At 71.9% G+C, this 57179-nt stretch carries 48 protein-coding genes (2 of these 48 cut by a window edge); 30 read left to right on the top strand and 18 right to left on the bottom strand.

The window, feature by feature from the left end; genetic code table 11:
- From OOZ19_RS03845 to fgd, 4 genes are all read left to right on the top strand, one after another.
- Nucleotides 1–257: the 3' end of a FadR/GntR family transcriptional regulator gene (locus OOZ19_RS03845; protein ID WP_266088287.1), read on the top strand. Its footprint begins 475 nt before the window's first position; 257 of the gene's 732 nt are visible here — the last part of the coding sequence; its start codon lies off the left edge, out of view; its stop codon occupies nucleotides 255–257.
- 164 nt (nucleotides 258–421) lie between these two features.
- Entirely contained in the window at nucleotides 422–1780 is a 1359-nt protein-coding gene (locus OOZ19_RS03840; RefSeq protein WP_266088285.1) for an MmgE/PrpD family protein, read from the top strand.
- A 49-nt stretch (nucleotides 1781–1829) separates the two neighbouring features.
- Nucleotides 1830–3167, top strand: a complete 1338-nt coding sequence (locus OOZ19_RS03835; protein WP_266088283.1) for an MFS transporter — start codon at nucleotides 1830–1832, stop codon at nucleotides 3165–3167.
- Nucleotides 3168–3850: 683 nt separating this feature from the next.
- Nucleotides 3851–4858, top strand: a complete 1008-nt coding sequence (fgd, locus tag OOZ19_RS03830) for a glucose-6-phosphate dehydrogenase (coenzyme-F420) (protein ID WP_266088281.1) — start codon at nucleotides 3851–3853, stop codon at nucleotides 4856–4858.
- Between the two features lie 112 nt (nucleotides 4859–4970).
- Here fgd and OOZ19_RS03825 read toward each other — a convergent pair whose 3' ends face one another.
- Nucleotides 4971–5882 (bottom strand): LysR family transcriptional regulator, encoded by a 912-nt coding sequence (locus tag OOZ19_RS03825; RefSeq protein WP_266088279.1) that lies wholly within the window; start codon nucleotides 5880–5882, stop codon nucleotides 4971–4973.
- A 216-nt stretch (nucleotides 5883–6098) separates the two neighbouring features.
- Between OOZ19_RS03825 and OOZ19_RS03820 the strand changes: the two genes are divergently transcribed.
- The 7 genes from OOZ19_RS03820 (at nucleotide 6099) to OOZ19_RS03790 (ending at nucleotide 13094) form a co-directional block, all read left to right on the top strand.
- Complete coding sequence (locus OOZ19_RS03820; RefSeq protein ID WP_266088277.1) at nucleotides 6099–7100, top strand: fumarylacetoacetate hydrolase family protein; 1002 nt, start codon at nucleotides 6099–6101, stop codon at nucleotides 7098–7100.
- Complete coding sequence (locus OOZ19_RS03815) at nucleotides 7097–8050, top strand: cyclase family protein (RefSeq protein WP_266088275.1); 954 nt, start codon at nucleotides 7097–7099, stop codon at nucleotides 8048–8050. Before OOZ19_RS03820 ends, OOZ19_RS03815 begins: the two co-directional genes overlap by 4 nt.
- 24 nt (nucleotides 8051–8074) lie before the next feature.
- Complete coding sequence (locus OOZ19_RS03810; protein WP_266088273.1) at nucleotides 8075–9208, top strand: FAD-dependent monooxygenase; 1134 nt, start codon at nucleotides 8075–8077, stop codon at nucleotides 9206–9208.
- Nucleotides 9205–10233, top strand: a complete 1029-nt coding sequence (locus OOZ19_RS03805; protein WP_266088271.1) for an amidohydrolase family protein — start codon at nucleotides 9205–9207, stop codon at nucleotides 10231–10233. The genes OOZ19_RS03810 and OOZ19_RS03805 overlap by 4 nt, the downstream gene beginning before the upstream one ends.
- Entirely contained in the window at nucleotides 10230–11168 is a 939-nt protein-coding gene (locus OOZ19_RS03800) for a VOC family protein (protein WP_266088269.1), read from the top strand. Before OOZ19_RS03805 ends, OOZ19_RS03800 begins: the two co-directional genes overlap by 4 nt.
- Nucleotides 11169–11229: 61 nt before the next feature.
- Nucleotides 11230–12198 carry a fumarylacetoacetate hydrolase family protein gene (locus OOZ19_RS03795; RefSeq protein ID WP_266088267.1) on the top strand — a complete coding sequence of 323 codons (969 nt, stop codon included), beginning with the start codon at nucleotides 11230–11232 and terminating at the stop codon, nucleotides 12196–12198.
- Nucleotides 12199–12305: 107 nt separating this feature from the next.
- Entirely contained in the window at nucleotides 12306–13094 is a 789-nt protein-coding gene (locus OOZ19_RS03790) for a GNAT family N-acetyltransferase (protein WP_266088265.1), read from the top strand.
- A gap of 896 nt (nucleotides 13095–13990) precedes the next feature.
- Here OOZ19_RS03790 and OOZ19_RS03785 read toward each other — a convergent pair.
- Both OOZ19_RS03785 and OOZ19_RS03780 read right to left on the bottom strand, forming a co-directional pair.
- A complete protein-coding gene (locus tag OOZ19_RS03785; RefSeq protein WP_266088263.1) occupies nucleotides 13991–17158 on the bottom strand; it encodes an arabinosyltransferase domain-containing protein in 3168 nt (1055 codons plus the stop codon).
- On the bottom strand, nucleotides 17151–18392 hold the full coding sequence (locus OOZ19_RS03780) for an MFS transporter (protein WP_266088261.1): 1242 nt from the start codon (nucleotides 18390–18392) through the stop codon (nucleotides 17151–17153). Before OOZ19_RS03780 ends, OOZ19_RS03785 begins: the two co-directional genes overlap by 8 nt.
- 199 nt (nucleotides 18393–18591) lie before the next feature.
- On the opposite strand from OOZ19_RS03780, the gene OOZ19_RS03775 reads away from it, so the two are divergent.
- Nucleotides 18592–19173, top strand: coding sequence for a TetR/AcrR family transcriptional regulator (locus OOZ19_RS03775; RefSeq protein ID WP_266088259.1), 582 nt, complete (start codon nucleotides 18592–18594; stop codon nucleotides 19171–19173).
- An 80-nt stretch (nucleotides 19174–19253) separates the two neighbouring features.
- On the opposite strand, the gene OOZ19_RS03770 is transcribed toward OOZ19_RS03775, so the two are convergent.
- Entirely contained in the window at nucleotides 19254–20564 is a 1311-nt protein-coding gene (locus OOZ19_RS03770) for an MFS transporter (RefSeq protein ID WP_266088257.1), read from the bottom strand.
- Between the two features lie 330 nt (nucleotides 20565–20894).
- Nucleotides 20895–21140, bottom strand: a complete 246-nt coding sequence (locus OOZ19_RS03765; protein WP_266088255.1) for an isoprenylcysteine carboxylmethyltransferase family protein — start codon at nucleotides 21138–21140, stop codon at nucleotides 20895–20897.
- 564 nt (nucleotides 21141–21704) lie between these two features.
- On the opposite strand from OOZ19_RS03765, the gene OOZ19_RS03760 reads away from it, so the two are divergent.
- Nucleotides 21705–22088, top strand: coding sequence for a YchJ family protein (locus tag OOZ19_RS03760; protein ID WP_266088253.1), 384 nt, complete (start codon nucleotides 21705–21707; stop codon nucleotides 22086–22088).
- A 620-nt stretch (nucleotides 22089–22708) separates the two neighbouring features.
- Entirely contained in the window at nucleotides 22709–24595 is a 1887-nt protein-coding gene (locus OOZ19_RS03755; RefSeq protein ID WP_266088251.1) for a S9 family peptidase, read from the top strand.
- A 100-nt stretch (nucleotides 24596–24695) separates the two neighbouring features.
- Here the strand turns inward: OOZ19_RS03755 and OOZ19_RS03750 are convergent, their stop codons facing one another.
- From OOZ19_RS03750 to OOZ19_RS03735, 4 genes are all read right to left on the bottom strand, one after another.
- Nucleotides 24696–25475: an isocitrate lyase/PEP mutase family protein gene (locus OOZ19_RS03750; protein WP_266088249.1), complete on the bottom strand. Its 780-nt coding sequence runs from the start codon at nucleotides 25473–25475 to the stop codon at nucleotides 24696–24698.
- A gap of 10 nt (nucleotides 25476–25485) precedes the next feature.
- Nucleotides 25486–27042, bottom strand: coding sequence for an AMP-binding protein (locus tag OOZ19_RS03745; protein WP_266088247.1), 1557 nt, complete (start codon nucleotides 27040–27042; stop codon nucleotides 25486–25488).
- 68 nt (nucleotides 27043–27110) lie between these two features.
- Nucleotides 27111–28238 carry a DUF5938 domain-containing protein gene (locus tag OOZ19_RS03740; protein WP_266088245.1) on the bottom strand — a complete coding sequence of 376 codons (1128 nt, stop codon included), beginning with the start codon at nucleotides 28236–28238 and terminating at the stop codon, nucleotides 27111–27113.
- A gap of 33 nt (nucleotides 28239–28271) precedes the next feature.
- Nucleotides 28272–29075, bottom strand: coding sequence for an SDR family NAD(P)-dependent oxidoreductase (locus OOZ19_RS03735; protein WP_266088243.1), 804 nt, complete (start codon nucleotides 29073–29075; stop codon nucleotides 28272–28274).
- 191 nt (nucleotides 29076–29266) lie between these two features.
- On the opposite strand from OOZ19_RS03735, the gene OOZ19_RS03730 reads away from it, so the two are divergent.
- Both OOZ19_RS03730 and OOZ19_RS03725 read left to right on the top strand, forming a co-directional pair.
- A complete protein-coding gene (locus tag OOZ19_RS03730) occupies nucleotides 29267–29902 on the top strand; it encodes a TetR/AcrR family transcriptional regulator (RefSeq protein ID WP_266088241.1) in 636 nt (211 codons plus the stop codon).
- Nucleotides 29903–30381: 479 nt separating this feature from the next.
- On the top strand, nucleotides 30382–31572 hold the full coding sequence (locus OOZ19_RS03725) for a beta-1,3-glucanase family protein (RefSeq protein ID WP_266088239.1): 1191 nt from the start codon (nucleotides 30382–30384) through the stop codon (nucleotides 31570–31572).
- Between the two features lie 112 nt (nucleotides 31573–31684).
- Here OOZ19_RS03725 and OOZ19_RS03720 read toward each other — a convergent pair whose 3' ends face one another.
- Both OOZ19_RS03720 and OOZ19_RS03715 read right to left on the bottom strand, forming a co-directional pair.
- Complete coding sequence (locus OOZ19_RS03720; protein WP_266088237.1) at nucleotides 31685–32173, bottom strand: hypothetical protein; 489 nt, start codon at nucleotides 32171–32173, stop codon at nucleotides 31685–31687.
- A gap of 40 nt (nucleotides 32174–32213) precedes the next feature.
- Nucleotides 32214–32693: a CGNR zinc finger domain-containing protein gene (locus tag OOZ19_RS03715; RefSeq protein ID WP_266088235.1), complete on the bottom strand. Its 480-nt coding sequence runs from the start codon at nucleotides 32691–32693 to the stop codon at nucleotides 32214–32216.
- A gap of 97 nt (nucleotides 32694–32790) precedes the next feature.
- On the opposite strand from OOZ19_RS03715, the gene OOZ19_RS03710 reads away from it, so the two are divergent.
- A complete protein-coding gene (locus tag OOZ19_RS03710) occupies nucleotides 32791–33669 on the top strand; it encodes an alpha/beta fold hydrolase (protein ID WP_266088233.1) in 879 nt (292 codons plus the stop codon).
- Between the two features lie 87 nt (nucleotides 33670–33756).
- Nucleotides 33757–34134, top strand: coding sequence for a PH domain-containing protein (locus OOZ19_RS03705; RefSeq protein ID WP_266088231.1), 378 nt, complete (start codon nucleotides 33757–33759; stop codon nucleotides 34132–34134).
- Between the two features lie 22 nt (nucleotides 34135–34156).
- Here OOZ19_RS03705 and OOZ19_RS03700 read toward each other — a convergent pair whose 3' ends face one another.
- Nucleotides 34157–34837, bottom strand: a complete 681-nt coding sequence (locus OOZ19_RS03700) for a GOLPH3/VPS74 family protein (RefSeq protein ID WP_266088229.1) — start codon at nucleotides 34835–34837, stop codon at nucleotides 34157–34159.
- A 143-nt stretch (nucleotides 34838–34980) separates the two neighbouring features.
- Between OOZ19_RS03700 and OOZ19_RS03695 the strand changes: the two genes are divergently transcribed.
- A complete protein-coding gene (locus OOZ19_RS03695; protein ID WP_266088227.1) occupies nucleotides 34981–35148 on the top strand; it encodes an aspartate 1-decarboxylase in 168 nt (55 codons plus the stop codon).
- A 141-nt stretch (nucleotides 35149–35289) separates the two neighbouring features.
- Here the strand turns inward: OOZ19_RS03695 and OOZ19_RS03690 are convergent, their stop codons facing one another.
- On the bottom strand, nucleotides 35290–36330 hold the full coding sequence (locus OOZ19_RS03690) for a C40 family peptidase (RefSeq protein ID WP_266088225.1): 1041 nt from the start codon (nucleotides 36328–36330) through the stop codon (nucleotides 35290–35292).
- A 707-nt stretch (nucleotides 36331–37037) separates the two neighbouring features.
- Here OOZ19_RS03690 and OOZ19_RS03685 point away from each other — a divergent pair.
- From OOZ19_RS03685 to OOZ19_RS03665, 5 genes are read left to right on the top strand one after another with little or no spacing between them, the layout of a single operon-like run.
- Nucleotides 37038–38072 (top strand): hypothetical protein, encoded by a 1035-nt coding sequence (locus tag OOZ19_RS03685; protein ID WP_266088223.1) that lies wholly within the window; start codon nucleotides 37038–37040, stop codon nucleotides 38070–38072.
- On the top strand, nucleotides 38069–40411 hold the full coding sequence (locus OOZ19_RS03680; protein ID WP_266088221.1) for a serine/threonine-protein kinase: 2343 nt from the start codon (nucleotides 38069–38071) through the stop codon (nucleotides 40409–40411). Before OOZ19_RS03685 ends, OOZ19_RS03680 begins: the two co-directional genes overlap by 4 nt.
- Nucleotides 40408–41829, top strand: a complete 1422-nt coding sequence (locus OOZ19_RS03675; protein WP_266088219.1) for a vWA domain-containing protein — start codon at nucleotides 40408–40410, stop codon at nucleotides 41827–41829. Before OOZ19_RS03680 ends, OOZ19_RS03675 begins: the two co-directional genes overlap by 4 nt.
- Entirely contained in the window at nucleotides 41826–42812 is a 987-nt protein-coding gene (locus OOZ19_RS03670) for a GlnX family signal transduction membrane protein (protein WP_266088217.1), read from the top strand. The genes OOZ19_RS03675 and OOZ19_RS03670 overlap by 4 nt, the downstream gene beginning before the upstream one ends.
- Nucleotides 42809–44092, top strand: a complete 1284-nt coding sequence (locus OOZ19_RS03665; protein ID WP_266088215.1) for an ABC transporter substrate-binding protein — start codon at nucleotides 42809–42811, stop codon at nucleotides 44090–44092. Before OOZ19_RS03670 ends, OOZ19_RS03665 begins: the two co-directional genes overlap by 4 nt.
- Nucleotides 44093–44123: 31 nt before the next feature.
- Here OOZ19_RS03665 and OOZ19_RS03660 read toward each other — a convergent pair whose 3' ends face one another.
- Nucleotides 44124–45287: an FAD-dependent monooxygenase gene (locus OOZ19_RS03660; protein ID WP_266088213.1), complete on the bottom strand. Its 1164-nt coding sequence runs from the start codon at nucleotides 45285–45287 to the stop codon at nucleotides 44124–44126.
- Entirely contained in the window at nucleotides 45284–45766 is a 483-nt protein-coding gene (locus tag OOZ19_RS03655) for a hypothetical protein (protein ID WP_266088211.1), read from the bottom strand. The genes OOZ19_RS03660 and OOZ19_RS03655 overlap by 4 nt, the downstream gene beginning before the upstream one ends.
- Nucleotides 45767–46424: 658 nt before the next feature.
- On the opposite strand from OOZ19_RS03655, the gene OOZ19_RS03650 reads away from it, so the two are divergent.
- Nucleotides 46425–48698 (top strand): cytochrome P450/oxidoreductase, encoded by a 2274-nt coding sequence (locus tag OOZ19_RS03650; RefSeq protein WP_266088209.1) that lies wholly within the window; start codon nucleotides 46425–46427, stop codon nucleotides 48696–48698.
- A gap of 165 nt (nucleotides 48699–48863) precedes the next feature.
- The gene (locus OOZ19_RS03645) at nucleotides 48864–50051 is read left to right on the top strand and encodes an acyl-CoA dehydrogenase family protein (protein ID WP_266088207.1); all 1188 of its coding nucleotides are present in this window, start codon (nucleotides 48864–48866) and stop codon (nucleotides 50049–50051) included.
- 34 nt (nucleotides 50052–50085) lie between these two features.
- Here OOZ19_RS03645 and OOZ19_RS03640 read toward each other — a convergent pair whose 3' ends face one another.
- Nucleotides 50086–50610, bottom strand: a complete 525-nt coding sequence (locus tag OOZ19_RS03640) for a DUF4190 domain-containing protein (protein WP_266088205.1) — start codon at nucleotides 50608–50610, stop codon at nucleotides 50086–50088.
- Nucleotides 50611–51056: 446 nt separating this feature from the next.
- On the opposite strand from OOZ19_RS03640, the gene OOZ19_RS03635 reads away from it, so the two are divergent.
- The 3 genes from OOZ19_RS03635 to OOZ19_RS03625 all read left to right on the top strand — a co-directional run bounded on the left by OOZ19_RS03635 (nucleotide 51057) and on the right by OOZ19_RS03625 (nucleotide 54554).
- Nucleotides 51057–51569 carry a DUF3558 family protein gene (locus OOZ19_RS03635; RefSeq protein WP_266088203.1) on the top strand — a complete coding sequence of 171 codons (513 nt, stop codon included), beginning with the start codon at nucleotides 51057–51059 and terminating at the stop codon, nucleotides 51567–51569.
- A gap of 514 nt (nucleotides 51570–52083) precedes the next feature.
- The gene (locus OOZ19_RS03630; RefSeq protein WP_266088201.1) at nucleotides 52084–53079 is read left to right on the top strand and encodes an aldo/keto reductase; all 996 of its coding nucleotides are present in this window, start codon (nucleotides 52084–52086) and stop codon (nucleotides 53077–53079) included.
- A gap of 254 nt (nucleotides 53080–53333) precedes the next feature.
- A complete protein-coding gene (locus OOZ19_RS03625) occupies nucleotides 53334–54554 on the top strand; it encodes a cytochrome P450 family protein (RefSeq protein WP_266088199.1) in 1221 nt (406 codons plus the stop codon).
- Between the two features lie 243 nt (nucleotides 54555–54797).
- Here OOZ19_RS03625 and OOZ19_RS03620 read toward each other — a convergent pair whose 3' ends face one another.
- Both OOZ19_RS03620 and OOZ19_RS03615 read right to left on the bottom strand, forming a co-directional pair.
- Entirely contained in the window at nucleotides 54798–55400 is a 603-nt protein-coding gene (locus tag OOZ19_RS03620) for a response regulator transcription factor (RefSeq protein WP_266088197.1), read from the bottom strand.
- On the bottom strand, nucleotides 55397–56542 hold the full coding sequence (locus OOZ19_RS03615; RefSeq protein WP_266088195.1) for a sensor histidine kinase: 1146 nt from the start codon (nucleotides 56540–56542) through the stop codon (nucleotides 55397–55399). Before OOZ19_RS03615 ends, OOZ19_RS03620 begins: the two co-directional genes overlap by 4 nt.
- A 462-nt stretch (nucleotides 56543–57004) precedes the next feature.
- On the opposite strand from OOZ19_RS03615, the gene OOZ19_RS03610 reads away from it, so the two are divergent.
- Nucleotides 57005–57179 carry the 5' portion of an alpha/beta hydrolase gene (locus OOZ19_RS03610; RefSeq protein WP_266088193.1) on the top strand. The gene runs 1295 nt beyond the window's last position, so the window shows 175 of its 1470 coding nt (coding positions 1–175); it begins with the start codon at nucleotides 57005–57007; its stop codon lies beyond the right edge, outside the window.

The raw sequence follows: 57179 nt of genomic DNA, 5'->3' as shown, positions 1-57179 counted from the left end.
TCCACTGGGACTTCCACACCACGCTCGTGTCGATCAGCGGGAACCCGCTGCTGCACGTGATGTGCCAGCCGATCAACGTGGTCCTGAGCGGGCGGATGCACCGCGAGCGGGTGGCCCGGCAGGCGTGGGAGGGGATCGACGAGGACCACGCGAAGGTCTACGAGGCCGTCGCCGGCGGCGAGGCCGACACCGCCGAGACCTTGGTGCGCGAACACCTCCTGAGCCTGCGCCCGCTCTACGAGCGCATGGAGGACTAGCCGCGCGGCTCGTCCATCGACCCCGGGCAGGTTCGGAAATCGCCTGATCTGAAAATGTCAGACTTTTGTCTTGATTGGGCATGGGGTGGGATTGCACACTGTCCGCATCGGATGCGCCGCGCATCCGCGGGGTCATCAATGACGAGGCCAGCAAGGAGGCGCCCATGCCTGCCATCGCGGACGTGCTCGGCGAATTCGCCGCGCGCATCACGCTGCGGGACGTCCCGGACGAGGTCCTGGGGCGTGCCCGGCACCTCGCGCTCGATTCGGTCGGGGTCGCGTTCGCCGCGGTGGACCAGGAATTCACCCGGCGGGCCCGCAAGGCCGCCGCTGCGCTCGGACCCGGCGACCAGCCGGTGCTGGGCCTGCCGGACCGGCTGGCCCCGCGCGAGGCCGCGCTGCTCAACGCCGTGCTGGTGCACGGCCTGGACTTCGACGACACCCACCTGCCCGCCATCACGCACGTCTCGGCGACCGCGCTGCCGGTGAGCCTCGCCGCCGCCATCCAGCACGGGCGATCCTCGGAGGAGCTGCTGCTGGCCTACGTGCTCGGCATCGAGATCAGCGCCCGCGTCGGCACCGTCGCCCACGGCGGGTTCCACGCCACCGGTTTCCACCCGACGGGGCTGGCCGGGGCGTTCGGTTCTGCGGTCGCCGCGGCGAAGCTGGCCGGGCTGCCCGCCGACGGCATCGCCGAGTCGCAGCGCATCGTCGGCTCGATGGCGTCCGGGATCCTGGAGTTCCTCGCCGACGGCGCGTGGACGAAGCGCCTGCACCCCGGCTGGGCGGCCACGAGCGCGCTGACCGCCGCCACGTTCGCCTCGGTCGGCTGGCCCGGACCGGAAGAGGTCTACGAGGGCCGCTACGGGCTCTACGCCACGCACCTGCGCGACACCGAGTGGGACGCCACCGAGGCGCTCGACGGGCTCGGGGAACGCTGGGAACTGCTGGCGACCGCGGTCAAGCCGTACCCGAGCTGCCACTTCACCCACGCATTCGCCGACGCGATCCTGCTGCTCAAGGAATCCGAGGGCTTCGCCGCGAGCGAAGTCGAGACGGTGCGCTGCCTCATCCACGAGACCCCGGCCGCCGCCGTGTGCGAGCCGATCGAGCGCAAGCGCCGCCCGCAGGACGACTACGACGCGAAGTTCAGCCTGCCGTTCATCGCAGGGGCCTGCCTGGCCCGCGACCGGCTCACGCTCGACGAGTTCACCCCGGAATCGCTGGCGGACCCGGAGATCCTGCGGCTCGCGCAGCTGGTGGAGATCGCCGACGACCCGGACAGCCGCTTCCCGCAGGCGTACTCGGCGGAAGTCGAGATCGTGCTCACCGACGGCCGCCGCCTGCACCGCCGCGAGGACGTCAACCGCGGCCACACCGACCGGCCGCTGTCGGAAGCCGACATCCGCGCCAAGTTCACCGACAACCTGGGCGAACACGCCCAGCCGACCATGGAGCACGTGCTCGCGCTCGGCACGGGCGGCAGCGCCGCCGAGTTCGCCGAAGCACTGCGCGCTGCCTGATCCCGCGCTTTCCCGCGCCTGCCACACCACATACGAGGGCGGTACCCCCATGTCTGAAACGGCCGCGCACCCTTCGCGCGAGAACAGATCGCCGGCACCGACCGGTCGGCCGCTGTCGGCGGCCCGGATCGCAGGTTCGTCCCTGCTCGGCACGCTGATCGAGATCTTCGACTTCATCATCTACTCGTTCATGGCGGCCTTGGTGTTCGGCCCGCTGTTCTTCCCCGGCGCCTCGCCGTGGATGGGCACGCTGGCCGCGCTGGCCACGCACGCCGTCGCGTTCGGCATGCGTCCGCTCGGGGCGGTGCTGTTCGGCAAGCTCGGCGACAGCCGGGGCAGGCGCACCGCGCTGCTGACCTCGATGCTGATGATGGGCGGGGCGACCGTCGCCATCGGCCTGCTGCCGCCGTTCGCGGTGGCCGGGTTCTGGGCGCCGGTGCTGCTGGTGGCGTGCCGCCTGCTGCAGGGACTCGCCGTCGGCGGCGAGTGGGGCGGCGCGGTGCTGGTCGCGGTCGAGCACGCGGAGCCCAAGCGCAAGTCGCTCTACGGCGCGTTCGTGCAGCTGGGCACGGTGCTGGGCATCGGGCTGGCCAGCGCGGTGATCCTCGTCGTGAACCTGTGGGTGAGCGAGGAGGCGTTCCTGTCCTGGGCGTGGCGGCTGCCGTTCCTGGCGAGCGCGCTGCTGATCGTGCTGGGGCTGGTGCTGCGCAGGAGGCTGGAGGAGACGCCGGCGTTCCTGGCGGAACTCGCCAAGCGGGAGAGCGGCGAGAAGGCGGCGCGGCCCACGGTGCGCGCGGTGTTCCGGGACAACGGCCTGGCGCTGCTGGCGGGATCGCTGATGTGGTCGGCGCCGTGCTCGTACCTGTACGTGCTGATGACGGGGCTGGTCGCGTACACCAAGCAGTACGTGCCCGCCCTCACCGCGGTGAACGTCCAGTTCGGTCTGCTGATCACCTCGGTGATCCTGGTGGGGCTGACGCTGGTGAGCGCGCTGAACGCGGACCGGTGGGGCCGGGAGCGGCTGACGATCGTGTCCGGCGTGATCCTGGTGCTGTGGGCGTTCCCCGCGCTGTGGCTGATCGACAGCGGCGGTTTCGGCGCGATGCTGCTGGCGATGCTGGTCGGCACGATCTGCTACGCCGCGTTCAACGGCGCGGTGCCCTCGCTGCTCTCGGAGCTGTTCCCGGTCGACGCCCGCTACACCGGGGCGGGCCTGTGCATCGCCTTCGGCACGGCCGTCGCGGGCGGCCTGCTGCCGATCGGCGCGCTGGCGCTGGTGGGCACCTTCGACGGCTCCTCGGTTCCGCTGTCGCTGACCCTGGTCCTCTGCGGCGGCATGACCATCCTCGGTGTGGTGCTGTCCAACAAGGTCAAGCGCCACAGCTGACGCGGATCGCCCGCGGACTGCGGGCGATCGCGCGATGACTGGCTGCGAACGCGGCGCGACCGCGGTGCCGGGTGGACGAATTCGTTCGCCCGGTCGCCGCGGTCGCGCCGCGTTCCGCGTGCGCGGCCCGGAGCTTCGCCGGGCACGCAGCGGAATCGAGCGGTCCCGGAGCGTTTCCGGGCTGACTTCCGGTGTGCGCCCGGACGCGCGCGGTGATGGATTTGCGGGCGGTGTGACCGTTCCCATAGCGGCCGGGCAGTGGTGCCGCTCGGTCGGAACGGGTGGCGTGGGACCCTGTACGACTGTTCGAGCAAGCGCACCCGGTGCCGCGGAAAGGCGACTATGACCCGGTTCCACCTCCGCCGACGGCGCCGCGCGCCCGCCTCGCGGCCGGGGCGGCGACCGGGCCTGCGACCGGCCGAGGTGTCCGGGCGTGCGCGGAATATGTTGTGCGACAAGGCTGTTTGACAAGTGACGTTGCCGGTGCACGCCCACCGCCCGGTCCGCGCCGGAGGCCCGCAGTCGGCCGCCCGGTGTCCGGACCCACTGCGCCGCGGACCCGTCGGGGCCGTTCGGCGCGGCGGAGGCGCGGGCCGGCGCGCCGATCCTTGTTCGCGGTGTTCAACGACGAGTGCCACGACGTTCCCGCAACCGTGGTGATGGGTTAGGTAAGCGAGCCAGCTATGAGCATCAAGATCGGGTACAAGGCGTCCGCCGAGCAGTTCGCCCCGCGCGACCTGGTGGAGTTCGCCGTCCAGGCCGAGGAGAACGGCTTGGACAGCGTGATGGTCTCCGACCACTTCCAGCCGTGGCGCCACAACCAGGGGCACGCGCCGTTCGCGATGTCCTGGATGAGCGCGGTGGGGGAGCGGACCTCGCGCATCCAGATGGGCACCAGCGTGCTCACGCCGACCTTCCGGTACGAGCCCGCCGTGGTGGCGCAGGCGTTCGGCACGCTCGGGTCGCTGTACCCGGGCCGTGTCATGCTCGGCGTCGGCACCGGTGAGGCGCTCAACGAGACCGCGGTGACCGCGCGCGAGTGGCCGGAGTTCAAGGAGCGGTTCCGCCGCTTCCGCGAGGCCATCGACCTCATCCGTACATTGTGGACGGAGGATCGGGTCAGCTACGAGGGCGAGTACTACCGCACCTCCAACGCGACGATCTACGACCGGCCGGAAGGCGGCGTGCCGATCTACGTGGCCGCCGGTGGCCCGATGGTCGCCAAGTACGCGGGCCGCGTCGGCGACGGCTTCATCTGCACCAGCGGCAAGGGCATGGAGCTCTACACCGACAAGCTGCTGCCCGCCGTCGAGGCCGGGGCGGAGGCCGGTGGCAAGAACGCCGCCGACATGGAGAAGATGATCGAGATCAAGCTCTCCTACGACCCGGACCGGGACCGCGCGCTGCAGAACACCCGCTTCTGGGCGCCGCTGTCGCTGCCTGCCGAGCTCAAGCACAGCCTGGCCGACCCGGAGGAGATGGAGAAGGCGGGCAACGACCTGCCCATCGAGCAGGTGGCGAGCCGCTGGATCGTGGCCTCCGACCCGGAGGAGGTGCTGTCCGAGGTCAAGGCGTACATCGACGCCGGCTTCGACCACCTCGTCTTCCACGCCCCCGGTTCGGACCAGACCCGCTTCCTGCAGTCCTTCTCCCAGGACGTCGCCCCTCGCATCCGCGACCTCTGCGCCTGATCCAGGCGAAACCCAGGCCCGCCGCCCGAGTCCTGCTCGGACGGCGGGCCTGTTCGTCGCCGGTGTCGCCGTCCCTGCCGCCGGCGCGATGCGGACCGCGCGGGAAGGGTCTTCAGCGCAGTTCGGGCATCGCTCGGGCGATCTGCTGGGCCTTGTCCCGCAGCCAGCGGTGTGCGGCGTCGTGGGTGTGCACCGGATGCCACCACAGGGATTCCTGCAGCGGTACCGCCTCGTGCGGGCCGTCCACGACCCGCACGGCGGCGACCGAGCGCACCAGTTCGGCGAGCCGCTGCTGGACCAGCGCGACGCGGCGGGTACCGGCCAGCAGGTGCGGGATGCTCTGGAATCCGTCCACCGACACCTCGACGTGCGGTTCGACGCCGAGCACTCCCAGCTGGCGCACCGCGGGCGCGTCGTAGGTGCGCTGGTAGGTGACCCACGGCAGCCGGGCCAGGTCGTCGAGTTCCAGCCGATCACCGATCTCCGGGTTGTCCTCGGCCACCAGGAACACCCAGCGGTCGGCGTACAGCTCGGTCGACGGGAAATCGCTGATGATGCCGTGCGGCATGAGCAGGCCATCGATGCCGCTGAGCAGCGCGCCGGTGCGGTCGACGACGTCCGGCGGGGGCTGGCGGAAGTTCAAGTGCACCCGGGGCGCCTCGCGGTGCACGGCGCGGGAGAGCTCGGCGCCGAACACGGCGATCGCGTAGTCGGATCCCAGCAGCGTGAACGTGTGCCGTTCGGTGGCAGGGTCGAAATCGGCCCTGCTGGTGAACACGCGGTCCAGCATGTCGTAGGCGGTCGTGGTGCGGTCGAGCAGGACTCGGCCCAGCGCGGTGAGTTCGTAGCCGCCACCGGCGCGGTCGAGCAGCTCGTCGCCGAAGTGGCGTCGCAGCCGGGAGAGCGCGGCGCTCATCGCGGGCTGGCTCAGCCCGATCCGCCTGCCGGCGCGGGTGACGTTGCGCTCTTCGAGCAGCGCGCGAAGCGCCACCACGAGGTTGAGGTCCAAGCTTTCCAACCGCACTGGTCGTCGGTCCTCTCGTGCCGGGGGCCGGGTGGTGGAACCCCGGCCGCCTTCGCGGGAAGGCGGCCGAGAACGCGCGGGTGACCCTCGGACTTCGGTCCTTCGCTGCTCAACCCGTCGTATTCACCTCGTGGATGGACTGTATCCGGAGAATCGATTTCCCGGATCGAGGCGGGTCGTCGAAACTGGGTTCCTGGTGATCGGGAGGTCGGTTTCGTGGAACCCGCAGATGAGTCAGCCCTGTTCAACGCGCCGTTCGCGCTCGCCACGCTGTCGGCGGCCGACGATCCGGGCGGCGAGCGGTTCCCGGCTCTGGTCGTGCCGGAGGGGGCGGCGATCGACCTGCGCGGCGTCTTCGGCGAGCCCGCAGCGAGCGTGCGGACGCTGCTGGAGCGGTGGGACGAACTCCGCCCGCGGCTGGACGAGGCCGCGCGGGTTCGAACCGGGCCGTGGCGAGATCTCGCGGGGCTGCGCGTGCACGCCCCGGTCGAGCCGCGGCAGGTCTTCCAATCCGGTGCCAACTACCGGCAGCACGTCATCGACCTGGAGCTGGCGCACCGCGCCGCCGGCGACCCGCGCACGCCCGAGCAGGCGCGGGCGGAGATCGCGGCGGTGATGGACCACCGGGCGGCCGAGGACCTGCCGTACGCGTTCCTCGGCCTGCCGAGCGCGCTCACCGGCCCGCACGACGACGTGACGCTGCCCTCCTGGTGTGCGAAGCCGGATTGGGAACTGGAGCTGGCGGCGGTGATCGGCCGGACCGCCTACCGGGTTCCGGTCGACGAGGCGCTGTCGCACGTCGCCGGGTACACCATCGCCAACGACCTGACCGATCGCGCGGCGGTGTTCCGCCGGGACATGCCCGCGATCGGCACCGATTGGCTGGCTTCGAAGAACGCGCCCGGATTCACCCCGCTCGGCCCGTGGCTGGTTCCCGCGGAGTTCGTCGCCGATCTCGGGCGGTTGCGGATCACGTTGCGCCTCAACGGCCGGGTCATGCAGGACGAGTCCACCGACGACATGATCTTCGGGGTGGCGCGGTTGATCGCCCACATCTCCGCCTCGGCACGGCTGTTGCCGGGAGACGTGCTGCTCACCGGCAGTCCGGCGGGCAACGGGATGCACTGGGGGCGGTTGCTGCGCGGCGGCGACGTCATGGAGAGCTCGATCACCGGTCTGGGAGCGCAGCGGACGCGCTGCACCGAGGAGGGCTCGTGATCGACCGCGCGAGTCCCGAAGGGGCGATCGCCGAAGCCGCCGAACGGTGTTCGAACTGGGGTCGATGGGGGCCGGACGATCGGCTGGGCACGCTCAACCACCTCGACGAGGCGAAGCGCCGGGAAGCCGCCGGACTGATCCGCAGAGGTGCCAGCTGGTCGTTGTCGCTGCGGTTCGACGTGGACGGCCCGCAGCGCGGCTGGCGGCGGCGCACCAACCCGGTGCACACCATGCTCGACACCGGAACCGACGCGGCACTGGGCAACCAGGGCTTCCCGCACGGCATCGGCGGCGCCGACGACGTGATCGCGATGCCGTTGCAGTGCTCCACGCAATGGGACGGCCTCGGGCACATCTTCGACCACGGCAAGGCGTGGAACGGGCGCCCGGCGGAACGGGTCGTGACCTCCGACGGTGACCTGGTCACCGGCATCGAGCACCTGGCCCCGCACGTCGCCGGTCGCGGTGTGCTGCTGGACGTGGGCCGGGTGGTCGGCGGCGGTGAACTCGCCGACGGTTTCGCGATCACCGAGGAGCACCTCACCGCCACCGCCGAGGAGCACGGCGTCGCGATCGGCCGAGGCGACATCGTGCTGGTCCGCACCGGGCAGCTGGCCCGCGCGCGCGACGGGTGGGGCGAGTACGCGGGCGGGCCGGCGCCGGGGCTGTCGTTCGGGACGGCGGGGTGGCTGCACCGCACCGAGATCGCGGCGATCGCCACCGACACCTGGGGCTTCGAGGTGCGGCCCAACGAGTTCGACGACGCGTTCCAGCCGCTGCACCAGGTGGCGATCCCGAACATCGGCCTGCTCATCGGGGAGATGTGGGACCTCGACGCGCTCGCGGCCGACTGCGCCGCGGACGGCGTGCACGAGTTCTGGCTCACCGCGGCACCGTTGCCCATCACCGGTGCGGTCGGCTCACCGGTCAACCCGATCGCGGTCAAGTAGTCACCGCACCCGGAAGGAAGACCCATGCGACACGCGCACCGCCGCGTCCTCGTCCTCGGCGGCGGAACCGCCGGGAACGCTTTGGCAGTCCTGCTGCGAAGGGGCGACGTCGACGTCGACCTCGTCGAATCCACATCGGACTGGAACGCGGATTCGGGGTCCGGGATCACGTTGCAGGGCAGCGCGTTGCGCGTCCTGCGAGAGGTCGGGGTGCTGCCCGGGGTCATCGACCAAGGCTACGCGTTCGACTCGCTCGGCATCACGTCGGCCGACGGCACCGTGCTGCACCTCGCGACGGGCCTCCGCACCGGCGGGCCGGACCTGCCCGCCACGATCGGCATGCGGCGGCCGGACCTGCAACGGCTGCTGAGCGAGGCCGTGCGTTCCTCCGGTGCGCGGGTGCGGCTGGGCACCCGGGCCGTGGAGGTGCGCCAAGACGGAGACGTCGCCGAGGTCGGGTTCTCCGACGGCTCGTCCGGGGCGTACGACCTGGTGGTCATCGCCGAAGGCGTGCACTCGCCGACGCGGGCGCTGGTCGGGATCGGAGCTCGTCCGGTGCCGACGGGGATGGCGATCTGGCGGGCCGCCGTCGCCCGGCCACGAGGAGTGGAACGCACCGATGTGGCCTACAGCGGCCCGTGCTTCATCGCCGGGTACTGCCCGACCGGGCCCGACACGATGTACGCCTACCTGGTGGAGCGCAACCGGGACCGGGCCGACCTCGACCCGGACTCGTACGCGGACGAGATGCGCCGCCTCGCGGCGGGGTACGGCGGGGCGTGGCCGGAGATCGGCGCCGGGCTCACCGACCCGCACCGGATCAACTACACGTGGTTCGAGCGGTACCTCGTGGAAGGCCCGTGGCATCACGGCCGGTTCGTGCTGGCGGGCGACGCCGCGCACTGCTGCCCACCGACGATCGCGCAAGGCGCGGCGATGTCCCTGGAGGACGTCCTGGTGCTCGCCGAGCTGCTGACCGGTGCCGCGGACTGGGACGACGCCCTGCTGAACGGGTACCGCGAGCGACGGATGCCGCGGGTGCGGATGGTGGTGGACGCGTCGGTGCGGATCGGGGAGTGGCTGCTGAACTCGGATCCGGACGCGGACATCCCCGGTCTGATGAACCGGACCATGCCGGCTTTGGCGGCCCACCCGTGAGCACGTCCACAGTGGACGTGCACGCGCACGTGCTGCTGCCGGAGCTGGACGAGGTGGTCGCCGGACATCGCGAACGCGCCGAATGGCGTGACCTCGACGCCCGCCGCAACGGCGTGGAGGCGCTCGCGGTCAACCGCCGGATGATCGCCGAGCGGATCCCGAGGTTGACCGACCCCGAGCGGCGGCTCGCCGCGATGGACGCCGCCGGAGTGGACGTGCAGCTGGTCAGCCCCTCACCGTCGCACTACCACCAGTGGGCCGATCCCGGCCTTGCCGAGCAGCTGTGCCGCCTGGCGGGTGAGGGCACCGCCGCGCATTGCGCGACCGCCCCGGACCGGTTGATCGGCCTCGGACTGGCGCCGCTGCAGCACCCCGATCTGATGTCGCGATCGCTGCGCGACGCCCTCGCCCGGGGCCTCGCGGGGGTGGAGATCTCCTCGCACGCGCCCGGTTCCGGTGCCGCGCCGCCGGTGGAGCTCTCGGATCCGCGACTCGCGGAGTTCTGGGCGCTGGCCGAACGGACCGGGGCGCTGGTGTTCCTGCACCCGTTCGGCTGCACGCTCGACGAGCGCCTGGACCGGTGGTACCTCTCCAACTCCGTGGGGCAGCCCGTCGAGAACGCGGTGGCGCTGTCGCACCTGATCTTCTCCGGCGTGCTGGACCGGCATCCGGAGCTGCGGCTGATCGCGGCGCACGGCGGCGGCTACCTGCCCGCGCACCTCGGCCGCGCCGACCACGCGTGGCGCACCCGACCTGACGCGCGGGCGGGCTGCGCCCGTGAACCCAGCCGCTACCTGCGGAACCTGTACTTCGACTCGCTGGTGCACGACCCCGGCGCGCTGCGAGAACTCGTCCGGGTCGCAGGTGCCGACCGCGTGCTGCTCGGTTCCGATTTCCCCTTCGACATGGGAACCGAGGACCCGTTGGCCGCGCTGCGCGCGGCGGAGCTGCCCGAATCCGACTTCGACGCCATCCGCGGCGGGAACGCCGCGGCACTGCTGCCCATCCGAGGAGGAACCCCATGACCGAGCGGCTGCTCACCCACCTGCGCCACGTCGACCTCGCCGTGCCGGACTACGAAAAGCAACTGGACTTCTACTCCGGCGTCTGGGGCCTGACGAAGGTCGCCGACGACTCCGGCGTGTCGTTCCTGGCGGCCGAGGGGTCACCGGAGAACTACGTGGTCCGGCTGCGCAAGGCCGACGAGAAGCGGCTCGACCTGGTCTCCTACGGAGTCGCGAGCCCGGCCGACGCGGACCTGCTCGCGGAACGGCTGCTCGCGGGCGGGGTGCAGCTGATCACGCAACCGGGACGGATCGACACTCCCGGCGGTGGCTACGGATTCCGCTTCTTCGACGTGGACGGGCGCACCATCGAGGTCAGCGCCGACGTGCGGGTCCGCGCGCACCGCAAGATCGAGGAGCGGGAGGCGGTGCCGGTGCGGCTCTCGCACGTCGTGCTCAACTCGCCGGACCTGGAGCGCACCCGGCTCTGGTACCAGCGGCACCTGGGGTTCGCGCTCTCGGACACCCTCAGCTCGTCGCGCATGGGCGAGGTCATGCACTTCATGCGGATCAGCGACCAGCACCACTCGATGGCGCTCGCCCGCGGCCCGCACACCTCGCTGCACCACGTCTCGTTCGAGATGCGCGGCCTCGACGAGTACATGCGGGGTTCGGGACGGGTGCTGCGCGCGGGGTACCGCAAGATCTGGGGGCCGGGTAGGCACCTGGCGGGGGACAACACGTTCACCTACTTCCTGGATCCGCACGGCAACACCATCGAGTACACGACCGAGCTGGAGCTGCTCGACGAGGACACCTGGCACCCGCACGTCTACGACTTCAGCGAGCCCGAGGTCACCGACCAGTGGGGCACCGCCAACGCGATGAACGAGCTGGTGGCGAAGGAGTCCTTCAACGATCCCGACCGGGGGTGCTTCATCGCTCCGCCGGTGTGAGCCCGCCAGGACCGGAGTCCAGGATCACCGTCCGGAGGAACGTGGGAGGAGAACCGCACCGATGCGCTTCGCCAGTTACGAAGTCGACGGCACCACGCGTGCCGGTGTCGTCGGAGCCGACGGCCTGCACGCGCTGCCGGAGTCGGCGACGGTGCTCGGACTGGTGCGGTCGGGCCTGCCCGCCGCGCTGGCCGCCGGGGCCGCCGCGCTGGAAGGCCCGGCGGTGCCGGTGGAACGGGTGCGGCTGCTGCCGCCGCTGGAGCCGCCGAGCGTGCGGGACTTCGTGGCGTTCGAGGAGCACGTCGAAGGAGTGGTCGCCTCCGTCTCCGGCGGTGGTGGCGTTCCACCCGAGTGGTACGGGGCGCCGACGTTCTACTTCACCAACCCCGCGGTGCTGATCGGTGCTCACGACGACGTTCCGATCCCGCCCGGTTCGCGGCTGTTCGACTTCGAACTGGAGGTGGCGGCCGTGCTCGGCCGCGACGGCGCATCCCTGTCCCCGCAGGAAGCGCGCTCGGCGATCTTCGGATACGCGATCTTCAACGACTGGTCGGCGCGCGACCTGCAGGCCCGCGAGATGGAGGTGAACCTCGGCCCGGCGAAGGGGAAGGATTCCGCGAGCACCCTCGGCCCGTGGCTGGTCACCGCCGACGAGCTGGAGCCCCGCCGGGACGAGGACGGTTTCCTCGCCCTCGCCATGGCGGTCTCGGTCAACGGCGTCGAGGTGGGCAGGGACCTGCTGTCCAACATGGGCTGGCCGTTCGAGGAACTGGTCTCCTACGCGGCTCGCGGAAGCCGGATCCGCGCCGGTGACGTGTTCGCCTCCGGTACCTGCGGCAACGGCGGTTGCCTCGCCGAGCTGTGGGGACGCCGCGGTGAGCGCGTGCCGCCGCCGCTGCGGCCCGGCGACGTGGTGGAGATGACCGTCGAAGGCATCGGCACGATCCGCAACACCGTTCGCCCCGCGACCGGACTGCCACCGGTGCGCTCGGCCCGGAACCGCCCCCGGAACCGGACCCGCACGAGGTGAGCGCCGCTGGCCGCGCCGCCACCGCCTGAGCGCCGCGTCCTGGGAAGCTCGGCGAGAGCCCGGAAAAGCGTTGGCGTTCCGGGCGACGGGCCACCGAAGATGGCGGCATGCAAGACCACGCGCCGCTGCTGGCGGCCTACGACGAGCACCTGCGCACCGACGCCGAAGCGGTCGGCGCGCTCGGCAGCGCCCGGCACGGGCCGCTGCTGTTGCTGACCTTCGGCGGCGGGCGTGGTCTCGTCACCTATCGGGATCTCGGCGGTGCGGACGCCGACGGGGTCCGGCGGCTGGTCGCGGAGGCCGTCGCGCACTACCGGGCCGATCCGGCGATCACCGAGGTCGAGTGGAAGGCACGAGGGCACGACCACGCGCCGGGTCTGCACGATGCCCTGCTGGACAACGGATTCGTGCCGGACGAACCGGAGTCGATCATGATCGGTGCGGCCCGGTCCCTCGCGGTCGACGTGGAACTGCCCGAACGCGTGCGGCTGCGTCGGGTGGCGGAGGAGGCCGACGTCCGGGCGATGAGCGAGATGGAGCACGAGGTGTTCGGCGTGCCGATCTCCGCCGCGCAGGTCGACGCCGTGCTCCACCGCCTCGCGCTGGACGACGGGATGCAGCTGTGGGTCGCCGAATGCGCCGACCGGATCATCAGCGTCGGGCGGCTGGAACCGGTGCGCGGAACGGACTTCGCCGGGATCTGGGGCGGCGCGACCCGTCCGGAATGGCGCGGCAGGGGGATCTACCGCGCGCTGACCGCAGCGAGGGCGCGCGCGGCGCTGGACCTGGGGAAGACGCTGATCAACAGCGACTCCACGGAGTTCTCCCGCCCGATCCTCGAACGCTCCGGTCTCCGGAAGGTCTCGTCCACGACCCCGTACCGCCGCCGGACCTGAGCGGCGCGGTGCGCCCCGCACGGGCTCATCCCGAACGGCTCCCGTCGTCCGCCGGTGCGCCTCGACGACGCGGGCCGCGACCTCCTCGTCGGAGAAGTAGGTGTTTTAGGCTCGTTGCGTGCCGGTGATCTCCTCGCCGGTCATGGAGAGCTTGATCTGGTCCACGCCGACGTCGACCAACCGTCTGCGCAGTGCTTCCTGGACTTCGGCCGCACCATGTGCCTCGGCGTCGCCTCGGCGAAGATGCGGCTCGACGTCGTCGTCCGCGGCGCCATCGAGGCGGGCCGCATCCCCGGCCCCCGCTACCTCGCGAACGGCCCGGAGATCGCCGTGACCGGTGGCGCGCCGATCCAGAGCATCACCTTGTTCGCCGACGGCCCGGAGGAGATGCGCAAGACCGTGCGTCGCACAGCCCGGACATCAACGTGCGGCCCCGCCGCTCGACCACCTGGGCTACGGCCGCTTCGCGCGGATCCGGGGCACCGGGGGAGACGATGCGGTCGCGGTGCACCAGCACGTCACCGCGGTACGGTCCGGACCCGGTCGAGTCCACGATGGACACATCGCGGAAGAGGACGCCGTTTCCGCTGCGGACATGGATTCCCCTCGGCGCCGAACGGCCGCTGTTCCCGCGAGGCCCATCGGGTGTGAGAGCCCGGCCGGCTCGTGGGAAGCCGTGGACGACCCGCGCGCGTTCGCACGCCGGTGCTGAGCGGGACCACGGCCGACGACACGATCCAAGTCCGGTGGCGTTCTCCGGAACCGGACCCGGCTGGTGTCGGAATCGGCAGTCGTGGCAGCGGTTCGCGCGGACGGGTGTCTCCGGTCGTGGTGCGCGCCGAAGGACGCCCGGACCGCCACCCCCGGCCACGTCGAGGGCGGCGGCTTCCCCGTGGTCAGCCCGGTCCGGGGCGGACGTCGTCGCGGTCGTTGGAGTCGGGGACGTCGCCGGGCAAGGTGATCGGGTTCGGCGTCGGGCCGGGGCTCCACCAGCCCCAGTGGTCTTCGGTGCGGGTGTGCGCGGCGGCGGAGGCGGGCAGCGCGTCGGGTTCGTACGGGTGCACGGCGTAGAGCGAGCCCCAGTCGGTGCTCATGTCGTTGCGCAGGTAGGTGGGCAGTTCGGTCATGCTCGTGGCGACGTTGAGGTAGCCGAACGGTCCACCCGCGTCCGGCGCGGACCAGCCTTGGCCGGTGCCCCGCACGTCCCCGCCGCCGGAGATCCGGTAGCGGGGCAGGTCGGCGATGCCGTGGTGGATGGTGGTCGCGTTCAGGCAGGGGTGGGCCATCGCCGCGGGCCACTCCACGAAGGCCGGAGCGTCGCCGATGACGTCGGTCATCACCGACAAGCGGGGTGCGCGCGGGGCGCTGACGGCCATCCAGCCGTCCTCGCTGAGCGCGCGGTCGCGGGCGACGATGCGCACCCGCGTGGCCTCGGCGGGAGCCGCGACGCGGTGATCGCGCCAGTGCCGCTCGCCGTCCTGCGCCAGCGGCGCGCTGTCCAGGACCTCGAAACCGCGTTCGGCGTCCCGGCCGAACTCGGCGGTCAGCGAGTTCGTGCCGGAGGTGGTTCCGGCCGCGCTGACCACGATCGGCACCTCGCCGCTGCGCGCCCGGTCCGGCAGCTCGTACCAGGGGGTGCGCAGCCGCCCGGTGCCGTCGGGCGAACCGTGGCTGCCCCACACCGGGGCCCGGTCGGTGCCGAAGCGGTGCGGCGGGGTCCAGGTCGGTTGACCGGTGTCGGGGTTCTTGGTACCGGGCAGCGCGTTCGGCCGGAACCCGGTGTCGATCCGGCGCAGGTGCTCGTCGGCTGATTCGTCCTCTTCGGACGGTGCGTCGGGGACGGCGGTCGTGGGCTGGTGCGGTGCGACGGTGAGCATCCCGGCGATCGGATCGTTCTCGACGTGGACCGAATCGGACAGGCCGCAGCTCGCGCCCGCCAGCTGGCGGACGTTGTCGGTGGCGAGGTTGTAGGTGTCCCAGCGCTCGGGGATCGCCTTGGCCAGCGAGGCGAGTTCGGCGAGCATCAGCAGCGCGCACACGATCGACAGCGGCGCGCTGCCGAGCCGCAGCGCCCGCGAGCGGTCCTCCTCGACGACGACCGGCGGGGTGCGCTCGTCGAGCTTGAGGTGCTCCACCAGCGCCAGCACGAGCGCGCCCGCCGCGACCACCAGCATCGCGGTGCTGAACTGGTACCCGCCGATCGACGGTGGTTTGTCGAACCACGGCACGCCCCACCCGGAGACGTACCACCAGGCGTTGGTGCCGGTGAACGCGAACGCCAGCACCACCATCAGCCCGGCGAAGAACACCGCGCGGTTGCGCCGGGAGCGCAGCACGGTGCTGCTGGTGGCCAGCGCCGTCATCGCCGCCACCGCGCCGCCGACCGCGGCGATGACGCCGAAGTGGTGGGTGTGCTTCGTGGGGGTGAGCGCCAGCGCCACGAAGTACAGCGCGGCGACGGTCAGCAGCCGCCTGCTCGGCCCGAGCGCGGCCCCGCGGATCCGGCCGCGGCGCAGCAGCACCGCCGTGCAGGTCGCCAGGCACAGCGCCAGCAGCAGCACCGGGAACCGGCGGGTGAGCGAGCCGTCGGGGGACATGCCGAACAGCAGCGCGTAGCGGCTGAGCTCCTCGAACCAGGACTGCGACGGGCCGATCTCCGAGCGCACCTCGGCGGAGTCGGCGACCGCCTGCCACGGCTGGTCGGAGAACGCCGCGACCAGCACCAGCACTCCCGACGCCGCGATCGGGGCGAGCACGGCGCTCCACCCGAACCGGGCCGCGCGGCGGCGCACCAGGAGCAGCAGCGGTTTCGCCGCCGCGAGGAACGGCAGCGCCGCGACCATGCCGTGCGGGTTCACCCCGACCGCGAACGCGGCGGTGAGCAGCCCGAGGGCGGCGGGGGCGAGCCGGCGGGTGGCGACCGCGTACTCCACGGCGCACAGCGCCAGCAGGGAGAGCACGACCACGACCGGCTCCGGCCGCAGCCCGTTGTCGTAGGGCAGCCAGCAGGCCAGGAACACCGCCGCCGCGGCCCACCCGGCGGCGCGGCTGCGCCGGACCCGCTGGCCGAGCCGGGGCAGCACGAACCGGCTCATCAGAAACCAGCTCAGCAGTCCCATGCCGAGCGCGGGCAACCGGATCCACGGCGTCGCGGTGGAGAACGCCACCCAGCGGGCCTGCAGCTCCACGAACCAGCCCATCGGCGCGACGGGACCGGAGAACCAGCGGTAGAAGTCGTTGACGTACCCCAGGTCGTCGCGAGCGCGCGCCATGGTGAGGAAGTAGCCGTCGTCGGCGGTCATCGCGCCGATCAGCCACCACGCCAGCAGCGCCGCGGTCACCGCGGCGTCGCGCCCGGTCGGCCGCCACCGCCCGCGCGCCCGCCGAACCGGAGTGCGCCCGGCGGACACGTCGATCCGGTGCAGCGCCCACAGCGCGACCGCGCAGCCGAGCACGGCGAGGGCCATGGCCGCGATCTTCAGTGGGGTCGGATGGCTGTTGTAGCGGTCGTCCACCTCGGCCGAGAAGGACAGCCCGCGGACGTCGTCGACCGCGCCGTCCACATCGGAATGGATGCCGGTCAGCTGCGGTCGCGCGTCGCCGGGGACGTGGGCGAACCGTTCGCCGCCGACCTCGGCGTTGGTGGCCGTGCCGTCGGAGTGGACGCTGATCGCGCAGTCGCCGGCGGCCAGCGGGGCGGTGCCGAGCTGCTGTCCCTGCGAGAGCAAGCGCAGGGTCCCGTCGTGCACCTCCAGCCGCAGGCCGGTCAGCGTGCCGTACTCCGCTTCGGGCGGATTCGTGCTCAGCAGCACCGCCGGTTCGGGACTGCGCGCGTCCAGTGCGCGCGCTGTCGCGCACGGCACGTCGAAGTCGAGCCGCAGCGGCTGGTAGGCGGCCAGCGGCGCCGACACGGCCTGCGTTCCCCCGGCCGTCGGCCAGCGCAGCTCGGTGACCTCGTAGCGGACCGGCAGGAACGGCACCAGGAGCGCGGCCAGCACTCCGAGCAACCCGGACACCGCCGCGATCCGGCGCAGGGATCGTTCGGACGGCTTCGGTTCACGCATCGGTCATCGCCTCTCCGTTCGCGTCCCGCGCGGGGGCCCGCACCGCTGAGGCCGTGGCCGCCGCGCACCCGACGAGCACCAGCACGACGATCATGGCGTACCGGAGTCCGAAGTGGTCACCGAGGAAGCCGAGCATCGGCGGCCCCACCAGGAAGGCAAGATATCCGGCCGTGGCGACCGAGCCCACCCTGGCCGTGGAGTCGCCGTCGCCGTCCCCGGCGGCGGAGATCGCCAGCGGGAAGCCGAGCGAGGTGCCGAGCCCCCAGATCACCACACCGGTCACCGCGACGGCGGGCGTCCCAGTGAAGATCACCAGGGCGATGCCGATCCCCGCGCACAGCGCACTGGCGCGGACGACCGGCGCCCGTCCGAACCGGCGCACCAGCCCGGAACCGGCGAACCGGCCCGCGGTCATCGCGGCGGCGAACGCGGTGAACAGCGAGGCGCCCATCGCGGGGTCGAAGCCGTGCGCGTCGACCATGAGCAGCGGGAGCCAGTCGTTCGCGGAGCCCTCGGCCAGCGCCATGCCCAGCACGACGCAGCCGATGAGCGCGATCCGCGGTCGCGTCCACAGGTCGATCTGCTGCCGGGCGGCCACGCCGATCCCGCGCCCGGCCGCGGCGCGCTCCTGGCCGAACCCGGCGGGCAGCGCGGGTGCCGCGGCCGTGGTGGCGAGCGCGCCGAGCACGGCGACGCCCGCGAGGTGCCATCCGACGCCGATTCCGGCGTGCGCGAAGGCCAATCCGAGCAGCGAGCCGACGACGGTCCCTGCGCTGTAGGTGCCGTGCAGCAGCGGCAGCAGCGGGCGGTCGGCGAGCCGTTCGACTTCGGCCCCTTCGATGTTCAGGGCGACGTCGGAGCAACCCATGCCGAGGCCGAACAGCAGCAGGCCGGCGAACGCGCCGGAGGCGGTGCCGAGCGCGGTGAACCCGCCGAGCACCGCGAGTCCCGCGACCACGAAGCCCGAGCTCACGGCGATCACGGGTTTCGTGCCGCAGCGCCGCACCAGCGGGCCCGCGGCGAGGATCCCGGTCATCGACCCGACCGAGAGCCCGAACAGCACCAGGCCCATTTCGCCCGTCGACGCGGCCAGCGCGTCCCTGATGGCGGGGGTGCGGGTGACCCAGGACGCCAGTCCGACGCCGACCAGGAAGAAGATCACCAGCAGTGCTCGGCGTCGAGCGCGCGTGCCGGTGCGGGCCGTGGGCGCACCGCTTCCCGTGTGTTCGGTCATGGTTCCCTCGGCGAAGCGCGGTGAGGCGGGTTCGTGCGCCCGCGGAGCTCCCGGACGGCGATGTGCACGACCGTACAGGAGATGCGTACGACCGTACGCAACGCGGGGGTGGGGTGCGTCGACCGACCCCCGCCGGAACGCCCCGCCGTGCGGGACCCGGACAGGGCGGGGCTATCCGAGTCGTCTAACGTCTGCTGGGGTGACGGGGGAAACGCCGAGGCCACGCCGGTTCGACCCGGAACGGCGGGCGCGCATCATCGACGCGGTGCTGGGACTCATCGCCGACGAAGGCGTCGCGGGCACCTCGCACCGGAAGGTCGCCACCCGCGCCGACGTGCCGCTCGGTTCGATGACCTACCACTTCGCCAGCATGGACGAGCTGCTGCGCGAAGCGTTCTCCCGGTTCACCGGCGCGGTGATCGACCGGTTCGAAGCCCGCTTGGCGGCGGCCCACGGCATCGACGAAGCGCGGCTGGCCGTGGTCGACATCATCCACGCGGACGTGTTCACCACCCGCGACGACGTCGTGCTCACCCACGAGCTCTACGCCCTGGCGGCCCGCGAACCCGCCTACCGCGAACTGATCAGCGAGTGGATGCGCCGCAGCGAGGAAGCGTTGGGGCGGCACTTCGACCCCGACATCGCGCGCGAGATCGACGCGCTCATCGAGGGATTGACGATCCACCGGGCCCTCGGCTCCGGGGGCCTCGACCGCGGACGCACCCTCGACGCCATCCGCCGCCTCACCGCTGCGGAGGCCCGTGCGGAACGGCCTGCGTAGCGGACCCAGCCGCTCTGCCGCTGATGAGCCACCGGTCTGCAGCGTTTCTGCGAGGACTCGTCAGCGGGAATGCCGCCCCGTCACCGACCCGCGTTCGCGCGGGTCGGGTCGGCGACGGGGACTCCCGCGAGTGCTACCGGGGGCGGAGCGGCCGGAGGACTTTCCACCCGTGCGACGTCGAGGGAGCGGAACGCCGGTGCGGCGAGCGCGACGACGGCGGTGATCGCGGCGAGCCCGGCCAGCGCGGCGCCCGCGGCGGGCAGCCCGGCGGAGGCGGCGATCGCCGCCAGCGGGGCGCTGGTGAGCGCGGGCGCGCCGAGCATGATGGTGTTCTGCGCGCCCAGGACGCGACCGCGCATCTCGTCCGGGGTCGCTTCGACCGTCAGCACCCCGAGGACCGCCGACACCGGAGCGTTGGTGAATCCGACGAGCACCGCGCCGCCGAGCACGATCCACGGTGCGGCCATGCTGCCGACGGCGGCGAACCCGGCGAGGGTGCCGAGCATGCCGACGACGAACCAGGTGCGGCGCCGCACCCGCCCGGAGGTGACGGCGTAGAGCGCGGATCCGCCGATGCTCCCCGCCGCGAGCGCGCTCAACGTCAACCCGGTGAGCCCCGGCAGGCCCGCACCGGTGAAGTAGGCGGGCATCAGGGTCGTTTGCAGCGAGCTCAGCACGGCCACGAGCACCGCGCTGACGAGGGTGGCGCCGCGCAGCAGCGGGTCGCCGATCAGGAACCGCCACGAGGTCAGCAGGTCGGCCGCCGCCCGCCGCGCGGGCGAGCCTGCCGCGGCGGTCCGCGGCGGGACGACTCCGGCGCGCGGGTCGAGCACGACCGTGCTGCAGGCGGCGAGCACGCTCGTCGCGGCCGTCGTCAGCAGCAGCGCGGGCGACAGCCCGAACACCCCGACGAACAACCCGCCGAGCCCGGGACCGGCCAGCAGCAGGACGTTGCCCACCGTCTCGCGCGTGGCGATCAGCCGATCCAGCCTCCCCGCCGTCGTGGGGCCGAGTCGGGCGAGGGCGGGCAGCAGCGCTTCCCGCGCGGTCATGCCCGGCACGCGGATCACCGCCCCGATCGCGCCCAGGACGAGGAAACCGGTCATGTCCAGCCCCACCACCGCCTCGACGACCGGGAGCGCGGCGACCGACAGCGCGGCGAGCAGGTCCGCGACGATCGACACGGTGCGCCGATCGATCCGATCCACCACCAGCCCGGACACCAGTCCGGTCCCGGCCGACGCCGCCGTGGACACGGTGGCGAGCAGCCCGGCCGCGACCACGTCACCGGTGCGCTCGAGCACGAGCAGCGGAAGCACGGCACTCGCGATTCCCTGCCCCAGCAAGGACAATCCGTACGAGGCGAAGTAGATCGCCGGACTGCGACGCACACCATCCTCCAGCAGGCGACGGGTCCTCGCGACGACGAGCCGGACGGGTGAGCGGGGGCGTCCCGCGCCGGAGGACTCGTGCCGCGGGGACTCAGCGGACAACCGGCTCCGCCCGCGTTCGCCGTGCCGGTCGTGGCCGTCGTCGGCGGGGGGAGCCGTGCTCAGGAGAGGCCGTGCCGTCGCGGCATGCTCAAGTTCCGTCCGCCGACTGTGCGCAAGGCCACTCGGGGCAGACCGGTGCCGGGCCGCGCGTCACGTGCGGGAATCCGGGTCGAGGGGGGAATTCGACCCGGACTCCTGCGGGAGAGGCGCCTGTTCGGTGCCGGTGGGTCACCGGACGGCCGGAACGAGGCGGGGGCGGCCGTGCGCGTAGGCGGGGTACTCGTCGAGCCGCAACAGGGTGGATTCCTCGACCAGGATCCGCCAGATGATGGCCGGGACCATCAGCGCCGCGAACAGGATCGGGCTGACCGGGTTGAAGAACACGACCACCACACCGAAGTCGGCGAGCACCATTCCGGCGTAGGACGGGCGGCGCACGAACGCGGTGGCGTTGGCCGCCGCCGCGACTCGCACCGGTGCTGGTGGCGGTCGCGGCCATGGCGTTCTCGCCGTTCCCGCGCCTGCTGGAGACGAGCTGGGACCGGTTCGACGCGAGCATGTGCCGCAATCGCGCTCGGCGGGCCGGTGCCGGCGGTGCCCACGGCGCTGGTGCTGGTCCCGATCGTGTTCGGCTACCTGCACTGGGAGACCTCGCGAAGACCGTCCGCGCCGAATTCGCGCTGCCCGGCGAGAAGCTGTACTCGACGGCGGCCGGCGCGGGCGGGACGCTGGCCGTCGTCAGCGTGCTGCAGGTCGAGGCGCGCGGGTTGCAGGCGGGCGTGGTGGCGAGCGCGGGACAGGCCGGACCGCAGCTGCTGCTCTTCCTGCTGCCGCTGCCGTTCACGGCGTGGGGCCTGGTCAGTTCGCCAGGAGCACCGGCGAGCGCTACGCCCCCGCCGGGCCGACGCTGCTCGCGTACATCGTGCTGCTGGCGAGCATCATCCTGTTCCGGCTCACCAGCGGGTGAGGCACTGGGCGGCCCCGTCGAGCGGCGGGGCCGCCGCTTCCGGCCGGTGTCCGGGGTGAGAGCCTGTGCGGGTGAGTGCGAACCCATGCCCGTGCGGACTCGGTGAGCCGTTCGCGAACTGCTGCGGCCCGGTGCACGCGGGCGAGCGCAAGGCGGCGACGGCCGAGCAGCTCATGCGGTCGCGCTACGCGGCGTTCGCCGTCGGCGACGCCAACTACCTGCTGAAGACCTGGCACCCGTCGACCCGCCCGGCGGAGCTCGACCTCGACCCCGAGCAGCGCTGGGTGCGCCTCGACGTCCTCGACCGCACCGGCGGCGGACCGTTCGACACCGAGGGCACCGTGACCTTCCGCGCGCACTACCGCCTGCACGGCCGAGCGGGCTCGCTCACCGAGCGCTCCCGCTTCGCCCGAGCCGACAAGTCCTGGACCTACGTCGACGGAGACCACGAGTAGTACCGGAGTGCGGTGCGGGGGGCTTCGCGGTACCGCTGCTCGCGGCGCAGCCGTGCGAGGCGGCGTTCCGGGCGTGGGGCGATGGCGCTGGGCTCGCTGATCACCGGCGGTCTCGCCGTGGATTGGTTGCGTTCGGTGTCAGGTGACGACGCGGTGCGCGCGGCGGACACCCGGCCGAACCCGAACCGTGCGCTGGTGTTCCTGCCGCACCTGGCGGGAACCGGAACTCCGGGCGAGGTCGGTGATCAAGGGGATCACCGTGCCATCGCTGGCGGAGAGGCTTCCCTGGAACGCTCCAAGCAGCACAAGTGTCCACATGGGACGATCGGAAGCCGGAGCAGGCCCGCTCGATCGGCCGGGCGCCGCGAAAGGTGCTCGGTGACGAACTCGTCGGCTGGCCGGTGCGGCCCGAGCTCCTCGGCGGCGCCGAACGCCGGCTGCGCCACCCGGTGCTCGGTCTTCCCGGCGCACTTAAGTCCTTTGTGGACTTCGAAGCGCCCACGTGTGCGCCGGGCAGTGGTGCCCCTCACAGCGCGCGGGGCTTGAGCATGCCGTGGCGGCACGGCCTTTCCTGGTTCGCAGCAGACCTTCTGCAGCGAACATCGAGAGGGGACAGCTCCATGGCACTGCCCGAACGGATCACCGTCGAGGACTTCTTCCGATCACCGGAGCGCGCCGGCGCGTCGATCTCACCGGACGGCACCCGGATCGCCTACCTGGCGCCGTGGAAGAACCGGCTCAACGTCTGGATCGAGGACCTCGACGGCGACGCCGAGCCGCGATGCGTGACCGCCGACGAGCGCCGGACCGTCCAGCACTACGCGTGGACCGACGACCCGCGCTGGCTGCTCTACCTGCAGGACGACGACGGCGACGAGAACTGGCACGTGTTCCGCGTCGACCTGGACGAGCCGGGCGCGCCCGCCGTCGACCTGACCCCGTTCCCCGGTGCGGCGGCCATCGGACTCGTGCTCCCCGCCGCGCGGCCGGGCAAGGCGGTGCTGCAGCTCAACGCCCGCGACGCCGCCGAATTCGACCTCCACGAGCTCGACATCGCCACCGGCGAGCTCACGACGCTGGCCGAGAACCCCGGCCCGGTGCTCGGCTGGCTCTACGCGGGGGAGGGGCGGCTGTTCGCCCAGACCTTGACGGACGACGGCGACCTCGCGCTGTCCCGCCGCGACGGCGAGACCGGGCGGCTGCACCGCGTCGCGACCTTCGACGGCGCCGACCACCCGATGAGCATCTTCCCCTTCGAAGCAACCCCGGACGGGACCGCGGCCTGGATCGGGTCCAACCGGGGCACCGACCGGACCCGCCTGGTCCGGCTGGACCTGACCACGGGGCAGGAGACCGAGGTCGACTCGCACCCCGAGTTCGACCTCGACACCCGCGGCGCCGTCTTCGCCGCGCTGCCCTCCCCGCTGATCCGGCACCGGCGGACCGGTGAGCTGCTGGGCGCGCGCTACCTGGGCGAGCGCCAGGTGATCCGCGCGCTGGACCCGGGATTCGCCGAGGTGCTGGCGAACCTGGAGGCGCTGTCGGACGGGACCCTCGCCGCCGTGTCCTCCGACGAGGACGGCCGCCGCTGGGTCGTGTCGTTCACCCACGACCGCGACGCGGGGTTGACCTGGTTCTACGACCACGAGACGGGGGAGCGGCGGCTGCTGTTCCGGCCCCACTCGCACCTGGATCCGGACGCGATGGCCCCGATGACGCCGGTGACGGTCCCCGCCCGCGACGGGCTGCCGCTGCCGTCGTACCTGACGCTGCCCGTGGGCATCGAGCCCGCGGGGTTGCCGCTGGTCCTGATCGTCCACGGTGGACCGTGGGCCCGTGATTCCTGGGGCTTCGACAAGAGCGTGCAGCTGATGGCCAACCGGGGGTACGCGGTGCTGCAGGTGAACTTCCGCGGTTCGTCCGGCTTCGGCAAGCACCACATGCGCTCCGCGGTTGGGGAGTTCGCCGGTGCCATGCACGACGACCTGATCGACGCGGTCGACTGGGCCGTGGCGCAGGGCTACGCCGACCCGGACCGGGTCGCGATCTTCGGCGGCTCCTACGGGGGCTACGCCACCTTGGTCGGCGTCACGTTCACGCCGGACCGGTTCGCCGCGGCGGTCGAGTACGTCGGGATCTCCAGCCTGGCGAACTTCATGCGGACGGTGCCGGACATGGCCAAACCCGCCTTGATCAACAACTGGTACCACTACGTCGGCGACCCGTCCGACCCGGCGCAGGAGGCGGACATGCTCGCACGCTCGCCGATCACCCGCGTCGACGAGATCCGCACACCGCTGATGGTCGTCCAAGGCGCCAACGACGTCCGCGTCGTGCAGGCCGAATCCGACAACCTCGTCGAGGCGCTGCGCGCTCGCGGCGTCGACGTCGACTACCTCGTCTTCGACGACGAGGGGCACATGTTCACCAACCCGGACAACCTGATCGCCATGTTCCGCGCCGCGGACCGCTTCCTCGCCCGGCACCTGGGAGGCCGTGCGGAATGACCGCGGCGGCCTCGACCCGGCACGCCGCCTTCCCCGTCGGCCACGGCGGAACGGAGCCGAGGAGCTCCGTTCCGCTCGGCGCGCGGCAGAGCGCCGGTGGTCAGTTCAGCTTGCGGGTGCCGGCCGGGATACCACCGCCGTTGTGGACGTCCTCGGTGAGCTCGGCCAGCGCGGTCAGGGCGACGTTCTGGCTCCACGGGCCGTAGGACACGCGGGAGACGCCGAGTTCCTGCGCGGTGCGCAGCGGGAGGGAGCCGGGGATGCCGATGAGGTTGACCTTGCGCTCGCCGAGCGCTTCGACCAGTCGCGTGACCTGGTCGGCGTCGAGCTTGCCGGGGACGAAGAAGTTGGAGGCTCCGGCGTCCAAGTAGGCCCGCCCGCGGGTGATCGCGTCGGCGAGGACCTCGTCGGGGTCGCGGTCGGCGGCTCGGAGGAACACGTCGGTGCGCGCGTTGAGGACGAAGTCGATGCCCGCGGATTCGGCGGCTGCGACGGCGGATTCGACCGCCCGCACCGACTCGGCGAGGGGCTTCACCTGGTCTTCGAGGTTGGCGCCGACGGCTCCGGCGTCGATGGCGCGGGCGATGGTGCCGCCGGGGTCGCCGTAGCCCGCTTCGAGGTCGGCGGTGACCGGCAGGTCACCGGCGGCCCGCACGATCAGGGCGACCTCGGCGATCATCTCGTCGCGGGGGATCCGCTCGCCGTCGGGGTAGCCGCGGGCGGCGGCGATGCCGTGGCTCGGGGTCGCCAACGCCTGGGTGCCGGGCGTCTCGGCGACGACCTTCGCGGTGATCGCATCCCACACGTTGACGACGAGCAGCAGTTCCGGCGCCGCGTGGAGCTCTTGCAGGCGCGTGGCCTTCTCAGCGATGGAGGTCATACCGCTCAATCTAACCCCGCGGCGAGGGACCCGGATCGACCGCGAGCCGGTGCTTGATCTCCGGCTTGAGCACTTTGCCGATCTTCGATCGCGGGAGGTCGGGCCAGATCTCGATCTGCTTGGGCGTTTTCACCGAACCCAGCCGTTCCTTCACGAAGGCCGTCAGCTCCTCAGGTGCCGCCCGGCGCTCCGGGCGCGGCTGCACGACCGCGGTCAGCCGCTCGCCCCACTTCTCGTCGGGCAGCCCGACCACCGCCGCGTCCAGCACCGCCGGGTGCGCCAGCAACGCCTGCTCCACCTCGGCGGAGTACACGTTGAACCCACCCGTGATGATCATGTCCTTGGCCCGGTCGACGATGTGGAGGAGGTTCTCCGCGTCCAGGTAGCCGATGTCGCCGGTGTGGTGCCAGCCGTGCGCGCTGACCGCGGCCGTGGCCTCCGGGTTCTCGTGGTAGCCGTCCATGACCAGCGGGCCGCGCACGACGACCTCGCCGCGTTCCCCCCGCGGCAGCAGCGCGCCCTGCTCGCCCATCACCGCCACCTGGGTCAGCGGGCTCGGACGGCCCGCCGAGGTGAGCCGTTCGGTGGCGATGGAGCCGTCCGGGCGGAAGTGGTCGGCCGGGGCGAGCGTCGAGATCATGTTCGGAGCCTCCGTCTGCCCGAACAGCTGCCCGAGGACCGGGCCGATCCTGGTGAGCGCCTCCTCCAGCCGCGTCGGCGACATCGGGGCCGCCCCGTACCAGAGGCAGCGCAGCGAACTCAGGTCCGTCGCGTCCAGGTCGGGGTGCTCCAGCAGCCCGTAGATCACCGTCGGCGGCAGGAAGGCGTGCGTGATGCGGTGGTGCTGCACGAGCCGCAGGAACTCGCCGAGATCCGGAGTCGGCATGATGACGACCTCACCGCCGAGCGCCATGATCGGGAACGTGAGCACCCCGGCGGAATGGGTGAGCGGCGCGAGCGCGAGGTACCGGGGCGAGTCGCCGAAGGGGTAGCTCATCAGCGTCGTCGCCGTCGCGGTGGCCACGTTCGTGCCGGTCAGGCGGACGCCCTTCGGCAGCCCGGTCGTGCCACCGGTCGCGGCGAGCACGCACAGGTCGTCCCCGGCGCGGGTGACGGGACTCGGCAGCCGGTCGGCGCGGGCGAGCCACTCGTCGAAGTTCCAGGCGCCGTCGACCTCCCCGTCCAGGCACACCAGCGCGGTCAGCTCGGGCAGCCCGTGGCGGATCCGCTCCACCAGCGGGGCGAACTTCGCCTGGAAGAACAGGCAGCGGCACCCGAACATCCCCAGCAGCTGCTCGTTCTCGGCGGCCTCGTTGCGCGGGTTGACCGGGCACCACACGGCGCCTGCGCGGGAGATGCCGAACACGCAGGTGAGCGCGACGGGGTCGTTGGCCGACAGCACCGCGACGCGGTCGCCCGCGCCGATCCCGGAACCGCGCAGCGCCCCGGCGATCCGCCAGGACGACTCCTGCACTTCGGCGTAGCCGCGTGATTCCCCGTTCGTCGTCAAGCAGGGCTCGCCGCCGCCCAGGGAGGCGCCCTTGTCCAAGTAGTCGGCCAGTTGCATCGCTCACCTCGTGGTGCGGGACGCGGTGCGCGCCGGTCGCCGCGGACGGCGACCGGCGCACGCGCGCATCAGCGGTGGACTTCCAGGATCGGGTCGAGCACGAGGCCGAACGCGCGCAGCGTGCCCAGCAGCTCGCGGTGCCCGAACGCCTGGCAGCTGGAGGCGAAACCGACCTTCCTCGGCTGCTGCTGCAGCAGTGCCGCGGCGGCGTGCACGTTGAGCAGCGCGGTCTGCTTGTAGTTGCAGTTGCCGTGGATCACGCAGTGCGCGCGCCCCAGCGGGCCCGAGGCGTGCACCGAGTCGAGCGAGGTGTTGATGCGCGGGTTCTCCCGCGGCGGCATCTCGCTGCGGACCTGCGCGGAGGTCGCGTCGATGACCTCGAGCTTCTCCTCGGTGGAGAGCCCCTCCATCTGCTCCAGCGCGGCGTTGACGATCTGCGGCACGGCCGTCATCAGCGCCCTGTCGAACACGCCGCCGAGCGCACGGGCGTTGGCCACCCGCGGGTCGTTCTTGAACCACACCGGGTGCGAGGTGCCGCCCCAGGGCAGCGCGAGCCCGAGCTCGTGCTGGCCGGGCACCACCACCTCGGCGGGCCAGCCGTCCGCCCGCCACTCCACGTACTCGTTCTGCTCCAGGTGGTAGGCCTTGGCGAACGCCGCGTTCAGCAGGATCGTGTTGGTGGACGCGACGGTCGGGTGCCCCTTCCAGAACACCTCGATGTCGAGGGTGTCCAGGCCGGGCGTCTCCAGGCAGATGTTGGCCGCGATCTCGCCGATGGTGTACATCTGCGCCAGACCCGGGGTGAGCAGCAGCCCCTGCGCGGCGAATTCGGCGCCGTAGCGTGCTTCGGCGTCGATCATCCAGTTCTGCTCGCCGTTGGTGTCGGTGTAGTGCGCCCCGATGTCCAGGCAGGCCTGCGCGACCTCGTGGCCGTAGCGGGCGAACGGTCCGACGGTGTTGAGCACGACCGAGGCGCCGCGGAAGCACTCGGCGAGCGCGGCGGCGGTGTGCTCGACCTCCGCGATCTCGTGCTCGACGGTCTCGATGCCGGGCACCGCGTCGACGGCGTCCTTGACGCGCTGGTGGTTCCGGCCCGCGGCGAGGAAGGGGATGTTGTACTCGCGCAGGTACTCGCAGATCAGCCGCCCGGTGTACCCGGAGGCGCCGTAGACGACGACGCGCTTGTCAGTGGCCATGGATTCGTTCCTCCTGTGCTCGTGGTGACCCGGTCACATGCCCATGCCGCCATCGACCGGAAGCCCCGCTCCGGTGATGTACTTCGCGGCGTCGGAGGCCAGGAAGACCACGGCGTCGGCCATGTCGTCGACCTGCCCGAGCCGTCCTTGCGGGGTCAGCCCCACGACGGCCTCCGCCGCCGCCTGAGGGGAGGGGAACAGCCCGATCTCGGCGCAGTCGGCCGCGAGCTGGTTGCCCATGGTGGTGGGCGTCAGGCCCGGGTAGATCGAGTTGACGCGCACGCCGTAACCGAGCTTCCCGGACTCGGCGGCGGCCACGCGGGTGAGCCGGTCGATCGCGGACTTCGTCGCCGAGTACAGCGAGATGCCGGGGAACGCGATCGTCGCGGCCACCGACGCGATGTTGACCACGGCGCCGCCCGCGCCGGCCGCGCCGCCGGGCCGCATGGCGCGGAATCCGTGCTTGAGGCCGAGGGAGTTGCCGAGCACGTTGACGTCGAGCATCTTGCGGACGTCGGCCGGGTCGAGGTCGACGATCAGGCTGGTGATCTCCACACCGGCGTTGTTCACCAGGATGTCCAGGCCGCCGATCGCGTCGACGGTCTGCTGGATCGCGGCGGCCCAGTTGTCGTCGTCGGTGACGTCGAGCGCGACGAACTCCGCGTCGGCGCCCGCGTCGCGCAGCGCCCGCGCCGTCTCCTTGCCGTCGGCTTCGAGCACGTCGCTGATGACGACCGCTGCTCCCGCCTTCGCCAGCGCTTCGGCGATTCCGGCGCCGAGGCCGCGCGCACCCCCTGTTACGAGGGCTCTTCTGCCGGTCAGGTCATAGCTGCTCATCCGGAATCTCCTCGTTGAGATCGCTGGTCAGCACGGTTCGGAAGATCGCCCGTGCGGCGCGGATCACACCGTAAGCATCGCTTTGGACGATCGTCAAGAATTTCTTGGACGACTGTCACGGACGGCGGTGGCGGTCGGCGATAGACTGCGGGCCGCAGCAGCACACCGCCGCCAGCCGACAGGACGAGCACGTGACCGAGGTCGCCGAGACGAAGCAGAAGCGGATCGCCCGCCGCCAGATCGACAAGTTCGAGGTGCGGCGGACCGAGCTCGCCGTCGCGACGCTGAACACCCTGGCCGACCTGGGGTACGCGCGGACGAGCCTGCGGGAGATCGCGCAGAATTCGGAGTTCTCCCACGGAGTCCTGCACTACTACTTCGCGGACAAGCAGGACCTGATCGTGCAAGCGGTCCGCCAGTACGAGGCCGTGTGCGTGACCCGGTACGACGAACTCGTCGCGAACGCGACGAGCGCGGACGAATTGCGCGACGGTTTCGTCGCCCGGTTCTTCGCGACGTTGAAGGCGGACGCTCCGCTGCACCGGCTCTGGTACGACCTGCGCAACCAGAGCCTCTTCGACGAGTCCTTCCGCCAGGAAGTGGTCGAGATCGACCAGCGCCGCGAAGAGATGATCTGGCGGGTGATCATCCGCTGCGCCGAGCTGGCGGGCGCTGGAACCGCGACTTCGTCCACGGTGGCCTACGCGATGATCGACGGGATCTTCCAGCGCGGCCTAAGCTGCGCGTTGTCCGGACTGGACGACGAGGTGGCGCGGCTGGAAGCGGACATGCCCGGAGTGCTCGCGCTGCTGCTCGCGAAGTCCTGACGCGCGGCGGAAAGCCGCCGCCCCCTGGTGCGTTCCGCTGCGAGTCGCCCCGCTGGCGCTCCGCGTCGACATCCCGCGTTCACCTCGCTGTGCTCGGGCGGGCACTCCACGTATTCGCGGAGTGGTCGTCGTCGTCATTCGGCGGCTCGATTGATCGCAGTGCAATGCGGTCACTTCGCGTGAGCAGCCTTAGGCGTGAGTTCTCGGACCGACTTTCGTCTTATCTTTCGTGAACACAGTGGACTGAGCTCGTCTTTCTCCGGAAAGGTCTCCCGTTTTCCCATTTCTGTGGCTGGATGTCGCCTGCTGCTTGCATTTCCCGGCTCGATGTGCGGTTGAGTTGATTGGTGTTCGGCCGTGGTGAATTCGGTCCTTTTGGGGGTATCGAGTGGCAGGTCTAGACCGGCAGACTCTCGGGATCGATCACGAAAGGGTCGGCCACCCCCGGGTCGATCCTGTTGTCTCAGGAGGTATCCCCCATGGTTTCTCGCCGCCGATTTCTCGGGTATTCCGCTGCAGCGTTGAGCACCCCGTTCTGGGTCCAGGCGATCAGCGCCCCGTTCGCGTCAGCGGCGCCCGAGAGCCTGAAGTTCGTGCTGCAGAACAACTCCGGCGGCCCGGCGACCGCCTACATCGCCGGGTTCTCGGACGTCGAGAAGAAGGCCGTGTTCATCACGAAGGACGGCACCCCGTACTTCCCGGAGGCCACTGGCCCCGAGCCGACCCCGGTCGGCGAGGAAGCGGCCATCCCGGTGGAGGGCAGCGTCGAGGTCACCGTGCCGCGGATGTACGGCGCGCGGGTGTACTTCTCCCTCAACGACACGCTGGAGTTCCAGGTCGTGCAGGGCGCGGACGGTGCCACCTCCGTCGTGCACCCGAACTTCGTGTCCGAAGAGGACCCGAACTACGGCAAGGACTGGACGTTCGCGGAGTTCACCCTCAACGCCGAGCAGCTCTACGCCAACATCAGCTACGTCGACTTCGTCGCCGCGCCGATCGCGCTGCACCTGAAGGCGGCCAGCGGTGACCAGGAAGTCCCCGGCATGCCCACCGGCGCGCTGGACGGCGTCGCCGAGGGCCTGCGCGCCCAGGGCGGCAACTGGGCCAACCTGGTGCAGGAGGCCGACGGCCGGGTCGTGCGGGTGCTCAACCCGAACCACCGCGCCGCCGACTTCGAGGGCTACCTCGAGCCCTACGTGGACGAGGTGTACGCCAAGTACGCCGGTGAGTCGCTGTTCGTCGACACCCAGCGCGACGACCTCGGCGTCATCGAGGGCAAGGTCGAAGGCGACGCGTTCGTGTTCGGTTCGGAGCGGTTCGAGAAGCCGTCCTCCGTGGACATCTGGGGCTGCAACAGCGGCCCGTTCGCCAACAACCCGGAGAGCGACTCGCAGGAGCGGCTGGCGATCGTGCCGCGCCTGGCGGCGGCGTTCAACCGCACCACGCTGCTGATCAACCCGAACCAGCCGCACGAGGAGGACCCGGCGACCTTCTACCAGAACGAGATCACCAACCACTACGCCCGCGTCGTGCACGAGAACCTGCCCGACGGCAAGGGCTACGCGTTCGCCTACGACGACGTCAGCTCGAACGCGGGCGAGGACCACAGCGGAAAGGTCAACGCCGGTGACCCCGACGTGTTCACCCTGACGCTCGGCGCCATGCGCTGATCTCGCTCGAAGCGCACGGCGGCCGATCCACGCGAGGCGTGGGTCGGCCGCCGTTTCGCGTTGCGCCCCGCCGTGCGACCGCGGTTCTCACCGGTGTGCGGCGGGATTGCGATCAGGCGGGGGAGTCCACTGCGGACTTCCGTTCCGGCGGAGGAGTGCTCCGTGCGGGTGCGGGCAGGAGCAGCACGATCGAGACGACGACGAGCAGCGCGAGGCTGCCCATGCTGAGCAGCTGATCCCGCAGCCCGTACATGTGCAGCATCGTGGCGTGGTAGCCGAGGTGCAGGCCGTTGAACACCAGCCACGACGCTCCGGTGGCGCGCGTGAGCACCACGTCGGTGATCCGCCACAGCGCCAGGGCGCTGAGCACGGCCAGCGTGAGGAACGCGGCGCCGGTGTCCCTCGCCAGGTGCTCGTTGTACGGGCCGAGCTGGGGCAGCCAGCTCAGGCCGAATCCGGGGAAGTACCGGTGCCAGGCCGCTGGGGTGGAGTAGGCCCAGGCGCCGGTGCCGACGGAGACCAGCAGGAGGATCGCCAGGCACCCGCGATCGAGGGCGGTCTTCAGCTTCGACGGGGTCGCCGACGGTGTGGAGCGGGGCATGTCGGTGGCCTTCCCGTCGTCCTGGTGATCCGGTGCCCGATCATCGGGTGCGTTCGTAGTGGCGGCGCGCCTTCTCGCGGTTGCCGCAGGTGGCCATCGAGCACCACCGAGCGCGGTTGGCGCGGCTGCGGTCGAGCAGGAACAGCCGGCATTCGCCGTTGGCGCAGGGGCGCAGCCTGCCGGGCAGGCGTTGCTCGGTGTCGGCCCAGGCGAGCACCGCCGCCACGGCGAGCCGGGCGTGCGGGGGAGCCTCCACCGTCCACCGCAGGCCCTCGGAGGTGACCTCCGGGACTTGGCGGACCCCGTCGAGCAGCGGGCGCAGCGCCTCGGGCGAGGTCGTCGCGCACACCACGTCCCGCAGGACGTCCCGCGCCTCGCGCAGCAGCGCCAGTTCCGCGAGGCTGCCGTCGCCGCCGTGCTCCCGCGCCCAGCGCCTGCCCGAGTCCGGGTCGCCGAGCTCGTCCTGTTCCGCGCCGTTGATCAGCGGCCTGCTGTTGAGCAGGTCGAGCAGCGTGTCCATGCACCCCCCTCTAACCCCTTCGATCGTTTTGACAGGTTAGCTCATTTCGTGCTTGCATGACGGAACTAACCAGATTATGCAAGTGAAGGGGTTAGAAATGAGCTCGGTGCACCACCGGACCGCCCTCGTCGACGGCCACGAGATCTTCTACCGCGAAGCCGGCCCCGCCGACGCTCCCGCGATCGTCCTGCTGCACGGCTATCCGACGAGCTCGTTCATGTTCCGCGAGCTCATCCCGCTGCTGGCCGGGGATTACCACGTCATCGCCCCGGACCACCTCGGCTTCGGCCGCTCCGCCGCTCCCGGCGCCGCGGAGTTCACCTACACCTTCGACGCGCTCGCCCGGATCACCGCCGGGCTGCTCGACCGGCTGGGACTGGAGCGCTACGCCCTCTACGTCCAGGACTACGGCGCCCCCATCGGGTGGCGGCTCGCGCTGGAGCAGCCCGAGCGGATCACCGCGCTGGTCACCCAGAACGGCAACGGTTACGAGGACGGATTCGTCGAGTCGTTCTGGAACGACGTCTGGGCGTACGCGGCGAACCCCGGGCCCGGCACCGAACCACCGGTGCGCGCGGCGCTGGGCATCGACGCCCTCCGCTGGCAGTACCTGCACGGCGTGCCGGACCCGAGCGTGGTCAGCCCCGACACCTGGGAGCACGACTTCGCCCACCTCTCCCGCGAGGGCAACGACGAGATCCAGCTGGCGCTGTTCCGCGACTACCCGAACAACCGGCCGCTCTACCCTCGGCTGCACGAATTCCTGCGCACCAGCGGGGTTCCGGTGCTCGCGGTGTGGGGCCGCAACGACGAGATCTTCGGTCCGGACGGCGCGCGCGCCTTCGCTCGCGACGCCGAGGACGCGGAGGTGCACCTGATCGGCGGCGGGCATTTCCTGCTGGAGAGCCACTTGGACGTCGTGGCCGGTCACCTCCGCGGCTTCCTCGGGCGGGTGCTGGACCGGCCGAGCCGCTGATGATCGGGCGACGGCCGGATCACGGCTGCCGGGCGCGGAGCTTCGGTACCGTGATCTCCAGAAGCGCAGATCGTCAGGGGAGTGGAAATGGCTTTATTCGGCGGCATGATGGGCAACGCGTCGAGCATCGATCCGCGTGCGGCGGCCAAGGAATTCGGGCGCCTGCTGGCGCAGGGCGAAGTCGTCCACGCCGCGTACCAGTTGATCCGGGACTCGTTCGTGTTCACCGACCGGCGCCTGATCCTCGTCGACAAGCAGGGGATGACCGGTCGCAAGATCGAGTACCACTCGATCCCGTACCGCAGCATCACCCACTTCTCCGTCGAGACCGCGGGGACCTTCGACCTCGACGCGGAGCTGAAGATCTGGCTCTCCGGTGGTGTCGAACCGATCGTGAAGCAGTTCGGCAAGGGCGTCGACGTCTACGAGGTGCAGGCCCTCATGAGCACCTACGCCGCGGGCTGATCCCGGCTCGGCGGACGAGTCATCACGTCGTGACGGTCGTGATGACCACCGCCGTGCTGGCGGCGGTGAAGGACGCGGCGACGCCGACCACCGCGTCGTTGACCGCCGCGGCTCCCCAGTCGCCCTGCTCGAACTCCTTCGCGCGGGTGGCGACCGCGCCCGACCACTTCGGTGCCGGGTCCAGGCTCGGCAGGGTGCCGCTGGCCGAGATGAGCGCGATGATCGCCGCGAGCCTGGGGTCGGCGTCCTCGCCGTGCTCCAGCACCTCGCGCATCCGGTCGCGGAGTTCGGCTTCGTGCCCGGTGTCCGCGGCGGGCAGACGGGTCGTGGTGAACAGGCCGAGGACGCGCTTGCGCTCGCGCCGGAGCAGGCCGCGCTGGACGAGGCGTTCGGTCAACGTCTTCCAGAGGTCGGCGCCGATCGTCACCAGCAGCGTCTGGGCGTGCCGGGGACGCGCCGCGATCGCGTCGTAGGCGGCTTGCAGCACCGGGTCGGGGAGCGGGCCGTCGCCCGTCGCGAGGATCTTCGTGCCCTTGTACCAGGGGCGGTCCTCTTCCGGCCGGATCCGGCCCAGCAGCGCGAGTTCGACCAGCACCGCGCCGGCCAGCGTCTGCTGGAGCGTGGCGGCTCCGGCCGGGACGCCGTGCTCGTCGTCGAGCATCAGCAGCAGGACGTCCTCGACGATCAGCGTTTCCTCCTGCATGGTCTCCCTCTCCTCGGTCGGTGCCCGCCGGCGCCGGACGTGCTCGCGGCGCGAGCGCTCGCGTGGAGTGCAGCCGACACCAGGCCGGTGGGGCATGGTCAAGCGCCGCCGCGCCGGGCGGCGCCGATCGTCCGGGCGATCTCGTGATCATCATCGGCTACGCCCTCCTCGACGACGAGGCGGCCCGGCGGCTCGAACCGAGCGCGCTGTTCGTCGACGGGGAGAACCGGACCGTGAACCGGGGGTCGGACCCCGCCGAGGTGCCACCCGGATCCGAGCTGCTCCGCGGTGACCGCACGGCCACCGGCTAGCGCGTCCGCGAACGCGGCACGCGCGCGGATCCCTCGGCCCAGCGGAGCGTTCCCGGCTCCGCCACCGGGAGATCCGGCGCGCTCACCTGAACCGGCTCGCAGGCCTCCGGCGGCGAGTGCCGGTCCCGCCGGCGGGCGGGCTCACCCCGCGAAGCGGCGGACGCTGTTGACCTGGCCCATGTACTCGACCTCTTCGACGGTGACGTCCTGGCCTTCGGTCGGGGCGTGCACGATCTTGCCGTTGCCGATGTAGATGCCGTTGTGGCTGCCCGAGCTGTAGAAGAAGATCACGTCGCCGGGTTTCATCTCGCTCTGGGAGACCTTCTTGCCCTCCGAGATCTGCGACTGAGTCGAGCTGGGCAGCGACACCCCCGCCTGGCGGAAGGACCACGCGACGAGCCCGGAGCAGTCGAACTGCTCAGGCCCCTTGGCGCCGAACACGTACGGCGAGCCCTGCTTGCTCAGCGCGGCGTTGACCGCCTCGATCGCGGTGCCGGAACCGAGCAGCGAGCCGACCGAGCTGCCGCCGGACATCGATTCCTGCTCTTGCTCGCTCAGGCTGTTGTACTGCTCCTTGACCTTCGCGACCTGGGCGTCCATCGCGTCCTTCTTGCCCGCTATTTCCCCCTCGATGCGAGCCGCCTCGGCCGCCGCGGTCTCCGCGCGCCCGCGCGCGTCCTGGGCCTGGCGCTCGGCGCCCTCGGCCCGGTGGGTCGCTCCGGACAACGCCTTGACGGCGTCGTTGTTGTCCTTGGCCAGCACGTCCAACGCCGAGGACCGGTCCAGGAAGTCGTCCGGCGACTCGCTGACCAGCAGCGCGGAGAGCTTGTTCAGTCGAGCTCCCTGGTAGGACGCGTGCACCAGCCGGTCGACCCCGCTGCGGAACCGCTGCTCGTCGGCCCGCGCCTGCCCGGCGACCCGGCCGGCCTGGTCGCTGTCGGCGTTCGCCTGGTCCAGCTCACCCCGCCGCTTGGCGTGGTCGTCCTGCGCCTTCTTGTACGTCTCCGTCAGTTCCTCGGCCTGGCGCCCCAGTTCCTTCAACTGCTTCTGGGCGTCCGACGCGTTGCCCGGCGGCTGCGCGACGGCCGGCGGCGCGGACACGCCGACGGCGGTGGCGACCACCGTGGCCGCCAGGGCTCCGCCCATCGAACGCTTCAACTTGGACGACGACGCTGAACGCACACAACTCCTTTTGCCGCTGACACCGGCACATCGGCCCACGAAGGCCCGAGGCTCGGATGAACGATCGCCTCGACGAGGCCGCCCACCGATTCGGCGCGATTCGCGGAGCCCCCTGCCGGATGGCTGATCACCGCGAAACCGCGGCACAGGCTACGCACAACGCGACCGCGTGGTCCACCGGCGGGAAGTGGCATTCGGCACAGTGCTTTCGCGGCGCTGTGATCAGCGATTTCCGTTGCCGTTACAGGACTTGGGGCATTGCGCCGATTACCGCGCGGACCCGATGGCGACGTTGTGCGATCAGTTGTGCGCGCATGGGTACGGGGTGTGCCCATTGGGAGCGATCCGCTGCGAGTTCGCGTTCGTCGAATCCGGGCGGAGTGGTCTTTCGAACGCGCCAGGGAATTCGCCGCCGCATCGAAGCAACTCCGCGACGGACCGCACTGCCGCGAGATCACCGCGCATTCTCGCGCCATCGGCGGAAGTCCGGCCTGGACGCCCAAGGGGCCGATCGGAGCGGATCGTCACTCGTTCGGCCGATTCCGGTGCGAATCAGCTACCGGGTCGCCGACCTGTTCGGACGCCCCGTTGCTCGGATCAGGTGATCCGCGCGCCCGGCCCAGCGCGGCGTGGTGCGACCAGCGGTGATCAACCGTGCACTCGGAGTATCGTTCGCGGTGATCTCCGACGAGGGGGTGAGGCGCGACGTGGGGGAGCGACGGACGCCGGAGACGGGCACGGGGCCGAAGAAGGCGGTGCGCAACCAGGTTCGGGGCGAGGCCGGGAACGTGGTGCAGGCGGACCGCATCGCGGGCGACGTGCACATCCACCGCGACGTCTACCTGTTCGTCACCGGCGGGTTCGGTGTGCTGCGCGACGGGAACCCGGTGCGAGCCCGACCGCTGAGCATGGCCGGGTGCACGTCGAGCGACGCGCGGGCGGAGATCGTGGCGACGGTCGGCGGCGCGATCGAGCAGGTGTGGCCGGACTCGGCGCCACGACGGCCGGAGCCCGAGGCCGCGGGCGAAGCAGCGCGGCCGGGATCCGCGCCCCCACCGGTGGAAACCGAGCCGCGCACCCTGGTGCTGGACGGCATCGACGAGGCGTCCGAGCCGGAGCGGGTGCTGCGCGAGGTGCTCGCGCCGGTGGCAGGCCACGGCATCCGACTGGTGCTGGCCTTCCGCAGCGGCTCCTCCGCCGCGCTGCGGGTGGCGCGGGAGCTGTGGCCGGAGCAGGACGGGGATCCGGAGGTGTTCCTGGCCCGGCTGGACCTGCTGGCGCGGGCGGTCGACGAACTCGCGCAGCGGGAGAACGCGCTGCACCGCCACCACGCGCACGTCGCGGGCAGGATCGCCGGGGCGCCCGCGGTCCCGGACCGGGCCATCGAGCTGCGCCTGGTGGTCACCGGGCTGCGGCGGGACGATCCGGGGATGGCACCGGAGGAGCGGGCGCAGCGGCTCGCCCGCGCCGAAGCCGACGTCGAGGCCACCTCACGCCTGCTGCGAGAGCGGCGCGGCGAGCTGGACTCCCTGGTGGAGCGGCGCGACGACCTGCGCGGGCTGCTGGAGGCCTACCGGGCGCAGGCGATCGACCACGGCTTCGTCGAGGACGTCGTGCTGGACGAGCCGTACCGGCGCTCGCACGACGCGTTGTGGCGGCGGGGGCCCTGCGATCTGGACGCGGCCACGGAACTCGTGCGCGGCTACGGGGCGGCCGTGCGCGCGCGGATCGGCCCGGCATGACCGCCCCCTGCGACCGTCCGGGGTGCGGCGGAACCGTGGTGGCGACCGGGTTCTGCGATCGCTGCGGTCGTCGTCCGTCCCCCTTTCCCGCGCCGACCCAGGCCGAACGGGCGGTCGCCCCGAGCTCCGCGAGCGGGCCGAGGGGGAGCGACAGCGGCGCCTGGGTCAGCGGCGATCTGCTGTCGTTGCCGGTGTTCGAGCTGCCGGACCCGTCGAGCCTGGTGCTGGTGAACGCGGAAGTTCCGGAGGCGAGCCGGGTCTGCGCCGAGTGCGGCCATGCCGTCGCGCGGACCTTCGCGGGACAGCCGCCGCTGCTGGACGGGGTGTGCGGGCAGTGCGGTGCGCGGTACTCGTTCTCGCTGAAGCTCGTGGCGGGGGACCTGCTCGCCGACCGCTACGAGGTGGTCGGGCCGTTGCAGCGCGGCGGGCTCGGCTGGGTCTACCTCGCCAAGGCCCGCAACCTGGACGACACCTACGTGGTCCTCAAAGGACTGATCAACAGCCGGGACCGGCGGGCCCGCGAACTGGTGGCCAACGAGCGCACCGCGCTGACCAGGCTGGACCACCCGAACATCGTGCGCATCTACGACTTCGTGCAACACCCCGATCCGGTCTCCGGCGAGCCGGTCGACTACCTGGTGATGGAGCACGTCGGCGGCCCGTCGCTCGCGCAGCTCAAGAACGATCCGGCGGTGCGGGCCCGGCACGGGGAAGTGCGGGTGGAGCACGTCATCGCCTACGGGCTGGAGATCCTGGCGGCGCTGGAGCACCTGCACGGCACCGGGTTGCTGTACTGCGACATGAAACCGGGCAATGTCATCCGCAGCACCAACCGGTTGAAGGTGATCGATCTGGGCGCGGTGCGCGGGATCGACGACCAGGAAGGTCCCGTCGTCGGCACCCGCGGCTACCAGGTGCCGGACGAGGAACGCGAGCTTTACGGGCTGACGATCCGCTCCGATCTGCACACGGTCGGGCGGACCCTGGAGACCTTGTTCCACGTGACCGAGGAGTCCTGGTCGCCGGGCACGCGACTGCAGGCGGCCGGCGGAGCTCCCGGCAGCAGCCGGGTCGGGGAACCGGAAACCTCGCCGGACGAGGCCGTGCCCACCGCAGGCGTGGCGCCGGAATCAGGCGACGCCTACGGGGTGGCGTCGTTCCGCCGCGTGCTGGCCCGCGCCACCGGGCCGTTCGAGCAGCGGTTCACCACGGCCGCGGAGATGGGCGAGCAGCTGCTCGGCGTGCTGCGGGAGATCCTCGCGCTGCGCGGGATGTCGTTGCGCCCCAGCCCGTCCCGGTTGTTCGAGGACCCCACCGCGCTGCTGGACACCGGGCTCGGCTCGATCCCGCCGCTGCGGCGGTGGACCGGTGCGCGGACGCTCGCCGAGCTGGCGGCGGAACTCGACGACGGCCGCCCCTCGCCCGCCCGCGCCGCCGCCGCGCTGCCCGTGCCGCTGGTGCGCGCCGACGACCCGGAGGCCGGGTACCTCGCCGCGCTGGTCACCACCGACGCCCGCGAACTGCTCGCCACGCTGGACGGTTCCGAGCGCGAGTCCGCCGAAATCCACCTGCGGGCCTGCCGCGCGCTGATCCGGCTCGGCGAGGCCGACGCGGCGGAGTCCCGGCTGGCGGCGGCCGAGCAGGCCGACCGGCGCGCGCCCGACTGGCGGTCCGCGTACTTCCGCGGCCTGCTCGCCCTCGTCCGGGAGGACGTGCCCGCGGCCCGCCGGGAGTTCACCGCGGTGCGCGATGCGCTGCCGGGCGAGCTGGTTCCCAAGCTGGCGCTGGCGTTCTGCGCCGAGCACGCGGGCGACGCGGCCGAGGCGCGGGCCGCGTACGAGGCCGCGTGGCCGCAGGACCGCAGGACCGCGAACGCCGCGTTCGGCCTCGCCCGGATGGCGCTCGCGGACGGAGCGCGCGACCTCGCGGTCGAGGCCTTGGACGACGTTCCGCCGGAATGCCGCCACGCGCAGGAGTCCCGCGTGGCGGCATTCCGGGTGCGGGCCGGTCGCCTCCGCGGCGGCGAGTTGCCCGGCGCCGACGATCTCGCCGACGCGGTGCGCCGGTTGGACGCGCTGTCGCTGGACGGCGGCGAGCCCGACGGTGCGGGCCGAGCCAGGCTGGCCGCGTCGTTGCGGGAGGTCGCGCTCGCCCGAGCCCGCCGGGAACCGGTGCGGCTGCCCGACAGCGCCGTGCTGGGCGCGAACCCGGACGTCCGCTCGTTGCGCGTGCTGCTGGAGAACTCGATCCGCAGGCTCGCCGGGCAAGCCGGGCGAGCCGACGCGCACGCGGCACTGGTCGACCTGGCCAACGACGTGCGGCCGAGGACGTGGTGGTGACGGTGGCCGAGCCGGGGGACGCGATGGGGGCCGCGGTGCGCCTGCGGCTGAGCCAGCACAAGTACATGTCCACATCGGACTCCCGGATGCACGCGGTGCTCACCGTCTCGGCCGGTGATCTCGGCCCCGCTCGGGAATCCGCCGAGGTGCTGCTGGTGGACTGCTCCGGCTCGATGAGCACGCCGCCCACCAAGATCACCGAAGCGCGCCGGGCCGCGATCGGCGCGCTCGACGCGCTGCCCGACGGGGTGTTGTTCGCCGTGGTGCAGGGCACCGACCGCGCCCGGATGGCCTATCCGCGCACCCCCGAACTGGCCCGGATGGACGCGCGGACCCGCGACGAGGCCACCACGGCGGTGTCCCGGCTGTACGCGGGCGGCGGCACGGCGATGGGCGGCTGGCTGCAGCTGGCCGATCGGCTGCTGGCCGGGCACGGCGGTGCCGTCCGGCACGCGCTGCTGCTCACCGACGGCCGCGACGAGGGCGAGAGCGTCGCGGTGCTGGACCGCGCGCTGCGCGAGTGCGCCGGGCACTTCGTCTGCGACGCGAGGGGGATCGGCGAGGACTGGCGCCCGGACGAGCTGCGCCGCATCGCGTCGGCGCTGCGCGGCGGAGCCGACTCGGTGCGCGTCGAAGCGGAGCTGGCCGACGACTTCCGGCGGCTGGTCCGGGCGGCGATGGCGAAGGTGCTGCCGGACCTGCTGATCCGGGTCACCGCGCTGCCCGGTTCCCGCCTGCGCTTCTTCAAGCAGGCGTTCCCGGCCGAGCTGGAGCTCCAGCCGACCTCCCGCGGCGAGCGCACCGCCGAATTCCGCACCGGGACCTGGGGGCCGGGGGAGGTCCGCGAGTACCACCTGGGCGTGGACCTGCGCCACGACGGGGAGCCGATGGCCGAGGACCTGCAGATCGCGGTGGTGCAGCCGGTGCGCGCGGGCGACGGCGGCGAACTCGGCCCGCCGGTGCCGGTGCTGGTGCACTGGACCGACGATCCGCAGCTGTCCAGCCGCATCGATCCGCTGGTCGCGCACTACACCGGTCAGGCCGACCTGAACGCGGCCGTGCTCGCCGGGTGCGACGCCTTCGACCGCGGCGACGCAGAGGGCGCGCGGCGGCACTGGGCGCGGGCGGTGGTGCTGGCCCACGACTCCGGCAACGAGGAGGTGCTGGCCCGGCTGCGACGGCTGGTGGAGATCCGCGATGCCGCGGGGGGCGTGGTCGCGGTGCGCCCGGACTTGCGGCGGGTGGACTTCCTCAACGCCGCCGTCGGATCCAACATCTCCACCCGCGGTCCGGAACGCGCGCCGTCGGCCGTCCCGGCGGGCCCGGAACGGCGGTGCCCCGAGTGCGACCGCCGCAACCCCGGTGACGCGCGCTACTGCGAGTGCGGGCACCGGTTCGGCACCGGGAGCGGGCGATGACGGCGTCCACGATGCGGTACCTGCGCCGCCGGCGGACCGCGCTGCTGGTGCTGATCGCGCTCACGGCGGTGTTCTCCGCGTGGTCGTTCTACCGCGTGCACACCGCGCTGCCCGCGGCCGGTGAAGTGCTCGCCGCGCGGGAGGCGCTGGTGGACGCGCACCGGGGAGCGGTGGACGGGATCCGCTCCGGCGAGGTGCTGCTGGCCGGGCCGGGCGAGGAGTACCGCACCCAGCTGGCCATCGCGCAACGGCACCTCACCGAGGTCGCCCAGACCGGGTTGCCGGACGTGGATCCGTCCCGGCTGGAGGTCGCGCAGGGCCTGCTCGCCTCCTACGGGGCGGAGATGGACCTGGCCGCCACCGGTTTCCGGGAGAACCCGGCTTCCCCGCTGGGCACCACCTACCTGTGGAACGCGACGCTGCTGCTGGACCGGCCCGGCGAGGGAGTGCTGTTCCAGCTCGACGTGCTGCGCGCCGAGTACCTGCGGGCCGCCGAAGCGCGGGTGGCGACGATCGTGCTGTGGCTGGTGCCCGCGGTGTTGCTGCTGGTGCTGCTGGTGGTCGTGCAGGTGCGGCTGGCGCGGCGGTTCCGGCGGGTGCTGAACCCGCCGCTGGTGCTGGCCACGGCGTGCGCGGCCGGACTCGCCGAGGTCGCCTCCCGGATCCTGGTGACGCGGGCCCGCTTGGAACCGCTGGCCGAGCAGTGGACGACGCGGACTTGGCACGACGACCTCGGCTACCGGGACGCGGTGCTGCGCGTGCTGACCGAGCAGTGCCCGCGCGATCTCGCCGCGTGCGGGGTCACCGCGCAGCGCTGGGCGGCGCGGTTCCCCGGCCCCGTCGACACCGGCGCGGGCGCGGTGGAGGTCGGAGCGGACGCCGCGCTGCTGTGGACCATCCCGGTGCTGGCGGTGGCGACGGCGCTGCTGGTGCAGCTCGGCTTCTCCGCCCGCATCGACGAGTACAGGTACCGGTCCCGATGAGGCGAACAGCGCGTGCGGCGGTCTGCTGCTCGGTCCTGGCGATGCTGCTGGCCGGGCTGAGCGGATGCCGGATTCCCGGCACGGCGGGCAGCGTGACCGTGCTCGGCCCGTGGACCGGCCGGGAGCAGACCGAGTTCACCAGGGCGCTCGACGAGTTCACCGCGCAGACCGGGATCCGGGTGGACTTCCAGGGCACCCGCGCGCTCGGGCAGGTGCTGTCCTCGGGGTTGCGCGACGGCACGCCGCCGGACGTGGCGGTGCTGCCCAGCATCGGCGACCTGCCGCGCTACGGCGACCGGCTCGAACCGCTCGACGACGTGCTGGACCGAGGCTGGACCGCGGAGCACAGCCGCCAGTGGCAGGACCTGGCGCGCGTCGGCGGCGGCCCGATCCGCGCGGTGCCGGTGCACGTGAGCCTCAAGAGTATGGTCTGGTTCCCGCCTGGTGTCCCGCCGCCGCGCGACGCCGCGGACCTGGACGAGCTGAGCCGTTCGCTGCGCGAGTCCGGCACCGCGCCGTGGTGCGTCGGCATGTCCGCGTCCGCCACGTCCGGCTGGCCCGGCACGGACTGGATCGAGGACCTGCTGCTGCGGCAATCGGGCCCGGAGGTCTACCGCCAGTGGATCGCGGGCGAACTGCCGTGGACCTCGCCGCAGGTCCGGCGGGCCTGGCAGACCTGGCAGGAGTTCGCCGACTCCGGCCAGGTGCGCGGTGGGCGGATCGCCGCGCTGCTCACGGAATTCCAGGACGCGTCGCGCCCGATGTCCGCCGACCCGCCGCAATGCCTGTTGGAACACCAGGGTTCGTTCATGGGCGGGGTGTACGCGGCGCGCGGCGTGCCCGCGGCGGACTTCGCCCGGTTCCCCGGTTTCACGCCCGAGCATCCCGGCTCCGCCGGGACCTGGGAGGTGTCGGCCGACGTGGCCGGGATGTTCCGCGACACCCCGCAGGCCCGCGAGCTGATCCGATTCCTGGTTTCCAGGCGGGCGCAGGAGATCTGGGCCGCGGGCGACTCCTTCTCGGCCAACTCCGCCGTGCCCGCCTCGGCCTACCGCACGCCGTCCGGGCGCCGCATCGCCGCCGTGCTCACCGACGGCGGGGACCGGTTGTGCCTGGACGGTTCCGACCTGATGCCGTCGCCGATGCGGGACGCCTTCCAGCGCGCGGTGCTGGAGCACCTGAGCGACCCGAGCAAGCTGGACTCGCTGCTGGGCTCCCTCGACCGGATCCGCTCGGGACTGCCTCGGCACCAGTGGACGGACCGCGCCTGCGGTGGGTGACCGGTGCCGATTCCGGTCGCCATGCCCGGGTTCACAGCTTTCCGGAGCCGACGTAGGTGCGGGCGAAGCGTTCCGCTTCCGGGGTCGGGGAGCTGAGGCGGTGGGCGCGGGCTCGGCGGGAGCGGAGCTCGGCCGCCGGGTCGGTGGTGTCCGGCGGGAGGTGGAGCAGGTGCAGGAGGTCTTCGGAGAACCCGAGCGCGTGCCGTGCTTGTGTTCGCCTCCGGTCGGCGTACCCGGCCAGGGCCGTCGCGTCGTCGTCCAGGTAGAGCCGCATGAGTGAGTCGGCGAGGTCCGCGGCGTCGGCGATGGCGAGGTTCATGCCCTTCGCACCGGACGGGGTCAGGACGTGCGCCGCGTCCCCGGCCAGGAAAGCCCGCTTGTGCCGGGAGGTTCGCGCGATGCTGCTGCGCATCCGCAGGACGCCGGGTTCGCCGATGTCGACGATGCCGGCGTCCTCGCCCAACCGGACCTCGAGTTCTTCGCGCACCCGCGCGGCCGGCCAGCGCGCCATGTCCTCGTCGGCGGGGACCTCCAGGTACAGGCGTCCCTGCCTGCCCGCTCTCGGCATCATGCCCGCGAAGCCGCGTTCGTGGACGGCGTAGCGGATTCCTCCGACGGGTGCGGTGAGGTCGGCGAGCATCGTCAGCCAGTCGTAGGGGTACCGGCGCTGGACGCCGGAATTCCCCGGGAACGAACGGGACACGACTCCGCGCGCGCCGTCGCACCCCACCACGCGGTCGGCGTCCACTTCGAACTCCGCGCAGCGCAGTCGCGCCCGCGTCGCGGACGTGAGGTCCACGTCCAGCACGGCGCTGTCGAAGCGCGGGGTGCGATCGGCGTCGTCGAGCGCGGCGAGCAGGTCGCGGAGCAGGAACTGCTGGGGGTAGACGCAGTGGTGATCGCCCCCGGAGTGCGCCGCGTAGTCCAGCCGGATCCGTTCGCCGGAGACCACGACGTCGCACCAGCCGTGCCAGGTGCCGTCGGTGAGCAGCCGGTCGGCCAGCCCCCACCGCCGCAGGTACTCCACGACCCGGTGCTCCACCATCCCCGCGCGAGCCTGGTCGCGCACTTCTTCCCGGGAGCGCTGCTCGATCACGAGGGCGTCGATTCCGGCCCGGTGCAGGACGTTCGCGAGCACCAGCCCCGCCGGGCCCGCGCCGACGATGGCGACCGTGGTGCGCAGCACGCGGCTCACCGGATCGCCTCGTGGTCGGCGGTGCGGTCGGCGGGGATGATCTCCGGGTTGAACAGTTCGCTGATGGCCACGGCCGGGATGTCGTGGTGCCAGAGCAGGTAGGTCTTGAACGCGGCGGGCCGCACCGGCGAGCCGTCCCAGTCGCGCAGGCCCACGTCGAGCACGGTGCGCCGGAATCCGGTTCCGGCGGCGTGCAACGCGGAGCCGAGCAGCGTCGCCGGGTCGGTGAGGCATTCGGCGCCGGGGAGGTCGATCCGCGCCACCACGTGGTTGGCCGACACCTCCCGGCCATCGTCGGTGACCAGCGTCGAACGCCGGACCACCAGCTCGTCGCCCGGCCCCAGGCCCAGCAGGCCGGCGGCCCCGGACGGCGCGGAGCGGGCGGGGACCGTGGCGTGGGCGGCGTGCTGCAGGCGCACTCGACGCCCTGTGCACGACTCCAGCAGGGTCGTGGTCAGCCCGTCGCTGCTGAGCAGCATTCTCGTGATCGGCGAGGAGAACATCGCCGTGTCGGGTGGAACCGTCGAGGCGCGACGGATTTGGAAGGGGCTCTCGGTCGTGCCCGGAGCTGCGTTGTCCAGAAGTTTCATGTACCTGAGCTGAGATAGCGGACGTGGTCTCGCTGCGTCCGGATCGATTTTCCGGCCGCCCGCGTTCGATCACATTCCAGATGTGCGGAGATGACGATACGGGACGTTAGCACGATTATTCCGGCGTGGGGAGTGTCTTCTTCGGAGTGTCTTTGAAATGGGAAAACGTGACGGAAACGGACTTCTTGAATCTTTTCGCTGGAGTGTCCGGGTTTGTTCGAATTTTGCGTGCGATCGGACGATGATCACGCCTGTTCGGTGCAATGAATGTTGGTTCTGCCGGTCCAATGGAATGCATTTCTGCTGAATTTGCGGCGCATTATGATTTCGTGGGCAAGGAAGACTCTCTCCTGATTCGAATTCTGGAAGCAGTTTCGCCGTGAGATTCTTCGAGGGCGGAGGAGCGGTCGGCGATCACCCTGCCCGGCTCCCCGCCGCGACCCCGGTCGGACCTTGGCTGCTCTCGCGGGCCGCTCTAGTCTTCGAGGTGTGCGATAACGGATCCGAAGCGCGCACGGGCCACCGGCGCGGATTTCCGGAGGCGACCATGAGCGCAGGATCGTGCCCCGTTGCCCACTCGATCTCGGCCGGTGCGGCGGCGTTCGACCCGTTCGGCGAGCGGTACCAGGCCGATCCGCCGGCCTCGCTGCGCTGGTCGCGCGACGAGGAACCGGTCTTCTACAGCCCGGAGATCGGCTATTGGGTGGTCACCCGCTACGCCGACGTCCAGGCGGTGTTCCGGGACAACGTCCTGTTCTCGCCGTCGATCGCGCTGGAGAAGATCACCCCGGTCTCGGCGGCGGCCACCCGCAAGCTCGCCGAGCACGGCTACGCCATGGATCGCACGCTGGTCAACGAGGACGAGCCCGCCCACCAGCCGCGGCGCAGGGCGCTGATGGGCTCCTTCGCGCCCGAGGCGCTCGCGGAGCACGAACCGATGGTGCGCGGGCTCGCCCGCGACTACGTCGACCGCTTCGTCGACGCGGGCGAGGCGGACCTGGTCGACGAGATGTTCTGGGAGGTCACCCTCACCGTCGCGCTGCACTTCCTGGGCGTGCCGGAGGAGGACATGCCGACGCTGCGGAAGTACTCGATCGCCCACACCGTCAACACGTGGGGACGTCCATCACCGGAGCAGCAGGTGGCGGTCGCGGACGCGGTCGGCCACTTCTGGCGGTTCGCGGGCGAGGTCGTGGCGAAGCTGCGCGCGGACCCGTCCGGGCCGGGCTGGATGCCGTGCAGCATCCGGTTGCAGCGCGAGATGCCCGAGATCATCACGGATTCCTACCTGCACTCGATGATGATGGCCGGCATCGTCGCCGCGCACGAGACGACGGCCAACGCCGCGGCCAACGCGGTGAAGTCGTTGCTGGAGAACCGTTCCGCGTGGGACGAGCTGTGCGCCGACCCGTCGCTCATCTCCAACGCCGTCGAGGAATGCCTGCGGCACAACGGATCCGTCGCCGCCTGGCGCCGCCTCGCGACCGCCGACGCGGAGATCGGGGGAGTGCGGATCCCGCGCGGCGCGAAGCTGCTCATCGTCAACTCCTCGGCCAACCACGACGAGCGGCACTTCGATGACCCGGACGGGTTCGACATCCGGCGCGACAACGCTGCGGACCACCTCACCTTCGGCTACGGCAGCCACCAGTGCCTCGGCAAGAACCTCGCCCGGATGGAACTGCAGGTGTTCCTGGAAGAGCTCACCAGCAGGCTCCCGCACATGGAACGGGTGCCCGGCCGGAAGCTGACGTACCTGCCCAACACTTCCTTCCGCGGGCCGGAGCACCTGTGGGTGCGCTGGGATCCGGCGGCCAACCCGGAACGCCGCGAGCCGGGCTTGCTGGGCCGCGAGCACCCGGTGCGCATCGGGGAACCGGTCCGCCGAGCCCTCGCGCGAGCGGTGGTGGTCGAAGCCGTCGAGCCGGTCGCCGAAGGGGTCGTGTCGGTGGCGCTGGCCGGTTCCGGCCTGCCGCGGTGGACTCCCGGCGCGCACATCGACGTGGAGCTGGGCGAGCTGTCGCGGCAGTACTCGCTGTGCGGCGACCCCGCCGACCCGGACCGGTACCGGATCGCGGTGCTGCGCGAACCGGAGAGCAGGGGCGGCTCGCGGTTCGTGCACGACCGGCTCGAAGCCGGGCAGGTGGTGCGGATCCGGGGGCCGCGCAACCACTTCCGGCTCGCCCCGGACACCGGCGGCTACGTGTTCGTCGCCGGTGGCATCGGCATCACTCCGATCATCGCGATGGCCGACCACGCCCGCGCGGCGGGTGCCGACTACGAGATCCACTACTGCGGGCGCGACGACTCGACGATGGCGTTCCTCGACCGGCTCCGCCGGGAGCACGGCGACGCGCTGACCGTGCACGCGCGCGGCGCCCGGCTCGACGTCGCAGCGCTGCTCGCCGAACCCGTCCCGGGCAGGCAGGTCTACGCGTGCGGACCGCGGGTGCTGCTCGACGCGCTGGACGAGGCGATGCGGCACTGGCCGGAGGATTCCCTGCACGTCGAGCACTTCGGCGCGGCGCAGGCGCTCCTCGATCCCGCCCGCGAGCACGCGTTCGACGCCGAGCTCGCCGACTCCGGCGGTACCGTCGCCGTCCCGGCCGACGGGACGCTGCTGTCCGCGCTGCGCGCGGCCGGCGTCGACGTCCCCAGCGACTGCGAGGAAGGCCTGTGCGGCTCTTGCGAGGTCGCGGTGCTCGACGGCGCGATCGACCACCGCGACGGGGTGCTGACCAAGGCCGAGCGCGCCGCCGGTCGCAGCATGCTGACCTGCTGCTCCCGCGCCCGCGGAACCACGCTGAGACTCGGCCTGTGAGCGGGCGGGCACACGTCGTCAGGTCCTTTGTGGACTGATCGAATCGGCTTCGCCGCATCCGGGAATGCGGAGCGAACCCGCCGTTTTGCCTGCGCGCCGCGCTCCCGCCTCCTAGGCTGATCCGAGGCGCAACGGATCGACCAGGCCCCCTCCGGGAGGACGAGCATGGCAGCCGAAGCCGGGATCAACGTCAGCGACGAGTACGAACCCCTCATGCGGCGGCTGGACGACATCGCCCCGCTGCTGGACGAGAGCGCCGAGCGGTCCGAGGAACTGGGCCGCCTCACCGACGTGATCGTCGAGGCACTGCGCCACACAGGGGTCTTCCGGGTCTGCATCCCCCGCGAGCTGGGCGGCTACGAGTTCGCGCCGCACCAGATCATCGACACCGTCGCCCGCCTCGCGCACGCCGACTCCGCCGCGAGCTGGTCGGTGATGGCCCTGCAGATGGTGACCGGCACGACCGCCGCGTACGTCGGCGCGGAGGCGGCGCGGGACCTGTTCCCCGACGTCCGCAACGGCGACCACGCGTTGATCGCGGGCCAGGGGACCAAACCCGGCGCCGCGGTGAAGGTCGACGGGGGCTACCGCATCACCGGCCGCTGGCACTTCGCTTCGGGCCTGCCGATCGCCAGCCACGTCCACACGGCCGTGCTGTGCGAGCAGACCGGCGCGGCGCTCGTCTGCACCCTGCCCAAGGAGCAGGTCGAGCAGATCGACGACTGGGACGTGATGGGGCTGCGCGCGACCAGCAGCATCGACTACCGCTGCGCGGACGTCTTCGTGCCCGACTCCCACGTCTACGAGGCGGCCACCACGGACAACCCCCACGGAGGCGCCCTCTACCGGGTGGGCCTGGTGAACATGTCCTCCCTCTTCCACACCGGCTGGGCGCTCGGCGTGGGCCGCCGCATGCTCGACGAGATGAAGGCGCTGGCCGCCGAGAAGAGCGGCAGGCCCCGTGCCTCGGTGGACACCGGCCAGTTCTACGCCGAGTACGCCGAGGCGGAGAGCAAGTTGCGGTCGGCCCGCGCCTGGTCCCGGGAGGTCTGGGCGGACAACGAGGCAGCCCTGCGCCGCGGTGAGCTCCTCACCGCCGAGCAGGAGACCCTGACCCGGCTGGCGCTGAACAACGCCACCTGGTCGGCGCAAGCCGTCGGCCAGACCGTCTACAAGTGGGCTGCCACGGCGGCGTTGCGCCGGGGAGCGCTGCAGCGGTTCTTCCGCGACCTGCACGCCGGTACCCAGCACGTCACCTCGGGACCGGTGGTCCTGCAGAACTGCGGCAAGTCGCTCAGCGGCTTGGCCCCCGACTCCACCTGGGTGTTCCTCGACCTCCGCGAAGGGGCCTAGGGCCGTCCGGAGGAGTCAGGGCTCGGCTCGGCCGTCAGCCGGGGGGCATCACGTTGGTCACCTGCTCCTGGATCGGGCCGATGATGTCGGGGTTCGTCAAGCCCATGACGATGGCGATGCCCGCGAGGATGCCGAGGACCAGCGCGATGATGGCCATGGTCAGCCCGGCGGTGGCGACGCCCTTGCCGGTTCGCCGCGGCTGGGAACCCTGCTTGCGGCCCATGATGCCGAGCACGATGCCGACGATCCCGAACACGATCGCCAGCGGCGCGAGCACGCCGATCAGGACGCAGAACAGGGCCAGCAGCCCGAACACGAGACCGAACACGGCCACGGGACTGGTCTTGGCCGGCTCCGCGGACGTGGTCGTGCCGCTGGTGGACTCGTCCCCGGCAGGTGCGCCGCCGACGGAGGTGGCGCCGGTGCCCGCCCCGGCGGCGGAGGCGCCGCCGGGGGAGCCGGTGGTCCAGGAGGTCCTCTCGTTCGTCTCGGCCTCGTCGGGCCGGTGCTCGGACTTGCGCGAGCGGTCTGATCCGTGGGAGCTGCGCGAATGCGTCATGGCGAATCTCTTTCGCTTCTCGTGGATCCCTGTTGATCGCCGGGCGGGCCGACGGCAGGGCCTGTTGCGCGAGCGCCTGGCCTCAGCGGGCGGTCGCCTCGAACTGACCTCGTCACTTCGGGTGCCCGGTGCGGACGGGTGCACAAACCCTCCCGCCGAGGCGGCCGGTCGTCGTGGGCCGGAGAAGTCGGCGGGTTCTCGCCACGGAGGCGGCTTCCCGGCGGGTCCGGCGGCCCCAGCCCTGGGCCGTCCGGTGCAGCGCGTGCACCGGTTCGGTCCGGGAGCGCCTGCGCAGGACGGCTGAATCGACGTTGCTGCCACTTCCGGTGCCCGCTCGGGCGGGGCATCATGCAGCGCGTCCAACGGGGAGGGCGCGAGTTCTCCGGATCGTCCCGATCCGGACCGGATCAACGGCAGGCGTGATGAGTGTGAACGAGAAGGTTGCGATGACCCGCTTCGGAGCGGTTCGGCTCGGGTTGGTCGGTCTCGCCGTCGCCGCCGCGGTATCGCTGGCCGGTTGCGGCCAGGGCGAGCAGGTGGCGTCCCCGAAGGACCCGAGCAACGAGTCCCCGTGCGACCTGGTGCCTTCCCAGACGATCCACGAGCTGGGCTTCCACGAGGAGGGCGAGGAGACCGCCGACGGCTGCACCTGGAAGTCCGCGGGCGGAGGTGTGGAGCTCGCGATCGGCGTGGAGCCGGAGCGCTCCGTGCAGGACTTCCGCGACGAGTCCACGAAGTACTCCGACTTCGGCGAGCTGACCGTCGGCGGGCACCCGGCGGTCCGCGCCAACTCCGGCGACCCGAAGGCCGACGGCAAGTGCGAACTGGTCGTGGCCGCCAACGCCGAGCAGTCCGTCTCGGCCAAGGCCAAGATCCCCAGCGGAGCCACCGCGGACCCCTGCGCCCTGTCCCAGCGAGCCCTCGAGGCAGCAGTCCCCTCCTGGCCCGCGGCCGAGTGATCCAGAAGCACACCGGCAACTGACGCGCGCCCGGTGCCCCCCACCACCGGGCGCGAACCAGCAACCGACCGGACGTCCTCCGGATGCGGACCCCGCGCCCGCCAGCCGCACTGCTTCTCGTCAGCGGTGAAGCCGTTGAGCAGCGACCACCTCTGCCGGTCGCCCTCGGCGGGACGGCCTCCCCGCACGAAGACGGCGCTTTCGCTCCGCGCGTCCGGAGGGGTCTTCCTCGTGCTCACCGCGGCCTGGCCCGGTGGACGGCGCGGTGCCGCACGAAGCGCACGCCCGGTGGCCACGTCTGCGCGGACTCCGCGCCGCGACGTGTTTGGCGGCTATCGTGCTCGTCGCGCACACCCGACCCGACGGCCTGGACCGGAACGGTGCGCTCAGCGAGCAGCAGGCGCGGTCGGTGACCGCCGAAGGCCCGCTGAAACCCGGCCGAACCGGACCGCTGACCTCATCTCCCGACAGGGGAGCGCGAACCGTTCGATCGCCACCGGAGAGGAACACGGACATGCGGTACCGCAAGCTCGGTTCGTCGGATCTAGAGGTCTCGGAGATCGCCCTCGGTTCCTGGATGTTCTTCGACGACAGCACCGATCTCGAGGAGAACCGCGCAGTCACCGAAGGCGCGCTCGACACGGGGATCACGCTGTTCGACACCGCCAACATCTACGGTCACGGCGCCGCGGAACTGGCCTGGGGCGAGATCCTCTCGCGCCACCAGAGGAACTCCTACGTGCTGGCCACCAAGGTGTGGGGCGCCATGCCGGAGACCGCGCGGGGCTTGTCCGCGGCCAAGATCGCCCAACAGATCGACGCCTCGCTGACCCGCCTGCGCACCGACCACGTGGACCTCTACCAGGCCCACCGGTTCGACCCGGAAGTCCCGATCGAGGAGACGATCACGGCGCTGCAGCGCGTCGTCGAACAGGGCAAGGCCCGTTACCTCGGTTTCAGCGAGTGGACGCCGGAGCAGATCCGGGCGGCGATCGACATAGCCGGTCCGGAGCTGTTCGTCTCCTCTCAGCCGCAGTACTCGATGCTGTGGCAGGCACCGGAAGCCGAGATCTTCGGCCTGTGCGCCGAGAACGACATCTCGCAGATCGTTTGGTCCCCGCTGGCGCAGGGCATGCTCACCGGCAAGTACCGTCCTGGCGCGCCGCCGCCAGAGGGCAGCCGCCGCGCCGATGCGCAGGCCTCGCGGGCGATGACGGCGATCTTCGACGAACCCGTGGCGCTGGCCGCCGTCGAACGCTTGGCGCCCGTCGCCGAACGGTCCGGACTGGACCTCACGACGTTGGCCTTGGCGTGGGTGCTGCGCCGCGGCGAGGTGGCCGCCGCCATCGTCGGCGCGTCCCGCCCGGAGCAGGTCCGGGCGAACGTCGCGGCCTCGGGTATCGAGCTCTCCCCGGAACTGCTCGCATCCGTCGGCGACGCGCTCGGCGACGCCCCGGTGACCACCTCGACCCTCGCTCCCGGCGCCGTCGAAGGCGTCCGGCACGGCTGACCACACCCGGGCGAGCGAACCGGCGCGCCGAGCAACACGTGCACATCAGCCGAAATCGCACGGCGCGAGGTTGTCCGTGTCCCGAAGCGCTCGCCCTCGACGCCCGGTCCGCCGGTGCGGAGGCCGCGCCCCCAGCGAGGCCCGCCGTCCGCGTGACGCGTCGAGCCGACCTGTTCGGCGGCTGACGGCCGGGTGCGAACCGCAAGACAGTGGGGAGCACCGCCGATCACCGCCGTGACGAGAGGGGCCCGCCGATGCAGACGCCCGAGCCGTACGTCCTCGATCCGGACGCGACCGACGTCCACGCCGAGGCCGCGCGCGTGCGAGAACGGGGCCCGGTCACGCCGGTGCTGCTACCGGGAGAGGTCGTCGCTTGGTCCGTGTCCGATCCGGCCGCGTTGCGGCGGTTGTTGACCGACCCGAGGGTGTCGAAGGACCCGAACCGGCACTGGCCTGCCTGGATCGACGGTGAGGTCTCCGCGGATTGGCCGCTGATGGCCTGGGTCGCCCGGCAGGACATGCTCAACGCCTACGGTCCGGACCACCGGCGGTTGCGTTCGCTGGTGTCGAAGGTCTTCACCGCTCGCCGCGTCGAGGCCCTGCGCCCGTGGATCGAGCGGCTCGTCGAGGAACTCCTCGACGAGATCGCCGAGGACGGTGCGGACGTGGTCGATCTCCGCGCGCGGTTCTGCTACCCGCTGCCCATCGAGGTGATCTGCCAGCTGATGGGGTTCCCAGAGGGCGGTCCTCGCGCGGAGCTGCGGCGCATCACCGACGTCCTCGTGTCCACCACGGCCGAACCCGGTGCTGCCGCCGCCGCCTTCGACGCCGGTCGGAACCTGTTCCTGGACCTCATCGCCGCGAGGCGCCGCGACCCCGGCGACGACCTCACCAGCGCGCTGCTCACCAACCGCGACGAGAACCACTCCCGGCTCTCCGAGGAAGAGCTGATCCACACGCTGCTCCTGCTGCTCGGAGCCGGGCACGAGACGACCGCCAACCACCTCGACCACGCGATCACCGCCCTGCTCACCCACCCCGGCCAGCTCGCGCAGGTGCGGTCCGGGGAGTGCTGCTGGGACGACGTGATCGAGGAAGCGCTGCGCTGGCAGCCGCCGATCTCGGTGATGCCGCTGCGCTACGCCGTCGAGGACATCACCGTCGGCGACGTGACGATCCGCGCGGGCGAACCGATCCTGGCTGCTTTCGGGAGCGCCAACCGGTGCCCGCGACCGGACCAGGACGTCGACCGCTTCGACATCACCCGCGCCGACAAGGAGCACCTGACCTTCGGGCACGGCACGCACTTCTGCCTCGGTTCGTCGCTGGCCCGCTTGGAATCGGCGCTCGCACTACCGGCCTTGTTCGCCCGCTACCCGGACCTGGCACTGGCGGTCCCGGCGGCGGAACTGCGCCCAGTCCCGTCGTTCATCTCCAACGGCCACCGCGAACTCCCCGTCCACTTAGGACGTTGAACTCCAGCGGCGGGGAGATCGGGCATGCTCGCGGTAAGATCTTGTGATCGTCGTCTTGTCAGCGGTGAAGCCGCTGCGCAGTGACCGCCCTCGCGACCGGCACCGCCGCGAGTTCTCGGCGTTCTTCCCCCGAACACAGCGATGTCCCCGTGCTGGAGCCACTCTGGGAAAATGATCCCGCAGCGAGGAGAACGCTGAGGTTGCGCCACCCGCCCCGCCGCGCAACCGCTCCCGCGAGAGCCCTCACAGCCAGTCGTGCTCGCGGGCGTAGCGGGCGGCTTCGTGGCGGGTGCGGGTCTGGGTCTTCTGCATGGCGCTCGACAGGTAGTTGCGGACGGTGCCTTCCGCGAGGTGCAGCCGACCGGCGATCTCGGAGGCCGAGAAGCCGTCGCGGGTCGCGCGCAGGACGTCGAGTTCGCGTTCGGTGAGCGGGCAGTCGTCCACGACCGCGAGCGCGGAGACGTCCGGGTCGATCCAGCGCTTGCCCGCGTGCAGCGTTCTGATCACCGACGTGATGTGCGCGGGTTCCGCGGATTTGCTGACGAAGCCCTGGACTCCGAGCTGCAACGCCCGGCGCAGCACGCCGGGCCGCGCGTGCCGGGTGAGCATGAGGATCACCTGCCCCGGCCGCTCTCGGCGGATCTCGGCGACGGCGCCGAGGCCGTCGACCCGCGGCATCTCCAGGTCGATCACGAGCACGTCCGGCTCGTGCCGCAGGGTGGCCGCGACCGCTGCCGCGCCGTCCTCGGCTTCGGCGAGCACGGTGATCTCGCCTTCCAGGGGGAGCAGAGCGGCGAGCGCCTTGCGCAGCAGCGCCTCGTCGTCGGCGAGCACCACCGTGGTCATCGGCTCTCCTCCCGGTCCGGCAGGTCGCGGAAGGTCGCCGCGGTGCGGAAACGGCCGCCCCGCCGCGACACCTCCAGCTCGCCGCCGTGGTCGGCCAAGCGCTCCCGCAGCGCGGCGAGCCCGCTCAGCTCCGGCGGCCCCGACTCCGGCGCGCCGTCGTTGACGATGGTGATCCCGGAGGCCGCCAGCGTGATCTCGACCCGGCCTGCCTGGGCGTGGCGCAGGATGTTCGTCGTGGTCTCGCGCAGGACCTGGCCGAGCAGTTCGCCGGTGCGCGGGTGCGCGTCGCCTTCGCGATCGACGCGCACCCGGATCCCCGCCGCCTCGAAGAGGTTCTTCGCGTTCTCCAGCTCCGCGGACAGGTTCAGCCGCCGCTGGGCGTGGGCTAGTTCCTTGGTCTGCACGATGGTGTCGCCGACCAGTGCGTGCACCTCCCGCAGTTCCTCCCGCGCCCGGCCGGTGTCGGCGTCCAGCAACTTCTCGGCGAGCGCGACCTTCAGCTTCACCACGTGCAGGGTGTGGCCCTGGATGTCGTGCAGGTCCCCGGCGAACCGCATGCGCTCCCGCATCACGGCCAGTTCGGCGTCGCGCTCCCGCGACCGCTCCAGCTCGGCGATCAGGTCGTAGAACCGCTGGTTGAGGAACACGAAAGCGGTCCCCACCGGCAGGGTCAGCGCGGGCACAGCGACGTACTGGAAGAGCCGGTACGGCGTGTCGTCGCCGAAGACGAGCAGGTTCGCGGCGCCCAGCGCGGCGACGAAGACGGTCAACCCGGTCAGTGCCGCGAACCGGTGTCGCTGCAGCGGCGGGATCAGGAATGCCGCGACGATGCACACTCCGAAGGCCGCGCCCTTGGCGTCGGTCAACGCCCCGGCCAGCCACATCACCGCGGTCACGACCAGGCAGGGCCGGGCCACGCGGAGGAAGTCGCCCGCCGTCCAGCGTTCGGCGGTCGCGACCGCCGCCGCGACCCCCACGGCCTGGATGACGACGTGCACCCACGAGTCCGAGGTGAGCACCAGCGACGCCACGCCGGCGAGGGCGACGGGCGGGACCGTCGTGATCAGGTTGAGCGTGCGCAGCCGCTCCTGCAGGGCGCCGCCGGACCATCTCGGGCGGGCCACGGGCCAGATGTCCGTCACGGTCCTCCGGGTTCGGGCAGCGGTTCTTCCCGAGCATGCCGCACTGATCCGGCGGCCACCAGTGACACCACGTCAGGTCTCGGGGTCGGGAACGTCACGGTCCACTGGTGACGCGACCGCACTACCGGACGAGCACCGATCCCGCTGGAATCGGTGCATGCCAACGATTCCGATCGTCGTCGCCGCCTGCACGGGCATCGCTCGCGGTGATCTTCCCGAAACCCGGTCGCCGCTCCGCCGGTCTTCGCCGCCCGGAACGCGACCTCCGGGAGCGAGCGACTCGCCTCGCCCGAACACCGGTTCCCCGGCGGCTCAGCGCAGGACCGAGCGGCCCGGCGCGGCGGGGGTCCAGCCGGCGGGTTCGCCCGAACCGCAGTGGGCGTCGTCGCCGTGACGACCCGCCCGGTCCACCGGATCCGCCGCCGACCGGCGGCCGGACGAACGCGGAGAAGAGGAAGCCCGATGCGGAAGTTCCTGCTGTGGATGGCGTCCGGGGCCGCCGTCGCCGCTGCCGCCACTGCGGTGGTGCCGACGGTGTCCGCGGCCTCGACGGCCACCGACGAGCTGAACTGGGGGCCGTGCCCGACGACTCCGGTGCCCACGCCGGACCTGGAGTGCACGACGCTGCGGGTGCCCC

The organism is Saccharopolyspora sp. NFXS83, assembly GCF_026241095.1.
In the GTDB taxonomy this organism is placed as follows: domain Bacteria; phylum Actinomycetota; class Actinomycetes; order Mycobacteriales; family Pseudonocardiaceae; genus Saccharopolyspora_C.
Note: the sequence above shows the minus strand (reverse complement) of the source record. Positions and strands in the feature narration are given on the sequence as shown.

Excerpts from the sequence above, each read along its gene's own strand:
- OOZ19_RS03840 (WP_266088285.1), top strand. The coding sequence starts at position 422 with ATGCCTGCCATCGCGGACGTGCTCGGCGAATTCGCCGCGCGCATCACG.
- OOZ19_RS03835 (WP_266088283.1), top strand. The coding sequence starts at position 1,830 with ATGTCTGAAACGGCCGCGCACCCTTCGCGCGAGAACAGATCGCCGGCA.
- fgd (WP_266088281.1), top strand. The coding sequence starts at position 3,851 with ATGAGCATCAAGATCGGGTACAAGGCGTCCGCCGAGCAGTTCGCCCCG.
- OOZ19_RS03810 (WP_266088273.1), top strand. The coding sequence starts at position 8,075 with ATGCGACACGCGCACCGCCGCGTCCTCGTCCTCGGCGGCGGAACCGCC.
- OOZ19_RS03800 (WP_266088269.1), top strand. The coding sequence starts at position 10,230 with ATGACCGAGCGGCTGCTCACCCACCTGCGCCACGTCGACCTCGCCGTG.
- OOZ19_RS03795 (WP_266088267.1), top strand. The coding sequence starts at position 11,230 with ATGCGCTTCGCCAGTTACGAAGTCGACGGCACCACGCGTGCCGGTGTC.
- OOZ19_RS03790 (WP_266088265.1), top strand. The coding sequence starts at position 12,306 with ATGCAAGACCACGCGCCGCTGCTGGCGGCCTACGACGAGCACCTGCGC.
- OOZ19_RS03785 (WP_266088263.1), bottom strand. The coding sequence starts at position 17,158 with ATGCGTGAACCGAAGCCGTCCGAACGATCCCTGCGCCGGATCGCGGCG.
- OOZ19_RS03780 (WP_266088261.1), bottom strand. The coding sequence starts at position 18,392 with ATGACCGAACACACGGGAAGCGGTGCGCCCACGGCCCGCACCGGCACG.
- OOZ19_RS03755 (WP_266088251.1), top strand. The coding sequence starts at position 22,709 with ATGGCACTGCCCGAACGGATCACCGTCGAGGACTTCTTCCGATCACCG.
- OOZ19_RS03750 (WP_266088249.1), bottom strand. The coding sequence starts at position 25,475 with ATGACCTCCATCGCTGAGAAGGCCACGCGCCTGCAAGAGCTCCACGCG.
- OOZ19_RS03745 (WP_266088247.1), bottom strand. The coding sequence starts at position 27,042 with ATGCAACTGGCCGACTACTTGGACAAGGGCGCCTCCCTGGGCGGCGGC.
- OOZ19_RS03740 (WP_266088245.1), bottom strand. The coding sequence starts at position 28,238 with ATGGCCACTGACAAGCGCGTCGTCGTCTACGGCGCCTCCGGGTACACC.
- OOZ19_RS03735 (WP_266088243.1), bottom strand. The coding sequence starts at position 29,075 with ATGAGCAGCTATGACCTGACCGGCAGAAGAGCCCTCGTAACAGGGGGT.
- OOZ19_RS03725 (WP_266088239.1), top strand. The coding sequence starts at position 30,382 with ATGGTTTCTCGCCGCCGATTTCTCGGGTATTCCGCTGCAGCGTTGAGC.
- OOZ19_RS03720 (WP_266088237.1), bottom strand. The coding sequence starts at position 32,173 with ATGCCCCGCTCCACACCGTCGGCGACCCCGTCGAAGCTGAAGACCGCC.
- OOZ19_RS03715 (WP_266088235.1), bottom strand. The coding sequence starts at position 32,693 with ATGGACACGCTGCTCGACCTGCTCAACAGCAGGCCGCTGATCAACGGC.
- OOZ19_RS03710 (WP_266088233.1), top strand. The coding sequence starts at position 32,791 with ATGAGCTCGGTGCACCACCGGACCGCCCTCGTCGACGGCCACGAGATC.
- OOZ19_RS03705 (WP_266088231.1), top strand. The coding sequence starts at position 33,757 with ATGGCTTTATTCGGCGGCATGATGGGCAACGCGTCGAGCATCGATCCG.
- OOZ19_RS03700 (WP_266088229.1), bottom strand. The coding sequence starts at position 34,837 with ATGCAGGAGGAAACGCTGATCGTCGAGGACGTCCTGCTGCTGATGCTC.
- OOZ19_RS03680 (WP_266088221.1), top strand. The coding sequence starts at position 38,069 with ATGACCGCCCCCTGCGACCGTCCGGGGTGCGGCGGAACCGTGGTGGCG.
- OOZ19_RS03670 (WP_266088217.1), top strand. The coding sequence starts at position 41,826 with ATGACGGCGTCCACGATGCGGTACCTGCGCCGCCGGCGGACCGCGCTG.
- OOZ19_RS03665 (WP_266088215.1), top strand. The coding sequence starts at position 42,809 with ATGAGGCGAACAGCGCGTGCGGCGGTCTGCTGCTCGGTCCTGGCGATG.
- OOZ19_RS03655 (WP_266088211.1), bottom strand. The coding sequence starts at position 45,766 with ATGCTGCTCAGCAGCGACGGGCTGACCACGACCCTGCTGGAGTCGTGC.
- OOZ19_RS03650 (WP_266088209.1), top strand. The coding sequence starts at position 46,425 with ATGAGCGCAGGATCGTGCCCCGTTGCCCACTCGATCTCGGCCGGTGCG.
- OOZ19_RS03645 (WP_266088207.1), top strand. The coding sequence starts at position 48,864 with ATGGCAGCCGAAGCCGGGATCAACGTCAGCGACGAGTACGAACCCCTC.
- OOZ19_RS03640 (WP_266088205.1), bottom strand. The coding sequence starts at position 50,610 with ATGACGCATTCGCGCAGCTCCCACGGATCAGACCGCTCGCGCAAGTCC.
- OOZ19_RS03635 (WP_266088203.1), top strand. The coding sequence starts at position 51,057 with ATGACCCGCTTCGGAGCGGTTCGGCTCGGGTTGGTCGGTCTCGCCGTC.
- OOZ19_RS03630 (WP_266088201.1), top strand. The coding sequence starts at position 52,084 with ATGCGGTACCGCAAGCTCGGTTCGTCGGATCTAGAGGTCTCGGAGATC.
- OOZ19_RS03625 (WP_266088199.1), top strand. The coding sequence starts at position 53,334 with ATGCAGACGCCCGAGCCGTACGTCCTCGATCCGGACGCGACCGACGTC.
- OOZ19_RS03620 (WP_266088197.1), bottom strand. The coding sequence starts at position 55,400 with ATGACCACGGTGGTGCTCGCCGACGACGAGGCGCTGCTGCGCAAGGCG.